This is a genomic window from Corynebacterium sp. (genome assembly GCF_022712275.1).
Lineage (GTDB): Bacteria > Actinomycetota > Actinomycetes > Mycobacteriales > Mycobacteriaceae > Corynebacterium.
Genome location: NZ_JALAGU010000035.1, coordinates 1 through 57,671, shown reverse-complemented (window position 1 = coordinate 57,671; position 57,671 = coordinate 1). Strand labels below are relative to the sequence as shown.

54 protein-coding genes, 5 tRNA genes and 1 pseudogene (1 of these 60 running past the window's edge) are annotated in these 57,671 nt (G+C 67.3%); 44 read left to right on the top strand and 16 right to left on the bottom strand.

Annotated elements, in window-relative coordinates:
• The 4 genes from Q0A27_RS08500 to Q0A27_RS08485 form a co-directional block, all read right to left on the bottom strand.
• Positions 1 to 964, bottom strand: the 5' portion of a protein-coding gene (locus Q0A27_RS08500) for a sigma-70 family RNA polymerase sigma factor (RefSeq protein ID WP_291474621.1). It extends 227 nt beyond the left edge of the window; only the first 964 of its 1,191 coding nucleotides appear in the window; it begins with the start codon at positions 962 to 964; the stop codon falls past the left edge of the window.
• A gap of 249 nt (positions 965 to 1,213) precedes the next feature.
• Entirely contained in the window at positions 1,214 to 1,687 is a 474-nt protein-coding gene (gene dtd, locus Q0A27_RS08495; RefSeq protein ID WP_291474620.1) for a D-aminoacyl-tRNA deacylase, read from the bottom strand.
• Positions 1,684 to 3,291, bottom strand: coding sequence for a methyltransferase (locus Q0A27_RS08490; protein WP_291474619.1), 1,608 nt, complete (start codon positions 3,289 to 3,291; stop codon positions 1,684 to 1,686). The genes dtd and Q0A27_RS08490 overlap by 4 nt, the downstream gene beginning before the upstream one ends.
• The gene (locus tag Q0A27_RS08485) at positions 3,288 to 3,782 is read right to left on the bottom strand and encodes a DUF3099 domain-containing protein (protein ID WP_291474618.1); all 495 of its coding nucleotides are present in this window, start codon (positions 3,780 to 3,782) and stop codon (positions 3,288 to 3,290) included. Before Q0A27_RS08485 ends, Q0A27_RS08490 begins: the two co-directional genes overlap by 4 nt.
• Positions 3,783 to 3,939: 157 nt before the next feature.
• Here Q0A27_RS08485 and Q0A27_RS08480 point away from each other — a divergent pair, with 157 nt between their 5' ends.
• From Q0A27_RS08480 to Q0A27_RS08470, 3 genes are read left to right on the top strand one after another with little or no spacing between them, the layout of a single operon-like run.
• Entirely contained in the window at positions 3,940 to 4,182 is a 243-nt protein-coding gene (locus Q0A27_RS08480) for a DUF3039 domain-containing protein (protein ID WP_291474617.1), read from the top strand.
• Positions 4,183 to 4,211: 29 nt separating this feature from the next.
• A complete protein-coding gene (locus tag Q0A27_RS08475; protein ID WP_291474630.1) occupies positions 4,212 to 5,939 on the top strand; it encodes a DEAD/DEAH box helicase in 1,728 nt (575 codons plus the stop codon).
• 28 nt (positions 5,940 to 5,967) lie between these two features.
• Positions 5,968 to 6,309, top strand: a complete 342-nt coding sequence (locus tag Q0A27_RS08470) for a hypothetical protein (protein ID WP_291474616.1) — start codon at positions 5,968 to 5,970, stop codon at positions 6,307 to 6,309.
• Between the two features lie 96 nt (positions 6,310 to 6,405).
• On the opposite strand, the gene Q0A27_RS08465 is transcribed toward Q0A27_RS08470, so the two are convergent.
• A complete protein-coding gene (locus Q0A27_RS08465; protein ID WP_291474615.1) occupies positions 6,406 to 8,019 on the bottom strand; it encodes an RNA polymerase sigma factor in 1,614 nt (537 codons plus the stop codon).
• Between the two features lie 176 nt (positions 8,020 to 8,195).
• Positions 8,196 to 8,975: a polyphosphate--glucose phosphotransferase gene (ppgK, locus tag Q0A27_RS08460; RefSeq protein WP_291474614.1), complete on the bottom strand. Its 780-nt coding sequence runs from the start codon at positions 8,973 to 8,975 to the stop codon at positions 8,196 to 8,198.
• A 64-nt stretch (positions 8,976 to 9,039) separates the two neighbouring features.
• Between ppgK and Q0A27_RS08455 the strand changes: the two genes are divergently transcribed.
• Together Q0A27_RS08455 and Q0A27_RS08450 are read left to right on the top strand one after the other, a co-directional pair.
• Positions 9,040 to 10,008 carry an inositol monophosphatase family protein gene (locus Q0A27_RS08455; RefSeq protein ID WP_291474613.1) on the top strand — a complete coding sequence of 323 codons (969 nt, stop codon included), beginning with the start codon at positions 9,040 to 9,042 and terminating at the stop codon, positions 10,006 to 10,008.
• Between the two features lie 172 nt (positions 10,009 to 10,180).
• Complete coding sequence (locus Q0A27_RS08450) at positions 10,181 to 10,480, top strand: DUF4193 domain-containing protein (RefSeq protein ID WP_291474612.1); 300 nt, start codon at positions 10,181 to 10,183, stop codon at positions 10,478 to 10,480.
• Between the two features lie 89 nt (positions 10,481 to 10,569).
• Here the strand turns inward: Q0A27_RS08450 and Q0A27_RS08445 are convergent, their stop codons facing one another.
• Positions 10,570 to 11,178: a DUF3093 domain-containing protein gene (locus Q0A27_RS08445; protein WP_291474611.1), complete on the bottom strand. Its 609-nt coding sequence runs from the start codon at positions 11,176 to 11,178 to the stop codon at positions 10,570 to 10,572.
• A gap of 23 nt (positions 11,179 to 11,201) precedes the next feature.
• Between Q0A27_RS08445 and dut the strand changes: the two genes are divergently transcribed.
• The 5 genes from dut (at position 11,202) to dxs (ending at position 16,505) form a co-directional block, all read left to right on the top strand.
• Positions 11,202 to 11,660: a dUTP diphosphatase gene (gene dut / locus Q0A27_RS08440; protein WP_291474610.1), complete on the top strand. Its 459-nt coding sequence runs from the start codon at positions 11,202 to 11,204 to the stop codon at positions 11,658 to 11,660.
• A 61-nt stretch (positions 11,661 to 11,721) separates the two neighbouring features.
• On the top strand, positions 11,722 to 12,567 hold the full coding sequence (locus Q0A27_RS08435; RefSeq protein WP_291474609.1) for a DUF3710 domain-containing protein: 846 nt from the start codon (positions 11,722 to 11,724) through the stop codon (positions 12,565 to 12,567).
• A 62-nt stretch (positions 12,568 to 12,629) separates the two neighbouring features.
• Positions 12,630 to 13,265: a DUF3159 domain-containing protein gene (locus tag Q0A27_RS08430; protein ID WP_291474629.1), complete on the top strand. Its 636-nt coding sequence runs from the start codon at positions 12,630 to 12,632 to the stop codon at positions 13,263 to 13,265.
• Entirely contained in the window at positions 13,262 to 14,611 is a 1,350-nt protein-coding gene (locus tag Q0A27_RS08425) for a class I SAM-dependent RNA methyltransferase (protein ID WP_291474608.1), read from the top strand. The genes Q0A27_RS08430 and Q0A27_RS08425 overlap by 4 nt, the downstream gene beginning before the upstream one ends.
• Before the next feature lie 28 nt (positions 14,612 to 14,639).
• The gene (dxs, locus tag Q0A27_RS08420) at positions 14,640 to 16,505 is read left to right on the top strand and encodes a 1-deoxy-D-xylulose-5-phosphate synthase (protein ID WP_291474628.1); all 1,866 of its coding nucleotides are present in this window, start codon (positions 14,640 to 14,642) and stop codon (positions 16,503 to 16,505) included.
• On the opposite strand, the gene Q0A27_RS08415 is transcribed toward dxs, so the two are convergent.
• Both Q0A27_RS08415 and Q0A27_RS08410 read right to left on the bottom strand, forming a co-directional pair.
• A complete protein-coding gene (locus tag Q0A27_RS08415; RefSeq protein ID WP_291474607.1) occupies positions 16,446 to 17,792 on the bottom strand; it encodes a ribonuclease D in 1,347 nt (448 codons plus the stop codon). The two genes, dxs and Q0A27_RS08415, sit on opposite strands and share 60 nt — an antisense overlap.
• Before the next feature lie 5 nt (positions 17,793 to 17,797).
• Complete coding sequence (locus tag Q0A27_RS08410; protein WP_291474606.1) at positions 17,798 to 18,442, bottom strand: DUF3000 domain-containing protein; 645 nt, start codon at positions 18,440 to 18,442, stop codon at positions 17,798 to 17,800.
• Positions 18,443 to 18,551: 109 nt separating this feature from the next.
• On the opposite strand from Q0A27_RS08410, the gene hemE reads away from it, so the two are divergent.
• The 3 genes from hemE to hemQ are packed head-to-tail and all read left to right on the top strand — an operon-like array spanning position 18,552 to position 21,855.
• Entirely contained in the window at positions 18,552 to 19,697 is a 1,146-nt protein-coding gene (gene hemE, locus Q0A27_RS08405) for a uroporphyrinogen decarboxylase (protein ID WP_291474605.1), read from the top strand.
• Positions 19,698 to 19,726: 29 nt separating this feature from the next.
• Positions 19,727 to 21,124, top strand: coding sequence for a protoporphyrinogen oxidase (gene hemG, locus Q0A27_RS08400; protein WP_291474627.1), 1,398 nt, complete (start codon positions 19,727 to 19,729; stop codon positions 21,122 to 21,124).
• An 11-nt stretch (positions 21,125 to 21,135) separates the two neighbouring features.
• Entirely contained in the window at positions 21,136 to 21,855 is a 720-nt protein-coding gene (hemQ, locus tag Q0A27_RS08395; RefSeq protein WP_291474604.1) for a hydrogen peroxide-dependent heme synthase, read from the top strand.
• Positions 21,856 to 21,880: 25 nt separating this feature from the next.
• On the opposite strand, the gene msrB is transcribed toward hemQ, so the two are convergent.
• The 3 genes from msrB to Q0A27_RS08380 form a co-directional block, all read right to left on the bottom strand.
• The gene (gene msrB, locus Q0A27_RS08390) at positions 21,881 to 22,312 is read right to left on the bottom strand and encodes a peptide-methionine (R)-S-oxide reductase MsrB (RefSeq protein ID WP_291474603.1); all 432 of its coding nucleotides are present in this window, start codon (positions 22,310 to 22,312) and stop codon (positions 21,881 to 21,883) included.
• Complete coding sequence (locus Q0A27_RS08385; RefSeq protein ID WP_291474602.1) at positions 22,309 to 23,733, bottom strand: glycosyltransferase family 87 protein; 1,425 nt, start codon at positions 23,731 to 23,733, stop codon at positions 22,309 to 22,311. Before Q0A27_RS08385 ends, msrB begins: the two co-directional genes overlap by 4 nt.
• 163 nt (positions 23,734 to 23,896) lie before the next feature.
• Positions 23,897 to 23,968 (bottom strand) — tRNA-Val (locus Q0A27_RS08380).
• A 308-nt stretch (positions 23,969 to 24,276) separates the two neighbouring features.
• Here Q0A27_RS08380 and Q0A27_RS08375 point away from each other — a divergent pair.
• From Q0A27_RS08375 to Q0A27_RS08295, 17 genes are all read left to right on the top strand, one after another.
• Positions 24,277 to 24,349, top strand: a tRNA-Gly gene (locus Q0A27_RS08375).
• Between the two features lie 71 nt (positions 24,350 to 24,420).
• Positions 24,421 to 24,492 (top strand) — tRNA-Cys (locus Q0A27_RS08370).
• 7 nt (positions 24,493 to 24,499) lie between these two features.
• Positions 24,500 to 24,571: transfer RNA gene (locus Q0A27_RS08365), tRNA-Val, on the top strand.
• A 38-nt stretch (positions 24,572 to 24,609) separates the two neighbouring features.
• Positions 24,610 to 24,685 (top strand) — tRNA-Gly (locus Q0A27_RS08360).
• Between the two features lie 435 nt (positions 24,686 to 25,120).
• Complete coding sequence (locus Q0A27_RS08355) at positions 25,121 to 25,687, top strand: copper resistance protein CopC (protein WP_291474601.1); 567 nt, start codon at positions 25,121 to 25,123, stop codon at positions 25,685 to 25,687.
• Between the two features lie 18 nt (positions 25,688 to 25,705).
• Positions 25,706 to 26,272 (top strand): copper chaperone PCu(A)C, encoded by a 567-nt coding sequence (locus Q0A27_RS08350; RefSeq protein WP_291474600.1) that lies wholly within the window; start codon positions 25,706 to 25,708, stop codon positions 26,270 to 26,272.
• 16 nt (positions 26,273 to 26,288) lie between these two features.
• Positions 26,289 to 27,536 (top strand): Dyp-type peroxidase, encoded by a 1,248-nt coding sequence (locus Q0A27_RS08345; protein ID WP_291474599.1) that lies wholly within the window; start codon positions 26,289 to 26,291, stop codon positions 27,534 to 27,536.
• Positions 27,537 to 27,725: 189 nt separating this feature from the next.
• Entirely contained in the window at positions 27,726 to 29,714 is a 1,989-nt protein-coding gene (thrS, locus tag Q0A27_RS08340) for a threonine--tRNA ligase (protein ID WP_291474626.1), read from the top strand.
• 16 nt (positions 29,715 to 29,730) lie between these two features.
• The gene (locus Q0A27_RS08335) at positions 29,731 to 30,282 is read left to right on the top strand and encodes an HIT domain-containing protein (protein WP_291474598.1); all 552 of its coding nucleotides are present in this window, start codon (positions 29,731 to 29,733) and stop codon (positions 30,280 to 30,282) included.
• Positions 30,282 to 30,956 carry a phosphatidylinositol phosphate synthase gene (gene pgsA / locus Q0A27_RS08330; RefSeq protein WP_291474597.1) on the top strand — a complete coding sequence of 225 codons (675 nt, stop codon included), beginning with the start codon at positions 30,282 to 30,284 and terminating at the stop codon, positions 30,954 to 30,956. The genes Q0A27_RS08335 and pgsA overlap by 1 nt, the downstream gene beginning before the upstream one ends.
• A gap of 26 nt (positions 30,957 to 30,982) precedes the next feature.
• Entirely contained in the window at positions 30,983 to 31,912 is a 930-nt protein-coding gene (locus Q0A27_RS08325; RefSeq protein ID WP_291474596.1) for a phosphatidylinositol mannoside acyltransferase, read from the top strand.
• A gap of 5 nt (positions 31,913 to 31,917) precedes the next feature.
• Positions 31,918 to 33,084, top strand: a complete 1,167-nt coding sequence (locus Q0A27_RS08320) for a glycosyltransferase family 4 protein (protein WP_291474595.1) — start codon at positions 31,918 to 31,920, stop codon at positions 33,082 to 33,084.
• Positions 33,081 to 33,557, top strand: a complete 477-nt coding sequence (locus tag Q0A27_RS08315) for a hypothetical protein (protein ID WP_291474594.1) — start codon at positions 33,081 to 33,083, stop codon at positions 33,555 to 33,557. Before Q0A27_RS08320 ends, Q0A27_RS08315 begins: the two co-directional genes overlap by 4 nt.
• An 80-nt stretch (positions 33,558 to 33,637) precedes the next feature.
• On the top strand, positions 33,638 to 34,534 hold the full coding sequence (pdxS, locus tag Q0A27_RS08310) for a pyridoxal 5'-phosphate synthase lyase subunit PdxS (protein WP_291474593.1): 897 nt from the start codon (positions 33,638 to 33,640) through the stop codon (positions 34,532 to 34,534).
• A gap of 3 nt (positions 34,535 to 34,537) precedes the next feature.
• A complete protein-coding gene (locus Q0A27_RS08305; RefSeq protein ID WP_291474592.1) occupies positions 34,538 to 35,440 on the top strand; it encodes an acyl-CoA thioesterase II in 903 nt (300 codons plus the stop codon).
• The gene (gene pdxT, locus Q0A27_RS08300) at positions 35,437 to 36,069 is read left to right on the top strand and encodes a pyridoxal 5'-phosphate synthase glutaminase subunit PdxT (RefSeq protein WP_291474591.1); all 633 of its coding nucleotides are present in this window, start codon (positions 35,437 to 35,439) and stop codon (positions 36,067 to 36,069) included. The genes Q0A27_RS08305 and pdxT overlap by 4 nt, the downstream gene beginning before the upstream one ends.
• Positions 36,070 to 36,170: 101 nt before the next feature.
• On the top strand, positions 36,171 to 36,926 hold the full coding sequence (locus Q0A27_RS08295) for a YebC/PmpR family DNA-binding transcriptional regulator (RefSeq protein ID WP_291474590.1): 756 nt from the start codon (positions 36,171 to 36,173) through the stop codon (positions 36,924 to 36,926).
• Positions 36,927 to 36,949: 23 nt separating this feature from the next.
• Here the strand turns inward: Q0A27_RS08295 and Q0A27_RS08290 are convergent, their stop codons facing one another.
• The gene (locus Q0A27_RS08290; protein WP_291474589.1) at positions 36,950 to 37,372 is read right to left on the bottom strand and encodes a DUF3817 domain-containing protein; all 423 of its coding nucleotides are present in this window, start codon (positions 37,370 to 37,372) and stop codon (positions 36,950 to 36,952) included.
• Between the two features lie 159 nt (positions 37,373 to 37,531).
• Here Q0A27_RS08290 and ruvC point away from each other — a divergent pair, with 159 nt between their 5' ends.
• The 9 genes from ruvC (at position 37,532) to Q0A27_RS08245 (ending at position 48,116) form a co-directional block, all read left to right on the top strand.
• Complete coding sequence (ruvC, locus tag Q0A27_RS08285) at positions 37,532 to 38,080, top strand: crossover junction endodeoxyribonuclease RuvC (RefSeq protein WP_291474625.1); 549 nt, start codon at positions 37,532 to 37,534, stop codon at positions 38,078 to 38,080.
• A complete protein-coding gene (gene ruvA / locus Q0A27_RS08280; RefSeq protein ID WP_291474588.1) occupies positions 38,077 to 38,721 on the top strand; it encodes a Holliday junction branch migration protein RuvA in 645 nt (214 codons plus the stop codon). Before ruvC ends, ruvA begins: the two co-directional genes overlap by 4 nt.
• Positions 38,722 to 38,739: 18 nt before the next feature.
• A complete protein-coding gene (gene ruvB, locus Q0A27_RS08275; RefSeq protein ID WP_291474587.1) occupies positions 38,740 to 39,819 on the top strand; it encodes a Holliday junction branch migration DNA helicase RuvB in 1,080 nt (359 codons plus the stop codon).
• A gap of 72 nt (positions 39,820 to 39,891) precedes the next feature.
• Entirely contained in the window at positions 39,892 to 40,275 is a 384-nt protein-coding gene (gene yajC, locus Q0A27_RS08270) for a preprotein translocase subunit YajC (RefSeq protein ID WP_291474586.1), read from the top strand.
• A 149-nt stretch (positions 40,276 to 40,424) separates the two neighbouring features.
• Positions 40,425 to 42,293 (top strand): protein translocase subunit SecD, encoded by a 1,869-nt coding sequence (gene secD / locus Q0A27_RS08265; protein ID WP_291474585.1) that lies wholly within the window; start codon positions 40,425 to 40,427, stop codon positions 42,291 to 42,293.
• 2 nt (positions 42,294 to 42,295) lie between these two features.
• Positions 42,296 to 43,534 carry a protein translocase subunit SecF gene (gene secF / locus Q0A27_RS08260; protein WP_291474584.1) on the top strand — a complete coding sequence of 413 codons (1,239 nt, stop codon included), beginning with the start codon at positions 42,296 to 42,298 and terminating at the stop codon, positions 43,532 to 43,534.
• A 15-nt stretch (positions 43,535 to 43,549) separates the two neighbouring features.
• Complete coding sequence (locus Q0A27_RS08255; protein WP_291474583.1) at positions 43,550 to 45,214, top strand: ABC transporter substrate-binding protein; 1,665 nt, start codon at positions 43,550 to 43,552, stop codon at positions 45,212 to 45,214.
• Positions 45,211 to 45,777, top strand: a complete 567-nt coding sequence (locus Q0A27_RS08250) for an adenine phosphoribosyltransferase (RefSeq protein ID WP_291474582.1) — start codon at positions 45,211 to 45,213, stop codon at positions 45,775 to 45,777. Before Q0A27_RS08255 ends, Q0A27_RS08250 begins: the two co-directional genes overlap by 4 nt.
• 62 nt (positions 45,778 to 45,839) lie before the next feature.
• The gene (locus Q0A27_RS08245; RefSeq protein ID WP_291474581.1) at positions 45,840 to 48,116 is read left to right on the top strand and encodes a bifunctional (p)ppGpp synthetase/guanosine-3',5'-bis(diphosphate) 3'-pyrophosphohydrolase; all 2,277 of its coding nucleotides are present in this window, start codon (positions 45,840 to 45,842) and stop codon (positions 48,114 to 48,116) included.
• A gap of 68 nt (positions 48,117 to 48,184) precedes the next feature.
• Here Q0A27_RS08245 and Q0A27_RS08240 read toward each other — a convergent pair whose 3' ends face one another.
• Entirely contained in the window at positions 48,185 to 48,994 is an 810-nt protein-coding gene (locus Q0A27_RS08240) for a peptidylprolyl isomerase (RefSeq protein ID WP_291474580.1), read from the bottom strand.
• 111 nt (positions 48,995 to 49,105) lie between these two features.
• Here Q0A27_RS08240 and Q0A27_RS08235 point away from each other — a divergent pair, with 111 nt between their 5' ends.
• The 5 genes from Q0A27_RS08235 to Q0A27_RS08215 all read left to right on the top strand — a co-directional run bounded on the left by Q0A27_RS08235 (position 49,106) and on the right by Q0A27_RS08215 (position 56,425).
• Entirely contained in the window at positions 49,106 to 49,759 is a 654-nt protein-coding gene (locus Q0A27_RS08235; RefSeq protein WP_291474579.1) for an MBL fold metallo-hydrolase, read from the top strand.
• A gap of 4 nt (positions 49,760 to 49,763) precedes the next feature.
• The gene (gene hisS / locus Q0A27_RS08230; protein WP_291474578.1) at positions 49,764 to 51,062 is read left to right on the top strand and encodes a histidine--tRNA ligase; all 1,299 of its coding nucleotides are present in this window, start codon (positions 49,764 to 49,766) and stop codon (positions 51,060 to 51,062) included.
• A gap of 144 nt (positions 51,063 to 51,206) precedes the next feature.
• The gene (betT, locus tag Q0A27_RS08225; protein WP_291474577.1) at positions 51,207 to 53,348 is read left to right on the top strand and encodes a choline BCCT transporter BetT; all 2,142 of its coding nucleotides are present in this window, start codon (positions 51,207 to 51,209) and stop codon (positions 53,346 to 53,348) included.
• Positions 53,345 to 54,832, top strand: a complete 1,488-nt coding sequence (locus Q0A27_RS08220; RefSeq protein ID WP_291474576.1) for an aldehyde dehydrogenase family protein — start codon at positions 53,345 to 53,347, stop codon at positions 54,830 to 54,832. The genes betT and Q0A27_RS08220 overlap by 4 nt, the downstream gene beginning before the upstream one ends.
• Positions 54,833 to 54,853: 21 nt before the next feature.
• Positions 54,854 to 56,425 (top strand): GMC family oxidoreductase, encoded by a 1,572-nt coding sequence (locus tag Q0A27_RS08215; protein ID WP_291474575.1) that lies wholly within the window; start codon positions 54,854 to 54,856, stop codon positions 56,423 to 56,425.
• Here Q0A27_RS08215 and Q0A27_RS08210 read toward each other — a convergent pair whose 3' ends face one another.
• A complete protein-coding gene (locus tag Q0A27_RS08210) occupies positions 56,426 to 57,397 on the bottom strand; it encodes a neutral zinc metallopeptidase (protein ID WP_291474574.1) in 972 nt (323 codons plus the stop codon).
• A 21-nt stretch (positions 57,398 to 57,418) separates the two neighbouring features.
• A pseudogene (locus Q0A27_RS08205) lies at positions 57,419 to 57,671 on the bottom strand (hypothetical protein); the annotation flags it as partial.

Here is a 57,671-nt window from a genome sequence, read left to right as displayed (position 1 = left end):
AGGCGACGACGGCTGCCTCGGCATCGGTGGAGTCCGAGTCCTCGATGAAGTCACCCAGCGGTGCCTCCTCGTCGGAACCGACCGGCATGTCGAGGCTCACCGGGTCACGGGACTGCTTGAGCAGCGTCTCGATCTTCGACTCGTCGATGCCGGACTCCTCGGCGAGCTCCTCGTTCGTGGCCTCGCGGCCGAGATGCTGGTACATCTCACGCTTGATGCGGGAGAGCTTGTTGACCTGCTCGACGAGGTGGACTGGCAGTCGGATGGTGCGTGACTGGTCCGCCATACCGCGGGTGATGGCCTGGCGGATCCACCAGGTGGCGTAGGTGGAGAACTTGAAGCCCTTGGCGTAGTCGAACTTCTCCATCGCGCGGATCAGACCGAGGTTGCCCTCCTGGATGAGGTCCAGCAGCGGCATACCGCGGCCGGTGTAACGCTTGGCCAGCGAAACCACCAGACGCAGGTTCGCCTCGAGCAGGTGGGTACGGGCTGCGCGACCCTCGCGGGCCAGGATCTTCAGGTCACGCTTACGGGCGCGCGTCAGCTTCTCGCCGGTCTCCAGGAGGTGTTCGGCGTAGAGACCTGCCTCGATGCGCTGGGACAGCTCCACCTCGTCGGCCGCGGTGAGTAGTGCGGTCTTGCCGATCCCGTTGAGGTACACGCGCACCAGGTCCGCCGACGGGTTCTCGTTGTTGCCGCGCCGACGGCCCTTGTCCTTGGGCTGGTCCTCGGCGACGTCCTCGTCGGAGCCGACTGTGTCATCTGTGTCATCCGTGTCATCCGTGTCGTGCGGGTCTTCTGCGGCGGCGGCAGCTGCGATGCTGTCGCCGCCGGGGGCATCGTCGCGGTCACCGGCACCGGTGGTGCCCTGCGCGTCGACGACGTCGGTGCTGTCCAACGACGTGGCGTCCAGGGTGTCAGAGTCGGCCGTGGTAGCGGTCCTGCTGGTGTTGCTGTTGCTCATGCGGGTGACCTCCCGGGTTGGTTGTCCGAAGCACTCACTGATCCAACGGGTGCATCCCGGGAAATGTTCCCGGGGGTGGTTTCGGCGACACTTCTGCGGTTGTTCGGGTGCTGTCGGTGAGGGCCACGGGATGCTGTGGTCCGTCCATATCCAGCGATGACTAATTCGGAAAAGCCTATCGCGAACTGATCTATTTCGACAGGGGAACCTTACCCCCGGTCGGGGGTCAGAAATGTGCGGTCACCGAACTCAGGCCTCGACGATGACGGTGAACGGACCCTGGTTGACGGAGGAAACCTCCATCATCGCCCCGAAACGCCCCGTGGCGACCGTCAGACCGCGCTCGCGGAGATCGTCCACCAGCAGGTCGATGACCTTTTCGGCGTCCTCCCCGGGAGCTGCGGCGGACCAGGACGGACGCCGTCCCTTCGCTGTCGCACCCATGAGCGTGAACTGGCTGACGACGAGGATCTCGGCGCCGTTGTCTGCAGCTCCGGAATCCCGGACCCCGTCCCACGGCTCACCCGGGGCCGGCAGGATCCGGAGGTCGGCGATCTTGCGGGCCACCGTGCGCCAGGCGTCCGGCCCGTCCTCGCGTCCGACTCCCACCAGTACGAGCAACGCACCTCGACCGGCACCGTCCCGGTTGCCGTCGACGGCACCGACGATATCACCGGCCACGGTGACCTGTGCCGAGGAGACGGTACTGACGACAGCCTTCACCGCAGGCCCTCCCCGTCGTCCGTCACGGGTCTGCTGTCGAGGAGGTCGGCCGGCAGCAGCAGGCCGTGGCGCACCAGATCGACCACCAGCGGTACGAGGGCCGTGGTGAACGTCTCGTCATCGAGGTCGTTGACCGCGCAGTAGAGTCCCGCGGTGTCCCGCAGGCTCAACCCGTTCGGGTTGAGCCCGGCGACCACGGCCGACAGCGGGGTGTCGATCTCGTGGCTGAAACGGGGGCCGTCGGTACGGGTCAACCGCAGTACGGTGCCACGGAACCCGATCCCGGTCGGGTCCGGCAGCTCCACAGATTCCCTCGCGACCGTCGGCCGCACCGCGAAGGAGGCGTCCAGCACGTCCCCGGCATCCCGGTCGGCCAGCCAGTCGTTGCGCAGGAACCATTCGGCGACCTCGTCACCGAAGAAACCGAGATCAGGAGTGGTGATCTCCTCGAACGTCACCTCCGACGGTCCGTCGATCCGCTGCATGTGCAGGTAGCCCATGCCGATCCGGGTGACGCCGTGGTCGCCGAACATGTCCAGCCAACGACGGGTGCGGTCACGACCTTCGGCAGTGCGGATATCCACGGATTCGTCGGCCAACCAGGTCCGGACGTAGGTTTCGGGGTCGACCTCGTCGCGCTGGACCACCCAGGCACGGACCCCGGTCTCCGGGAGCCAGGACGCGACACGGGACGCCGGGGACTCGGTGAAACCTGTCGCCCAGGCACCGAGCAGGTGGGCGGTTCCGCCGGGGGAGAGATGCCCTGCGGCGCCGGCGGCGACCAACCGGCTTGCGCCGTCGAGTTCCAGGTCGGAATCCCGGTAGATGTGCCCGACCTCCCCGACGCCGACGACGAACGGCGGATTGGAGACGATCCGGTCGAAGAGCTCGCCGTCCACCGGGTCGAACCAGCTGCCCTCACGCCAGTCGACCGGACGGCGGGCCCCGTCGGTCCGCAGGACACTGCGTTCCGAGGCCCGGGCGAAGTCCAGGGCCCGGCCGTGGATGTCGGTGGCGATGACCTCGTCCGCGTCCAGCGACAGGGCCAGGACACCGGAACCGGTACCCATATCGAGCAGTCGGCCGGTGTGCCCGGCCGGTACCTGGTTGAGCAGGGTCAGTGGGGCCTGGCCGACGCCGGGCACGTGGTCGGGGCCCGGCACCCGGACATCGAGGGAGGCGTCCGGGTCGGAGACGATGAGTAACCCGTCGGTGCCGTGCCGTGGATCATCCACCGGACGGATGTCGACGGTACTGACCACCGAATCGCGGGGACCGGGGACGAGGACATCGGCATCGCAGAGTCGGTCGACGAGGTCCTCGCCGAGCAGGGTGCACAGGTCGTCACGGGAGGTGGCGTCCCGCAGGAAGAAGCAGCCGGTCATCACTGTGTCGCGGATGTCCGGACGCCCGGTGGCGTGGAGGCGGCGTAGAGCGGCACCCGGGTTGCCCTGTAGTGCTTCGCGCCAGCCCACGGCGCCGAGGACGCCGGTCACGGTGTCACGGCCGTAGTTCAGGGCGGTCAGTGCGGTGACGAGGTCACCGAGGGCGTCAGGGCGGGGATCCGCGGTGCGCGGTGCATCGGTGGCGTCCTGCGTGGTCATCGGTGGGGGTTCTCCTCGTCGGCGTCGATGATCTCAGGGGTGTCCCGGCGTACACCGGTCTGCGGGGTATCCGGTGCGCTGCCCAGCGCGGCACGGGAGGTCGGGTCCGCCAGCGCCTGCATCTCCCGTGCACGCTGCTCGCGGACCAGCGCGGGCTTGTACACCTTGGGCACACCTTTTTCCTGCGCCTCGCCCGCATCATTGGCCAGCAGGACCGCCACCCACGGCAGCGGCAGGGAGATGACCGCCACGAGTGCGGCGAGCGCGGGATTGTGCAGCCAGCCGTAGATCATCACCGCGATGATGAACAGGGGGATCCGCGAGAGCTGCAGGGCAGCGTAGACGTGTCGTCGGTGGCGCCAGTTCGACAGCCGGGACTTCTTCGCTGAGGTGATCAGGACAGTGTAGTCGGATCCGCGTCGTCGTCGGGACCGTCCGCGTCCTGCACGCCGGTTGCGCCGGTGCGTCGCGTCCTGTTCCTCCTCAGCCATGGGGACCACCGTAGTCCCCGTCCCCCGGTGAGTTCACACGGGACAGCGGGATGACCGTCACTCACCGCTCACCGACCGGTGCCGTCCGCCGCGGTTGGTAGGTCAGGTGGGTCGAACGGGTGGAAATGAGCGGGCGGCAGGGGCATGATTGACTACCGTGACTACTCCCGGAACATCAACGATTGAGCGCCCCGACGTCCGGACGGACGACCAGACCTCCGACGACACCCCGAAGTTCTTCCACTACGTCAAGAAGAACCAGATCGTGGACTCCGCCGTGAACGGCCGGATGGTCGTCGCACTGTGCGGTGAGACCTTTCCGGTGACCAAGCAGGCCAAGCCGGGCTCCCCGGTCTGCCCCGACTGCGAGCAGATCTACCAGGGGCTCCGGAAGAAGTGACCGCCGCCCCTTCCGGCACGTCGGCTGTCCTGCCCACCGGGCTCCGTCTCTGGCAGCAGGAGGCGCTGAAGAAGTACCTCGAGACATCACCTCGTGACTATCTCGCGGTGGCGACCCCGGGTGCGGGTAAGACGACTTTCGCCCTGACCGTGGCCCGCGTCCTGCTGGACCAGCGTGTCGTCGAGCGTGTCGTCATCGTCGTGCCCACCGAGCACCTCAAGAGCCAGTGGGCGGCGTCGGCGGCACGTCTCGGCATGTCGTTGGACGCCGAGTTCACGAACTCCTCGGCCGTCAACGCCTCCCACAGCGGCGTGGTGGTGACCTATGCCCAGGTCGGTATGAAGCCGACCAAGCACTACCAGGTCGCCACGGCCCGCAAGACGCTGGTGATCCTCGACGAGATTCACCATGCCGGTGACGCCAAGAGCTGGGGTGAGGGCGTGCGTTTCGCCTACGACCAGGCGGAACGACGCCTGGCGCTGACCGGTACCCCGTTCCGGTCCGATGATTCACCTATCCCGTTCATCCTCTACAAGGAGATCGACGGAGCGCTGGTCTCCCAGGCCGACTACACCTACGGCTACTCCGAGGCCCTGTCCGACGGCGTGGTGCGACCCGTCGTCTTCATGTCCTACTCCGGCAACACCCGGTGGCGGGATTCGGCGGGCGAGGAGTACGAGGCACGCCTCGGCGAGCCGCTCAACGCCGAGCAGACCGCCCGTGCGTGGAAGACGGCCCTTGACCCGAAGGGGGAGTGGATCCCCGCGGTCCTCGCCGGCGCCCACACCCGCCTGCTGCAGCTCCGGCAGTCCATTCCGGACGCCGGTGGGCTGGTCATCGCCACCGACACGACGACCGCGCGCGCCTACGCGAAGATACTGGAACGCATCAGCGGCACCAAGGTCACCGTGGTGCTCTCCGATGAGGCCGGGTCGAGTGACCGGATCAGGCAGTTCTCCGACAGCACCGACCTCTGGATGGTCGCGGTGCGCATGGTCTCCGAAGGCGTGGACGTGCCCCGCCTGGCCGTCGGTGTCTACGCGACCTCGGCCTCGACACCGCTGTTCTTCGCCCAGGCCGTGGGTCGTTTCGTCCGGTCCCGTCGCAAGGGGGAGTCCGCCAGCGTCTTCCTGCCCAGCGTACCGGTGCTGCTGGACCTGGCGTCCAACATGGAGCGCCAGCGCAACCATGTCCTCGGCAAGCCCGACCGCCCGAACGAGGGCTGGGACGATGAGCTGCTGGTCCAGGCGAACCGGGAGGAGACCGAACCGGACGAGCAGAAGAGCTACGAGTCCATTGGTGCCGAAGCCGAGCTCGACAGTCTCATCTTCGACGGTTCGACCTACGGTACGGCCACGATGGCGGGCTCCGACGAGGAGCAGGACTACCTGGGGCTTCCCGGGCTGCTCGACGCCGACCAGATGAAGACCCTGCTGCGTGCCCGTCAGTCCGAGCAGCTCGACGCCCGGGCACGCGAGGAAGTCACCCGCAAGGAGCAGGAGCGTGAGGCGCGACGCCGGGGCGAGGATGTCTCCGGCATCGACGGTGCGGGCAACCACCGTGACCGTGTGGCCAGTGAGGAACTGCCTGCCCTGCGAAAGAAACTCAATACCCTTGTCGCCGCGAAGTCCGCGCGGACCGGACGGCCTCACGGGGCGATCCACAATGACGTGCGGCGCAACTGCGGTGGCCCGCCGACCGCCCTGTGCTCGGCGCAGCAGCTGCAGGACCGGATCGCCTACCTCCGGGACTGGTGATCAGGGGTCGTCGACTACGCTGGGCTCCATGGCACAGCAGCGTCCGAAGAACCCCTCCCAGCCCCCGCAGCGTCAGAGCAGACTGGGACTGGCCGCACTGCTCCTCGGCGTGATGTCACTTCCGGCGGCGCTCATGCCGGTGCTCGGCATCATCATCGCCGTGGTGGTGCTCATCGTCGGTCTCGTCGCCCTGGTCCGCGCCGTGCGTGTGCCGGAGATCAGCTGGACCTATCCGGGGATCGCCGTGGTCGTCGCAGTTCTCGCGCTCGCCGCCGCGAGCCTGGTCACCAGCGCCGCCGACGACAAGATCCAGGACTGCGGTGCCACCACCGTCGACGAGGCGGACGACTGCCTGCGCAACAGCGACTGATCACCATCGCCTGGTCCACTACGCACCACGAGACGACCCCCGGCCACAGGTGGCCGGGGGTCGTCGGTCTGGCCGTGGTAGTCCCGGTCGGTGGTCCTAGTCCAGGTAGTCGCGCAGCACCTGGGAGCGGGACGGGTGGCGCAGCTTCGACATGGTCTTCGACTCGATCTGGCGGATACGCTCACGCGTCACCCCGTAGACCTGCCCGATCTCGTCGAGGGTGCGGGGCATGCCGTCGGTCAGGCCGAACCTCAGCTTGACCACACCGGCCTCACGCTCGGAGAGGGTGTGCAGGACATCCTGCAGCTGGTCCTGGAGGAGGGTGAAGCTCACCGCGTCGACCGCGACGACGGCCTCGGAGTCCTCGATGAAGTCACCGAGTTGACTGTCGCCCTCGTCACCGATGGTCTGGTCCAGTGAGATGGGCTCACGGGCGTACTGCTGGATCTCGAGGACCTTGTCCTCGGTGATGTCCATCTCCTTGGCGAGTTCCTCCGGGGTGGGCTCGCGGCCCAGGTCCTGGAGCAGCTCACGCTGGATACGTCCGAGCTTGTTGATGACTTCGACCATGTGCACCGGGATACGGATGGTGCGGGCCTGGTCCGCCATCGCGCGGGTGATGGCCTGACGGATCCACCAGGTGGCGTAGGTCGAGAACTTGTAGCCCTTTGTGTAGTCGAACTTCTCGACCGCGCGGATCAGGCCCAGGTTGCCCTCCTGGATGAGGTCCAGGAACGCCATGCCACGGCCGGTGTAGCGCTTGGCCAGGGAGACCACCAGTCGGAGGTTTGCCTCCAGCAGATGGTTCTTCGCCTTGCGGCCGTCACGGTCGATCTCGCGCAGGTCGCGCTTCTGCATCGGCGAGACCTTCTCGCCGGACTCCTTGATCAGCTCCATCTTGTAGGTGGCGTACAGGCCGGCCTCGATGCGCTTGGCCAGGGACACCTCCTGCTCGGCGTTGAGCAGGGCCACCTTGCCGATCTGCTTGAGGTAGGCGCGGACCGAGTCCGCCGACGCGGTGAGCTCGGCGTCCTTACGGGCCTGACGCAGGGCGGCGGACTCGTCCTCGTCCCAGACGAAGCTGCCGTCGGTGGCAGCCTTTACCGCGGCCGCACCGGTGGTCGTCGCATCTTCATCGGCGTCGTCGGTCTCTTCGTCGTCGTCCGCGTCTGCGGCGACCGCGACAGCCGGGGTATCCGTGTCGTCGTCCTCGTCGTCGTCGGGAGCCAGGTCGTTGTCGTCGATGTCATCGAAGTCGTCCTCGAGATCATCGAAATCACCGGGATGGTCCGGATCGTCGATGTCCTCGTCCTCGGCGTCACCGGAAGCTTCGGCATCCATCTTCTTGGCGCCCCGCCGGGTCTGCTCGGCCTCCACAGCCCCCGAGGTGGTGTCCTTTGCGGCGGTCTTGCGCGCGGTGGTCTTCTTGGCCGCCGTCTTCTTGGCGGTGGCCTTCTTTGCGGTCTTGCGCGCGGTGGTCTTCTTCGCCGCCGTCTTCTTCGCGGCGGTCCTGCGCGCCGGTGCGGTTGCGGGCGCAGCGTCAGCAGTGGTGTCTGTCGGGGTCGCTGCCGGTGCTTCGGTGGCGGCCGGGGTTGCGGCCTTCCGCGCGCTGGTCCGGGCAGTCTTCCGGGCTGCCGTCTTCTTGGCTACCTTGCGTACCGGTGAGGAATCGCTGTCGGAGCCGGGGGTGGGGGAGGTGTTGACCGCCACGGAAGACCTTTCTTACGGGGACGGGGACAGAAAAATGACGTGGTCGCACTTCAGTGGCGAGGGAGAGCCCCTCGTGCATTCCGGAGTGCTGATGTAACCGCAATCGACCCCCTATTATAACCCAGAGCGGGAAAACGCAACGGGGGACCGTTACGGGGGCGGTGACACAGGGTGGATCAGGGGCGGATACCGTCGCGTACCGCTCCAGCGGCGCCGACAATTCCGGCTCGGTTACGCAGCACCGCAGGGAAGACCTCGGCGTCGACATCCAGGTGCGGTCCCCACTTCTCGAACTTCCGGGAGACGCCGCCACCGACGATGATGCGCTGCGGGTTGAGGATCCGGCGGTACTCCTCCAGGACACGGTCGACCCTGCGTGCCCATTCGCGGTAACTGAGATCCTCACGCTCCTTGACGGCGGAGGACGCCCACTTCTCGGCGTCCATCGCAGGGAAGAACAGGTGGCCGAGTTCCGTGTTGGGGTACAGCGTGCCGTTGACCAGCAGCGCCGAACCGATGCCGGTGCCGAAGGTCAACAGCAGTACGGCACCGTCGCGGGCACGCGGATCGCCGTAGCGGGCCTCGGCGAGCCCGGCGGCATCCGCGTCGTTGAGTACGGCGACGTCACGGGCCTTACCGTCGACGGCGAGGTGACGCGAGAACAGCCCGGCGCAGTCGGTACCGATCCAGGAGCGGTCGATGTTCGCTGCGGTCAGGGCCGTCTGGTTCTGGACCACGGCAGGAACGGTGATGCCCACCGGACCGTTCCACTCCGCCCGGTCGAGGAGCTCGGAGACGACGTCGGCGACGGCCTCGGGGGTGGCGGGTTTCGGGGTGAGGATCTTGATCCGGTCACCGATGAACTCACCGGTGTCCATGTCGACGCGCGCCCCCTTGATGCCACTGCCGCCGATGTCGATACCGAACCCGGTTGTGCCTGCCGTGTCTGTCGTCATGGTCCGAGATGCTACCGGAGTTCCGACGGGTGCATCCGGCGACACTGACGACAGGGCTGGCACCATGGGGTGCGTGTCCATTGCAGAGAATTCCCCGTCCCATGTCCTGCTCACCGCCGACGGTACGGAGGCGCCCGGTCCGGACGCCGTCTCCGTTCTCGGAAGTCGAACCCCGGAGGACCTGCGTCGACTCGCGGTCACTGTCGCCGCCGCGGCCGCCGGCCATGTCCGTGAGGCCCGACGTGGGATCGTCGGTCCGGACGGTCGGGTGCCCGTCGCCGCGACGAAGAGCTCGGACGTCGATCCGGTGACCGCTGTCGACCGGTCCAGTGAGGAACTGATCCGCGGGTTCCTCGCCGACCGGGCGCCGGGTGACGCGATCCTGGGGGAGGAGGACGGCGGGACGCTCCGGGAGGACGCGGTGACCTGGGTCGTCGACCCGATCGACGGCACCGTGAACTTCATCTACGGCGTCCCGGCGAGTTCGGTGAGTGTCGCGGCGACGGTCAACGGCGTACCGGTGGCCGGGGCAGTGGCCGACATTGCCCGTCACCGGGTGTTCTCGGCATGCGCCGGTGGTCCCGCTCAGGTCGGTCCCGACAGTGTCGGGGACGCTGCAGGCGGGGACGCGGATTACCGGTCCCGCGTCCTCGGTCCGGTCACCGGTCCCGCCGGCTTGTCGGAGGCACTGGTGGGGACCGGGTTCTCCTACTCGGCCGGGCGTCGTGCGCAGCAGGCGGCTCTGCTGGTCGACCTGCTCCCGAAGATCCGGGATATCCGGCGGCTCGGCTCCGCCGCACTCGACCTGTGCGCGGTCGCCGCCGGGGCGCTCGACGGCTTCTACGAGCACGGTCTCGGCCCGTGGGACCACGCAGCCGGGGCACTGATCGCCGCACGGGCCGGCGCGCAGGTGCACATGCCTGTTCTCACCGCCGGATATGACGATGGTGTGGGGGTACTCGCGGCAGCCCCCTCGGTGTCCGGTGAACTGGCAGGTCACACGGTTTCCGTGCAGATGGTCGACCATGCGTGAGGGGGAGTGGACCGGGGGTGGTCAGACGGTGAAGTGACAACAGGCCGCGCCTGATTTAGTATGCGCGGGACAACCCCCGGTGAACGCGTTCTGACCGGCGCTGCTCCGGGAGTCACTCCACGACAACAGCACATGTACGATGCCCTTATTCGGGGATTCAGGAGGCAGCACCATGGCGACCGACTACGACGCTCCACGCACCCGTCCGGAAGATGAGATCGAGACCGACTCCCTGGAAGGACTCAAGGCCGCGGAGAAGGCGGAACCGGAGATCGACGACACCGACGACGGAGAAGTTGTCGAGCCGCTTGACATCCCGATGGCGGATCTGTCCGGTGAGGAGCTCAGCGGCGAGGTGATCCCCCGTCAGACCGACGAGTTCACCTGTTCGGTGTGCTTCCTGGTCCAGCACCGCAACCGCATCGCGGAGGACGAGGGGAACGGCGAGTACATCTGCGTCGACTGTGCCTGACGCTGCGTAGGGGCCCGGGAACCGGGAAGGGCCCCTCCACCGACACCGGTGGAGGGGCCCTTCTGCGCGGGGCGTCGGAGTGGGGCCGGTCAGGAGACCGGGGCGCCGAACACGCGGAGGAGCTCCTCGGGTTCCCCGGTCGACACCAACCAGTAGGGAGTGGGGTCGTCCGGGTCGTCCAGGACGAACATCGCCATCGCCGGGATCCACGTCCGGTGGACGACATAGGCCGCCGGATCAAGTTGGCGTCCCATCGCAGCACGACGCGCGGTCGGGGGTACCGGTACGGTCCGGGACACCGCTGAGCGGGGCAGGGCGGCATCCCCGACCCGGAGCCAGGTCTCGCCGGTCTCGTCACGTTCGACGACGACGCGGTTGCGTGAGGCGTACACCAGGCTCCAGATCACGGCGGCCAGTGCGATGACGCCGACGACGGCACCCCAGTACCATTCCCGCTTCATCTGGCCCTGCCAGGCGAGGAGTGCGGCGACGCCGATACCGATGAGCCACCAGGACAGTGGGACCGGTTGGCGCTCGGAATAGAGGACCGCGGGCCCGGATCCGTGGGAACTGGTGCCGGAAGGCTCCTGTGCTGGTTCCGGGGCCACGTCATCTCCTGTCTGATCGGGGACGTTCACAACCACACAGTGTAGCCCGCCGAGGGTCGCGGACCACAGACGGCCTGTATGGGGTGACATACCCGGGCGGTAGACTACGGGTCATGACCGAGACCCCCGATGATCCTTTGCGCGTCCACCGGCTCGACCCGGACCTGCCGCTGCCCCGGCGGGCGCATCCGACCGACGCCGGAATCGATCTCTGCAGTGCAGAGACCCTGACGCTGTCCCCCGGAGAGCGAGCCCTGGTCGGAACCGGCCTGGCTGTCGCGCTCCCCGTGGGCACGGTGGGGCTGGTGCACCCCCGCAGCGGCCTGGCGTGGAAGAAGGGACTGTCGATCGTGAACGCCCCCGGCACCGTCGATGCGGACTACCGTGGGGAGATCAAGGTGTGTCTGATCAACCTGGACCCCCGTGAGTCCGTGGAGATCGCCAGGGGAGACCGGATCGCCCAGCTGCTCGTCCAGCAGGTCAGTCTCTGCGACGTCGTGGAGGTCACCGACCCCGCTGATCTCGGTGACACGGCCCGTGGTGCCGGCGGACACGGTTCCACCGGCCGCTGACCGGCCGCTGACCGGCACACACCAAGCACATACAGCAGTATCCAGGAAAGGACCGACCACCATGTGGCCATTCGGTAAGAGCAGGAACTCCTCCACCCGCCCCGGGAGCGGGACGCAGGAGCCGCAGCGCTCCGACGAGGTCGCCGAGACAGCTCCGGAGGCCGGTGTGCCTGCCGTGGAGACCTGGACACAGGACCGGGCACAGGACGCGGCGTCCTCCTACGACCCGGTCAACGGGAGCTTCGGCCCCTTCGACGGGGATTCCGTCGACTACAAGGACTTCGACTTCTCCGACTTCGCCAAGGGGGGCCTGGATCTGGGGTCGATGCTCATCCCGGTGCCGCACAAGGGTGAGGTGCAGGTGGAGATGGGCAAGGAGGGGCCCCGTCAGATCCACATCCTCACCCCGTTCGGCCGGATCACCCCGGCCGCTTTCGCCGCCCCCCGCAGTGGTGGTCAGTGGGCCGCCGACATCGACGGTTTCGCCGAAAGCATGGAAGGTGACGGCCTGGAGGTCACCCGTCGCGACAATGACTGGGGTGTCGAACTCGTCGGTGTCGTCGGGGACGGTGTGGTCCGGGTCATCGGTGTCGACGGTCCGCGATGGATGCTGCGGATGACGTTGGCGGGCCCGGCGACGTCTGCCGAGGACCTGGCTGAGCTGGCCTACGAGGTGATCTCCAGGACCTTCGTCAACCGTGGTTCCGAGCCGGCTCCGGCCGGCCGCTCCCTGCCGGTGGCGATCCCGCAGGCGATGGCCGACGAGCTCAAGCGCACCCTCGCTCAGCAGCAGGCGCAGAAGCAGCCGGCGGCGCCGACGTCCGCCCCGGCCACCCCGGTCCAGCCGGAGCAGGCCCGTCGCCGCACCGGTGGCACCGCGGCCCGGCAGATGGGCGGCTCCGAGTGACCGGAGAACCCGAGGAACGGGACGGACGCGACGAGCCGAGCATTCTCGAGCAGCTCGGCGGCATGTCCGGGATGATCTCCACGGTCATCCCGGTGCTCGTCCTCGTTCCGGTCAACGCGAGGTGGGGTCTGGGTCCCGCCCTCATCGCCGCTGTGGCGGTCTCGGTCGTCATCTTCCTGTGGCGACTCGCCCAACGCGAGACCCTGATGCCAGCGGTCTCCGGTCTGCTGGGGGTCGGCCTGTGTGCGGTCATCGCGTGGCTGACCGGCGACGCCAAGGGATACTTCGCCTACGGTATCTGGTACTCCCTGGTCGCCGGCATCGTCTTCACGGTCTCGACCCTGGTGCGCTGGCCGCTGGTGGGACTGATCTGGCACGGCATCAACGGCGAGCCGCAGCGGTGGCGGTCCGACCGCACCGCCGTGCGTGCCTACACCGTGGCCACGCTGGCGTGGGCGGTCGTCTTCTTCGCCCGCTTCATCGTCCAGCAGTGGATCTACAACCAGGATGACGCGGTCGGCGCCCTCGGCGTCACCCGCATCCTCATGGGACTGCCCCTGACCGCGGTGGTCGTCCTGGTCACCGTATGGGCGGTCCGTGCCGCCGGTCGTGCCGAACGCGGTGAGGACGCCACCCCGGTATCCACCGGACGCCATACGGTGCCGGTATCAGACACAACGGACGAGGATTCACTGTGACCGATCACCTGACTCTGGACATCGCCGGCCCCGCCCACGGTGGAGCGGCCGTCGCGCGCTGTGGTGAAGACGCCGGGGAGCGTGCCGGGCAGGTCGTCTTCGTCCGCGGGGCACTGCCCGGTGAGACCGGCGTCCCCGTCACCCTTGACGAGCAGACCTCCGGTAAGCGGAGGTTCCTCACCGGTCGGGTCGCCGACGATGCACCGGTCGGCGGTCCTTCCGCCCACCGGGTCACGCCCGTCTGTGCCGCGGCCGCGGCCGGTGCCGGCTGCTGTGACCTCGATTTCGTGGATGCCGAGGGGGCGCTGGAGTGGAAGCGTCAGGTCGTCGTCGACCAGTTCACCAGGATCGGTCACCTGGACCTGACCGCTGTGGCGGTGACCGCCACGTCCCTGGCACCGTTCACCGGGTACCGTACCCGCGTCCGGCTGGGGGTGGACGCCGAGGGGCGCGCCGGTCTGCGCAGCTCCGGCAGTCACGGGATCGTCCCCGTCGAGCGCGCGGTGTGCGCCCAGTGGGCACCGGCGCTGGTCGACGGGCTCGCTGGGGAGCTGGCATCGTTCACGCTCACCCCGGGCGCGGAGGTCTGCGTGGCCGTCGGTTCGGACGGGGCGCGGTCGATCGTGGAGCTGGTCAAGGAATCGACCGGGAAGAAGACCACCCGGGGACGCCGCGACCGCCGACGCCGCAACGGGGCGGTGCGGCGGCGCACCCGCCGGACCGTGCTCAGTGGTGACGGTTCCGTGACCCACACGGTCAACGGTGTGACCTGGACTGTTCCGGTCGAGGCGTTCTGGCAGGCCCATGCGGCCGCCCCGGAGGTCTACAGCGACTGGATCTCCACGACGCTGGCAGACACCGCAGACACCGCAGACACCGCAGACACCGCGTCCGACGACGGCCGGCTGACCGCCTGGGACCTCTACGGTGGTTCGGGTGTCTTCTCTGCCGCGTTGACGGCGGCACTACCCGGCGCCCGGGTCGACTGCGTTGACGTGGCCTCCGACGCCGCCGCTGCCGGAGAGCAGGCGCTCGCCGACCTGGATGTGCGCTTCGTCGCCGGGGATGTCGCCAGCCACATCGGCGAGCTCCGCGGGGGCCGGGACCTGTCCGCGGTGGTGCTCGATCCGCCGCGCACCGGTGCCGGCGACCGGGTCCTCGAGGAGGTCGCGGCCCACCGGCCGGCACATGTCCTCCACATCGGCTGTGACCCGGCGACCGCTGCCCGCGATGCCGCGACCCTGGCCGGCCTCGGGTACCGCCCGGTGTCGCTGACCGCCGTCGACGCCTTCGGGCTGACCCACCACGTCGAGGTTCTCAGCCACTACGTCCGCGTCACCGGCTGATGGTCCGGGTGATCCTGCCATGACTGACCTGACGATTCTCGGGACCGTGTCCTCGCCGGCGGACCTGCGGGCCCTCGACGAGCCGGCACTGGTACGTCTGGCCGCGGAGATCCGCAGTTTCCTGGTGGAGAAGGTCTCCGCCACCGGTGGACACCTGGGCCCCAACCTCGGCGTCGTCGAACTGACCCTGGCGGTCCACCGCGTCTTCACCTCGCCCCGGGATCCGGTGATCTTCGACACCGGCCACCAGTCCTACGTCCACAAGATCGTCACCGGGCGCCGGGACCTCTTCGATTCCCTGCGGCAGCGCGACGGACTGTCGGGCTACCCGGCGCGTGACGAGAGTCCGCACGACTGGACGGAGTCCTCCCACGGATCGGCGTCCCTGTCCTACGCCGACGGCCTGGCCAAGGCCTTCGCCTGCACCGGGCAGACCGACCGGCGCGTCGTCGCGGTCATCGGTGACGGGGCACTGACCGGTGGCATGGCCTGGGAGGCGCTGGACAGCATCGCCGAGGGCGTCGACCGGCCGGTGGTCATCGTCGTCAACGACAACGGGCGCTCCTACGGGTCCACCGTCGGTGGACTCGCCCACACCCTCGCCGCGCTGCGGGACCGGACCGTCGGACGCGGCACCCCCACTGTCCGGTCACGGCGTCTGCTCCACGGCCTGCGTCACCGTCCCACCGGTGAAGTTTCCCCGCAGTCCCTGTTCAGCGACCTCGGGATCCCCTACCTCGGCCCGGTCGACGGTCATGACCTCCATGCGTTGGAGGACGCATTGCGCCGGGCACGGGACTTCGGTGGTCCGGTAATCGTCCACACGGTGACCGAGAAGGGGCACGGCTACGCTCCGGCGCTGGCCGACGACACCGACCGGATGCACTGTATCGGCGTCACCGACCCGGCCACCGGAGAACCACGTCAGCCGACGACACGGTACTGGACCGACCTCTTCGCCGACGAGCTCGTGCGCCTCGGAGATGAGCGCGACGACCTGGTCGCGGTCACCGCGGCGATGACCGACCCGACCGGGCTCACCGGCTTCGGTAAGCGGTTCCCCGACCGGATCTTCGATGTCGGGATCGCCGAACAGCATGCCGTCACCTCTGCTGCCGGGCTGGCCCTCGGTGGACTTCATCCGGTCGTCGCGCTGTACTCCACCTTCCTCAACCGTGCCTTCGACCAGTTGCTGACGGATGTCGGACTGCTGCATCTGCCGGTCACCTTCGTCCTGGACCGTGCCGGTGTCACCGGGCCCGACGGACCCAGCCACAACGGTATGTGGGATCTGTCGCTCACTGCCGTCGTGCCCGGCATCCGGATCGCCGCCCCCCGCGACGGTGTCCGTCTCACCGCGGCCCTCGACCGCTGCGTCGCCGTAGCCGACGGGCCGACCGTACTGCGTTTCCCCAAGGGGACGCTGCCCCCGGCGGTACCGGCGCTACGGGAGACCACGGACTACGACGTCCTCGCCGAACCTGATCCCGAAGCAGCTGCCGACCCGCGCATCCTCGTGGTCAACTACGGTGCCCTGACCGGCCCGTCCTTCGCAGCGGCCGAGGCACTCACCGACACGGGCTACGCCGTCACCCTCATCGATCCGGTGTGGGTGACGCCGGTGGCCGGCACGGTCGTGGACCTCGCCGCCGACGCGGACCTGGTCATCACCGTCGAAGACAACGGCGTCCACGGTGGGGCCGGTCAGCAGCTGCACCGCGCCCTGGTCTCCGCCGAGGTCGACACCCCGGTGCGCTACCTCGCCCAGGACCAGACCTTCCCGACCCACGGCACCCGCGACGAGGTTCTCGCCGGCTACGGACTCGACGAGGCCTCAGTCGTCCGTCGCGTCCTCGACTGGGCCGGGCATCTCTTCGGCCAGCACGGGCAGTAGTGCCGGGATCAGCAGGTCCGACTGCCACGGTCGGGAGTCCTGCGCGCTGAGCAGATCGCCCAGCGCGTCCTCGGCCCACCCGACGGGGTCCGCGTCGTAGCCGGACGGGTTCCCGGGATGCGGCGCCTCGAGCAACTGGGCGGCGTCCCAGGCCACTGAACGCACCGACGCCGAGATGATCAGTTCCGACGGGTGCAGGTCCAGGTGACCGGCCAGGTCATCGACCGCGGCCCGGAACCCGGTGGCCAGCCGACCCGCCACCGGGTAGTCTCTCGCCCAGGTGCGGTGGTCGGGCCGGCCCTGGGGAGCCCGCGGCCGGGGTGGCAGCACCGCCGCGTCCACCGACAGGGCGTCACGGACACCGGCCAGCAGACTGGACTGCAGCTCACGGGAGATCCGCGGGGCAGGGCGCCGGCCTGAGCGTCCCCGTCCGCCGGACCGCAGCATGTCCTCGGCCTGGTACGGCGCGCGTGCCATGTCCACGATCACCGAGGACTGCAGGACCTTCTCCGGGGGAGTGTCACGGTGCCGTGCCACCTCGGTACGGATGTCGGTGAGTCGACGGGCCACCTCCAGTCCACGGGGGTCACGCACCGCACCGATACCGCGCAGTCGCGTCCAGTCCGGGACCTGTACCGGCCGGGACCAGTCCGCACTGACATGGTCACATTCCTGCCGGTACCAGCCGACCCGGTCCAGCCCCTCGGCCTCGCTGCGATGCTGCAGGCGGGACATCGCCGTGGACAGCAGTTCGATGAGCAGCTCCACGTCCAGGGCCGCGTAGGTCAGCATGTCCCGCGGCAACGGTCGCGTGGACCAGTCCTCACGGCCCTTGTCCTTGGCCACCGTCACCCCCAGCAGCTCCTCCAGCATCCCGGCCAGGCCGATCTGTCCGAACCCGAGCAGGCGGCCGGCGATCTGCGTGTCGTGGAGCAGGGGAGTACGCCACCCCAGCGTCGTCAACGCCGGCAGGTCGGTGTGCGCGGCGTGCAGCACCCACGGCAGGTCATTCATCACCGGAGCCAGCAGCTTCCCGGCGTCCGGCACCACGGCGGGGTCCACCAGGTGCGTCCCCGCCCCGGTGCGCCGCAACTGCACCAGCCAGGCCCGGTCGTCGAACCGGAAACCGGAGGCACGCTCGGTGTCCACCGCGACCGGTCCCGACCCGGCGGCCAGCGCCTCGGCGACCTCGGCGACCGCGTCCGGGGTGTCGGCGAGCGGGGGAAGACCCTCCCCGGGTGAGGAGAGGTAACGGGTGTCAGTCAGGTTCTCTGCGGTGTTCTCCACGGGGCTCAGTGTCCACCCCGGGAAGGCAGCGCCGCCACTCCGGCAGGCGGAAGCCCCGCGACCGATGCCAGGACCTCGGAGAACGCCGCCACATGTCCGGACAGGTCAGTCCCCGTCGCACTCCAGGACGCCCGCATCTCCAGCTGATGCGCCCGTGGCGGACCTCCGATGTCCCCGTGACGCACCGAGGTCGTCGACGTCACCGTTCCCCCCAGATCCTTGTAGCCCACCCCCGGGCCGGACAGCTGGCCGTCCAGACCGTCGGTCAGCCACTCCCACGCGACCTCCGGCAGCAGCGGGTCCCCGACCGTCGCCGCATCCATGTCCGCCTGGATGTAGGCCACCAGACGCATCAGGCCGGGGCCCTCGTCACCGGCCGGGTCATGCAGCAGGATCAGGCGGCCGAAGGCGTCCCCGTCCCCGTCGCCGACCCAGCCGTCGACCTCCTGGGTCGCGGTGATCCGGTCGACCTCCAGGCCGACGGCGTGGCTGTACGGTGCCAGCCGTTGAGGCGCCCGGATGTCCGTCAGCGATATCCCCGCCCGGAGATCGGCGGCGGCCATCGACTCCACGGCCTCCCGGAAGCTCACGGGGGCGTCGGTGGAGGGGGTGTCAGTGGTGACGGTGTCTGCTGAACTGTCTGGACTCACAACCGGCACACTATCGTTGCAGGTCGTCAAACAGGGGTAGGCGCGCCGAACCCCCCGGAGTCGGTGACGGGTACACCCGCGCCGCCGTCCGGGGGCATAATCGGACACTGTGACTCTGCCGACTTCAGCCAGCCCTGACGCGAACCCGACCGACGCCGGCCTCGCCGCCGCTGCTGCCGCACGCCGTGCCGCACCGGACGCTCCCTTCCTCGTCACCGCCGCCGGAGGCACCCCCTCCCGGCGGCCGGTGTGGATGATGCGGCAGGCAGGACGCTCACTGCCCGAGTACCGCGCACTGCGGGACGGGGTGGAGATGCTCGACTCCTGCTTCCGTCCCGACCTGCTCTCCGAGATCACCCTGCAGCCGGTCCGCCGCCATGACGCCGATGCCGCGATCCTCTTCTCCGACATCGTCGTCCCGCTCAAGGCCGCCGGCGTCGCCGTCGACATCGTCCCCGGCCGTGGCCCGGTGCTCGAGCATCCGGTCCGCACCCCGGCGGACATCGCCGCGCTGCCCACCGTGGAACCCGGTCAGCTGGAGTCGGTGGTCGAGGGCATCGGGGGAGTGCTCGACGAACTACGGGACGACCAGGTGCTCATCGGTTTCGCCGGCGCCCCGTTCACACTGGCGTCCTACCTCATCGAGGGCGGCCCCTCGAAGAACCACGGCATCACCAAGTCCCTGATGTACTCGGAACCGCGGATGTGGCATGCGTTGATGGAGAAGCTGACCCCCACGGTCATCACCTTCCTGCGCACCCAGCTCGAGGCCGGCATCGACGCCCTCCAGCTCTTCGACTCCTGGGCCGGGTTCCTCTCCCTGAAGGACTACCGGGAGTTCGTCGCCCCGTACTCGCGGCGCATCTTCGACGCCGTGCGACCCTACGGTGTGCCGATGATCCACTTCGGGGTCAACACCGCCGAACTGCTCGGCGAGATGGCGGCCGTCGGCCCGGACATCATCGGTGTCGACTGGAAGACCCCGCTGGACGTCGCCGCCGCCCGGGTCACCGCAGATCTGCGTGACCGTGGCCTGGACGCCCCGCGGGCGATCCAGGGCAACCTGGACCCGGCCGTGCTGCTCGCCGGCCCCGAGGTCATCGCCGACCACGTCCGCCGGATCTGTGGCGAGGCAGACGCCGCCGTCGCGGCAGGCGATACGACCGGGCACATCTTCAACCTGGGCCATGGCGTCCTGCCGGAGACCGACCCGGACGCCATCACCCGGGCCTTCGCGGAGGTGCATGCACTGTGACGTCCCCGTCGACTGCACCGACCGTCGCCGTGATCGGGGGCGGTGTCTCCGGTCTGAGCGCCGCCCGTACCCTGCGTCGGCAGCTCGGGGCGGATGCCCACATTCTGGTCCTCGAGGCCTATGACCGGCTCGGTGGCAAACTCAAGACCGTGGACTTCGCCGATGGTCCGGTCGACATGGGTGCCGAGGCCTTCCTCACCCGCCGGACCGGACTCGCCGCCCTCGTCGACGAACTCGGCCTCGCCGACGAACTGCGCGTCCCCTCGGGGCTGCGCAGCTGTTTCTACGTCGACGGTCAGATGGTCGATGCCCCGGCCCGCACCATCATGGGGATCCCCGCCCGGGGCACCGATGTCGCCGACATCGTCTCCGCGGCGACCGCCGCCCGGATAGACGCCGAGGCAACCGCTGAGCCGGTCAGGTGGAGCGTCGGTGACGATGTCAACGTCGGCGCACTCGTGCGTTCCCGCTACGGGGAGGACGCCGTGGCCCGGCTCGTCTCACCGATGCTCGGTGGCGTCTACTCCGCCTCCGCCGACGCCCTCGGACTGCGCGCCACCGTCCCCGCCCTCGCTGCCGTCTTCGACGACCAGGCGTCCGCCGGGGAACCGGTGCGGCTGTCCACCGCGGTAGCCCGACTGCTGGCTGAGCGGGAGGACGCCGCGCGCGCCCTCGCCGGCACGGGTGAGAAGCCCGCACCGGTGTTCAACAGTTTCGTCCACGGCTACCGAGCACTGATCCGCGCCCTGGCCGAGGACGCCGACGCAGATATCCGGCTCAACACCCAGGTCGAGTCGGTGAGCCGGTGGCGCGGCCGGTTCTGGCTGGAGCCCGTCGGGGAAGTCGACGCCGTTGTCGTCGCCACCCCGGCCCCCACGGCCGCCGTCCTGCTGGGTGACGTCGCCCCGGAAGCCGGCACCCTGCTCGGCGGTATCGACCTGGCGAGCTCGGTGGTCGTGGGCATGCGTTTCGACACCGACGACGGACTGCCGCAGAACAGCGGTGTCCTGCTGGGGACGGACGCCCCGGGCGTCCACGCCAAGGCGTTCACCTTCTCCTCCCGGAAGTGGCCGCATCTGGCCGACCGGGGCGGGGCATTCGTACGGGCGAGTTTCGGCACCCTGGCGGACGCCAGCCTCGTCGACGCCGACGACCGGACCCTGATCGGCTACGCCGTGGAGGACCTCGCCACCGTCACCGGGTTCACCGCCCGGCCGGTGGAGACCTTCGTCCAGCGCTGGTGGGGCGGGCTACCCAGCTACGGCGAAGGCCACCTCGACCGGATCAGCGCGGTGCGCGAGGTCCTGGCCGGCAGTCCCAGGGTGGCGCTGGCCGGATCGGTACTGCAGGGCGTGGGTGTGCCCGCCTGCGCCGATTCCGGACGCGACGCCGCGCTCAAGATCATCGACGACCTTTCACATTCCTGACCAGGAGAGACATGTCCAAGCTGAATTTCAAGGCCCTCAACGAGAAGCTGCAGTACACCATGTGGTCCGTGTTCACGGTCCGCAAGGGTGAACTGCCCGTCGACGACGCCGCCCGTGCCGGGCTCGCCACGGAGTTCGCCGAGTTCCTGGCGTCCTACGACGACGAGGAACTCACCGTCCGTGGTGTCTACGACCTCACCGGCCAGCGTGCCGAGGCCGACCTGATGATCTGGTGGCACGCCGAGAAGTTCGATGACCTGCAGCGCGCCTACCGTCGGTTCCTCAAGGAGACCCGTCTCGGCCAGGTCTGTGACGGGTACTGGTCGAACTCCGCCCTGCACCGCCCGGCGGAGTTCAACAAATCCCATCTGCCGTCGTTCATCATGGGGGAGGAGCCGGGCGACTGGATCGCCGTGTACCCCTTCGTGCGGTCCTACGAGTGGTATCTGCTGCCCGACAAGGAACGGCGCACCATCCTCGCCGAGCACGGTATGGCGGCCCGTGGGTACGACGAGGTCCGGGCGAACACCGTCCCCGCCTTCGCGCTCGGTGACTACGAGTGGATCCTCGCCTTCGAGTCGCCCACCCTCGACCGCATCGTGGACCTGATGTACCAGATGCGCTACACCGAGGCCCGCCGCCACGTCCGCGAGGAGATCCCCTTCTTCACCGGACGCCGTGTCAACGGTGACGGGGAGGACCTCGCCACCTTCATCGCCGAGCTCCCCTGAGCCCGGCAACCGGGAATCCCCGGGGCTACTTCTCCCGGAGCTCCAGCGCGAGCCCGTTGATGCAGTAGCGCAGGTCGGTGGGGGTCTCGTACCCCTCACCGGCGAACACATGGCCGAGGTGCCCGCCACAGGTGGCGCAGAGCACCTCGGTCCTTCTCATGCCCAGGGTGTCGTCCACCTTCTCGATGACGGCGTCGGAGTCCGCCGGGTCGAAGAAGGACGGCCAGCCGCAGTGGGAGTGGAACTTCTCCGTGGAGCGGAACAGCTCCGTGCCGCAGCCGCGGCAGACGTAGACACCCTCGGTCTCGGCGTCCGTGTACTCGTGGCTGTAGGGCCTCTCCGTGGCCGCATGACGCAGCACCTGGTAGGAGTCCGGCTCCAGCCGTTGACGCCACTGCTCGTCGGTCAGGGCGGAGAAGTCCGTGAACTCCTGGTCGGACAGGTTGAAATCACTCATCGGCGGTGCCTCGCAGTCTGATCGGTGGTCTGTTCGGTACCAGGTGTAGCACTGTCGACCGCTGTCTTGTTCCCGGCGTCCTCCCCGCGGGAGAACAGATCGTGCACCAGGGTGCCGGCGCTGACCGGTTCACCGGCCTTCCGGCGGGCGACCAGCCAGCCGGTGACGGTGATCGCGGAGGCAGCGACAATGATGCTCCAGCCCACGGTCCCGTAGGTGTAGTCCAGGATCTCGCCGAGTTTCGGCCACCGGTCGGACTTCCAGGAGTCCCAGGTCAGGCAGCAGTAGACGCCGAACCAGATCAGTGCGCTGTGCATCACCGACCGGCGGCAGAGCACCGTGAAAATCATCGGTACCAGCAGCATGGAGTAGTACATCTGGCCCAGTGAGCTGACGAGGAAGACACCGGCCAGGAGAACCGCGGTCGAGGTCGCAGCCCACATGAACGGGTCGGAGTTGCGCCACCACAGCAGTCCGAGGACCGCCACAGCGACGCACAGGGTGGCCAGGATCTGACAGACCAGGACCAGCGCTCCGGGCCACCCGTAGTGGGCACCGACGCCGGCGATCGCCGAGTTCGCGTAGTCACGTACCTCGCCGAGGTAGGGGAGCAGGGTGTCGACGTAGGTGTCGGTGTCCGGCACCAGGAGCCATCCGATACCGGTGAAGACCACCGGGACGATGATGCCGGAAACCAGGATGCTCCACTGACGACGCACCAGCGGCAGGAACAGCAGGACGATGAACTGCGGCTTCACGGTGACCGCCAGTCCGAGCACGACGCCCGCGATGATGCCGGCCCAGGGGATCCCTGGGGCACGGGGGGCGGTGCCTGAGCTGTCGCCGCGTCCCCGCAGGATGTTCCAGGACGCCTGACCGCGGTCGACGAGCAGCAGCCAGAGGTACACGACCTCGAGAAGGAAGAGGACACCGTTGATGTTGGAGAACAGCAGGGTGTTCGTCACGGACTCCGTGGCGAAGACAAGGAAGACCGCGACGGGAAGGACAGGGCCGGTGAGGCGGCGTCCGACGAGAAGGGTGAGCAGTGCCAGGGCAAGGAAGATGCACGCCGCGTCCGCCAGGATGAGCAGATTGCGTCCCATGCTCTGGGAGAGCATGCCCAACGGGCTGAGCAGGAATGTGCCACCGGGGGAGTACAGGTAGTGGGGGTCGTCGCTGGCGTGGTAGTCCTCGACGTAGACCGCCGTACCGTTGACGAACCGGTTCAGTGCCGACCAGACGGTGGTGAAGTCGTCGGTCGGATGGTCGTTGCGTGGCGAAATGACGATCCGGTGGATGAGCGTCATGATCGCCAGCGGCCAGGCGGCGCAGGTGAGGATCCGGGATGCTCTACCGGCGCTGAAGGGGGCAGGGTGAGCGGCAGTGGGCCCTGCGGAAGGTGTCGTCGTCGAGGCAGTCACGTTGTGAATGTTATCGGGGTATCACCCGGGGGACGTCATCCCGGTCGACTTCGTCGGTTTCACCTGGAAACGGGGGTGGACGTTGGGTGTGTCGTCGGCACGTCGAGGTGCGGTTACAGAGGAAAACGCCGCTGCCGGTGAGCCGGCGACGGCGTCTGAACTGTAGTCCCAACTGGGTTCGAACCAGCGACCTTTCCGGTGTGAACGGAACGCTCTTCCACTGAGCTATGGGACTCTCGGGAACGGCAGTAAATCTAGCACCTCACCTACCGGTCTGCGCAAACCGCCATGTCACGGCGGGAGTTGACGCACCGGATCCGGAGGAAGGACAGGAAGGACAGGAAGTGCGCAGTGTTCCTTATATCCGTCGTGCGCGGGTGATGTCCGGGACCGGTGGAGCGGTACCGGCCCAAATGACATCCCTGTGATCCTCCATCGCCCCGTGACCGGTGGATTCGTGACGTAAGGATTCTCCTACCTGCATGTTTGTGACGGATGCAAGGAACCGCTATAGTTCATTCCCGCACCGCACAGACGGTGCATGCGGATGTAGCGCAGTTGGTAGCGCATAACCTTGCCAAGGTTAGGGTCGCGAGTTCGAGTCTCGTCATCCGCTCAGGAACACTGATTTTCCCTTCCGGTCTCCGGCAAGGTAGGGTCGGTGTCCGAACGAGGCGGCGACGCCACGGTGGAATGGCTGAGTGGCTTAGGCAACGGTCTGCAAAACCGTGTACACGGGTTCGATTCCCGTTTCCACCTCACGCCCGCGCGTTTAGCTCAGCGGGAGAGCGCTTCCCTGACACGGAAGAGGTCACTGGTTCGATCCCAGTATCGCGCACGAACAGGTCTTCACGGATCTGGTCATGAAGTTAGTTTGCGGATGTAGCGCAGTTGGTAGCGCATAACCTTGCCAAGGTTAGGGTCGCGAGTTCGAGTCTCGTCATCCGCTCCATCAGGACAGGGAGCCCCGTACCCAGGTACGGGGCTCTCGTCATGCTGTGGTTCCGTTGTCTGAGGCTCCACTCCGGGGGTACTGCGGCACGGGGCAGTACATCTGCGTCAGGCACGGATCGTCGGTTCTGTGGCACAGGATTGCCGATCCGTGCCTGACGCAGATCTGAAGCCCCGGGATCCGGGTCCAGGCGACGTGGCGGCAGGGGTGTGTGCCGTCGCTCGCATCCGGGGGTGGGGTAGTCGAGGTGCTGTCGGTTCCGTGTCCGGTGTCCCCGCAGGTAGGCTGATCGGCGAATGCTGGATATCAGTTCTGTTTTTACCCCTGTACTCCGGTTGGAAAGGGCTGCGTGGAACTTCCCGCCCGTATGCTCCGACTAATGGAGCGGGCCGGTACCGACACCTGGAGTTCGGCCAGTTCCGACGAAAGGACATCATGACCCGTTTTCCCCGCCTGGCGGCCGCCCCCGCGCTCGTCGGCGCGCTGATCCTGGCCCCCGCTGTCGCCGGTGCAGGCTTCCTGCCTGCCGCCGTCGCCCATGATGCCGTGGTCGGTTCCACGCCGGAGGACGGAGCGGTCCTGGATACCGCACCGGATCGGATTGAACTGGAGTTCTCCGCGAATCCCCAGGACACCTTCAACACCATCGCCCTGTCCCGCGATGGTGAGGTCCTGGTGACCGAGACGCCCGAGATCGACGGCAACGTCCTCTCCGTGGACATTCCGGATGACGTCGACCTGACCGACGGTGAGTACACCGTAGGCTTCCGGATCACCTCCTCCGACGGGCACCCCACCGAAGGCAGCTACACCTTCACCGTGGACCCGGGTTCCGGGGCCACGCAGGACGCCACCGCGGGCGATGACGGGTCGGGCACGGACGACAGTGACGACGACGGAATCCCCGGCTGGGCTAGGCCTGTCCTCGCTATCGCCGGTGTCCTCGTGCTCGCCGGCGTCCTCGTGATGCTCATCGCCCGACTGCGCTCCACAGACAAGTAGAACAGAAGGAACTGAACAGTGAAGACCCGCAATGTCGCCACCACCGTGCTGCGTCGGATAGGAGCTCTGGGCGCCGCAACCGCCCTCGCCGTCACCCTTGTTGCCTGTGGCGACGATGACGACACCTCGATGGAGACCACCGCAACCTCAGCTCTCGAGTCCTCCGCCGAAGGCCTGACCTTCACCGACGGCTACGTCGGCGCCAAGTCCGCCGACACCGCGATGACCGCGGTGTTCGGGGTACTGACCAACACGACCGACGAGGACATCCACCTCACTGAAGCCACCGGCGATCTGACGGGGGAGTACCAGTACCACGAGGTCGTCGACGGCGTCATGCGGGAGACCGCGGACGGGATCACCGTGCCGGCCGGCGACTCGTTGACCCTGGAACCCGGCGGGCACCACATCATGATCATGGACAGTCCCGACGAGATCGCCGCCGGTGATGAGCTCAGCCTCACGCTCACCGACGACAACGGCACCATCTATGAGCTGAACGGCATCCCGGTCCGGGTCCAGCAGTCCTCCCACGAGGACTACGGCACCGACGGGGACGCCGACAGCGACCACGACATGCACTGACCGGCCCTGAACCACCATGGAAACGAACTTCCGCGTGACCCGACGGGGTTTCCTCGCCGGCCTCGGACTTGTCTCGGCCACCGCCGCGGTCGGCGCCACCACAGCCTGTGCCGGGGACAGTGACCCGGATCCGGTGTCGAACACCGACACCACCGTCCCCTTTGACGGCCCGCACCAGGCCGGCATCGCCACCCCGCTGCAGCGGCACAACACCACCGTCGCCTTCACCCTGCGCGACGGGGTGGACGCCACCGGTATCCGCCGTCTGTTGCGTATCTGGACCGGGGATGCCCGTCGCCTCACCCAGGGCGAGCCGGTGCTCGCCGACCTTGAACCGGAGCTGGCGTCCGACCCCGGACGCCTCACCGTCACCTGTGGTTTCGGCCGGGGACTGTTCGAGAAGGCCCGGTTGACGGACAAGTCACCGGACTGGTTGGAGCCGCTGCCCGGATTCGCCGGAGACCGGCTCGAGGCCCGGTGGGGCGACCGTGACCTCGTGCTCCAGATCTGCGGTGAAGACCGCACCACCGTCTCCCACGCCCTCCGCGTCCTCGTGCGTGGCGGGGCGGACTACGCGCGTCCCTCCTGGACGCAGACCGGGTTTCTCGATATCCCACAGGACGCCGACGGAACGCCGGGAACACCGCGCAACCTCTTCGGGTTCAAGGACGGCACCGTCAATCCGCGTACCGACGCCGAGTTCGACGACCAGGTGTGGATCAGCGGGGAGGCGGCCACCCACCCGTCCCAGATCGGCGGCACCTGCATGATCATCCGTCGGATCGCCTTCGACATGCCGCTGTGGGAGTCCGCCGACCGGCCGACCCGTGAGGTCTCGATGGGCCGCACCATCGTCGAGGGCAACCCGCTGTCCGGTGAGAAGGAGCATGATGACCCGGACACCGCCGCCGTCGGCGCCGACGGACTGCCGGTGATCGACCGGAACGCACATATCGCCCTGGCCGGCGTCCACGACGGGGACACCCGGCAGCGGATGCTGCGTCGGGCGTACAACTACGATCTGCCGGTCACCCCGTCGTCCGCCGACGCACTGGTGGACGCAGACCCTGTCGCGTTGTCGGACACCGGCCTGATCTTCATATGCTTCCAGCCGGACCCGCGGACCTCCTTTATCCCGGTGCAGCGGCGGCTCGCGGCCGGTGACCGGCTCAACGAGTGGATCACCCATGTCGGGTCCGCGGTCTTCCTCGTTCCGGCGGGCACCACGGAGGAGGAGTACTGGGGCGAGGCGCTGCTGGGTTGACCCGCCGGGTAAAGTGGTCCGGGAATTATGACTGTCACCAGGTATGTGACCGTCTTCGCCTGTTGTGTAAGGAGCACACCACCCGTGAGTGAATCAGCGTTGGACGCCGGTAACGGAATCGGAAACCCGGAGGTGACCGTCGAGACGGTGACCTTCACCGTGCCTGCCGGTGAGTCGGCCGGTGCCGCGATGCGTCCGCTGGAACTGCCGAACAAGGGCCCGGAGGCCGTCGTCTGCGTGAAGGACGCCGAGGGTAACCTCCGCGACCTGTCTTTCACTCCGGAGACCGACACCGAGGTCACCGCGGTTGCGGCGAACACCGACGAGGGTCGCGGTGTCATCCGGCACTCCTGTGCCCACGTTCTCGCCCAGGCCGTGCAGAAGGAGTTCCCGGGCACGAAGCTGGGCATCGGCCCCGCCATCGAGAACGGCTTCTACTACGACTTCGAGCCCGCCGAGCCCTTCACCCCGGAGGACCTCAGGAAGCTCGAGAAGTCGATGAAGAAGATCATCAAGTCCGGCCAGAAGTTCGAGCGCAAGGCCTATGACTCGGTGGAGGACGCCCGCCTGGAGTACCTCCAGGAGCCGTTCAAGCTGGAACTCGTCGACGACAAGTCCCGCGGAGACATCCCCGAGGGCGACGCCTCCGTCGAGGTCGGTGAAGGCGAGCTCACCGCCTACTCCAACGTGAACCCGCGTACCGGCGAGGTCGAATGGTACGACCTGTGCCGTGGCCCGCACGTGCCCACCACCCGTTACATCCCGGCCTTCGCCCTGACCCGTACTTCCGCCGCCTACTGGCGCGGTGACCAGTCCAAGGCCGGCCTGCAGCGCATCTACGGCACCGCCTGGGAGTCCAAGGAGTCGCTCGACGAGTACCAGACCATGCTCGCCGAGGCGGAGAAGCGCGACCACCGGCGTCTCGGCCAGGAACTCGACCTGTTCAGCTTCCCCGACGAGATCGGGTCCGGCTTCCCGGTCTTCCACCCGGACGGTGCGACCGTCCGCCTGGAGATGGAGGAGCACTCCCGCCGCCGCCACATCGCCTCGGGTTACTCCTTCGTCAACACGCCGCACATCACCAAGGGCGACCTGTTCAAGAAGTCCGGTCACCTCGACTGGTACGCCGACGGCATGTTCCCGGCCATGAAGCTCGATGAAGAGCGCGATGCCGACGGGAACATCACCAAGCAGGCCGTCGACTACTACGCCAAGCCGATGAACTGCCCGATGCACAACCTGATCTTCGCCTCCCGAGGCCGGTCCTACCGTGAACTGCCGCTGCGGCTGTTCGAGTTCGGCACCGTCTACCGCTACGAGAAGTCCGGTGTGGTCCACGGTCTGACCCGCGCCCGTGGCTTCACGCAGGACGACGCTCACATCTACTGCACCGAAGACCAGCTCGAGACCGAGCTGACCACCGTGCTGGAGTTCATCATCTCCCTGCTCAAGGACTACGGCCTCGACGACTTCTACCTGGAACTGTCGACCAAGGACCCGAACAAGTACGTCGGCTCCGACGAGGTCTGGGAGAGGGCCACCGAGACTCTGCGGGCCGTCGCGACGAAGTCCGGTCTCGAGCTCGTCCCGGACCCGGAGGGTGCGGCCTTCTACGGCCCGAAGATCTCCGTGCAGGCCCGCGATGCCATCGGCCGTACCTGGCAGATGTCCACCGTGCAGCTCGACTTCAATCTGCCGGAGCGTTTCGATCTGGAGTACACCGCCAACGACGGCACCAAGCAGCGTCCGGTGATGATCCACCGCGCCCTGTTCGGTTCCATCGAGCGCTTCTTCGGCGTCCTGCTGGAGCACTACGCCGGTGCTTTCCCGGCGTGGCTCGCCCCGCACCAGGTCACCGGCATCCCGGTCGCCGACGAGTTCATCCCCTACCTGGAGCAGGTGACCGCCGAGCTGCGCGGTCACGGTATCCGGGCCGCGGTGGACACCTCCGACGACCGCATGCAGAAGAAGATCCGCAACCACACCACCGGCAAGGTCCCTTTCATGCTGCTGGTCGGTGGCCGCGACGTCGAAGCCGGGGCGGTCAGCTTCCGTTTCCTCGACGGTACCCAGGTCAACGGTGTCCCGAAGGAGGACGCCGTGCGGATCATCACCGAGTGGGTGTCCTCCCGCCGGAACGACCAGCCGTCCGGGGAGAGCGTTGACGCACTCCGATGAGGACGGCCGGGGCACAGTGACCGACACGGGGGCCGGGGTCGATGACCGCCTGGCCAGGCTCTGGGCCCCGTACCGGTCGCTCTACGTCACGAAGACGACGAAGCCGGAGGATCCCTTCAACGATCTTCCGGCCGGCTCCGATGAGGACGGTCTTATCGTGGCGCGCGGGCGCGAGGTCTTCTGCATTCTGAACCTCTACCCGTACAATCCGGGGCACATGATGGTCATCCCGTACCGTCCGGTCGCGTCCTACGAGGACCTGACGGAGACGGAGACCACGGAGTTCTCTGCCTTCACCAAGAAGGCGGTCCGGGTGCTGCGTCGGGTGTCGCACCCGGACGCCGTGAACATCGGCATGAACCTGGGGCGAGCCTCAGGTGGGTCGGTGCCGAACCACCTGCACCAGCACATCGTGCCGCGGTGGACCGGCGACGCGAACTTCATGACGGTGATCGACGGGACGAAAGTCCTGGTCCAGGCACTGTCGCAGACCCGGGAACTGCTGGCGTCTGCATGGCAGGAACTTGACGTGAACGACAGTACCGACGGTACAGAGGAGTCAGAGTAATGCTCAGTGTGCGAGGACGGCGTCCCGCTGCGGTGGTGGTCGAACCCATCGCCCGGCGACTGGTCTCGTGGGGGATCTCGCCGAACACGGTGACGATCACCTCTACAGCGGTGGCCGTCATCCTGTCGGTCGCGCTCATCCCCACCGGCTGGCACTTCCTCGCCGCGGTGCTGCTCGGTGTCGCTGTCGCCAGCGACATGATCGACGGCACGATGGCCCGGATGAAGGGCGGCGGCACGCGCTTCGGCGCCACACTGGACGCCACCTGTGACCGCATCACCGACGGCGTCCTGTTCGGCGCGATGGCCTGGTGGATGGCCTTCCAGGACGATCACGAGCCCTACAAGGGCCTGTTCGCCTGTGCGCTGGTCATCATGGTCGCCAGCCAGGTCACCTCCTACGTCAAGGCGCGCGCCGAGGCATCCGGCATCAAGGTCGACGGCGGACTCATCGAGCGACCGGAGCGTCTCATCATCGGCCTGGTCACCCTGGGGCTCTCCGGTCTCGGCGTGCCCTATATCCTCGGTGCCGGCCTCATCATCCTGGCCATCGGCTCGGTGTACACGGTCATCGAGCGGCTGGTCATCGTCGGTAAGTCGGATCTCGCCCGCGAGACCATCGCCCCGCCCACCGGGGCGAAGGACTTCCCGGACGCCGATCCCGCCGAGAACTAGAAGTAACCGGAAGTAGGAGTACCGAGGTGACCGAGACGTCCTCCCGCCCGTCCCTGTCCGAGCAGCTCAGCTCCCTGGCCTACCGGGCCGGGTGGGCGGTGGTGCGTCGGATCCCCGAGCCGCTCGCGGCCAGGCTCTTCGACACGATCGCCGATCTCGCGTCAGGGCACGGGAAGGGCCCCGAACAGCTGCGCGCCAATCTGGGCAGAGTCGTCGGGGACGCCAATGTCACCCGTGATCTCGTGCGGGACGCCATGCGTTCCTACATGCGCTACTGGAACGAGGCCTTCCGGTTACCGAGTATCGCGGGACCGGACCTCGCCCGCACCCTGGACGCCGGATTCGTCCCGGCGGAGGTTGAGCGACTGTCCGCCGCGATCGACCGCGGTAAGGGTGTCATTCTCACCCTGCCGCACTCCGGAAACTGGGACATGGCGGGGGTGTGGCTGGTCAACACCTTCGGCCAGTTCACCACGGTCGCCGAGCGACTGAAGCCGGAGAGCCTCTTCGAGGCTTTCGTGGAGTTCCGTGAGTCCCTCGGCTTCGAGGTGCTGCCGCTGTCCGGCGGGGAACAGCCGCCCTTCGACCGGCTCCGGGAGGTGCTCGCCTCGGGTGGAATCGTCTGTCTGATGGGGGAGCGCGACCTGTCCGGCAAGGGCGTCGAGGTCGACTTCTTCGGCGAACGTACCAGTATGCCCGCCGGGTCCTGCCGGCTGGCCAAGGACACCGGGGCGGCGGTGATGACCGTCCACTCCTACTTCACCGGCGACGGATGGGGCTTCGTCATCGACGAGGAGATCGACAGCTCGCTGCCGCTCGATGACATGGTTCAGGTCCAGGCAGACCACTTCGAGCGGAACATCGCCGACCATCCGGCGGACTGGCACCTGCTCCAGCCGCTGTGGTTCAGTGATCTCTCCGAGAAGAGGCGACGTCGCCTGGGACTGGAGGACTGAGCGCCGTGAAGATCGGAATGGTCTGCCCCTACTCCTTCGATGAACCCGGTGGCGTGCAGGTGCACGCCATCGAGCTGTGCGAGGAGCTGCAGCGTCGCGGTCACGAGGTCAGTCTCATCGGCCCCGGCAGTGACGCCGCCGATGTCCCCGACTTCGTCGAGCTGGGCAACGGTGTGGTCTCGATCCCCTACAACGGTTCCGTCGCCCGACTGGCCTTCGGCCCGAAGACCTGGCGACATCTGGGCCGTTGGATCCGGGATCATGACTTCGACGTGGTGCACATCCACGAGCCGAACTCGCCGAGCTACTCCATGATCACCCTGGCGAAGGCCACCGGCCCGCTGGTCGCGACCTACCACGCCTCGGCCAGTGAATCGAAGATCCTCCGTGTCTTCCTGCCGGTCCTGCGTCCCTTCCTGGAGAAGATCCACGCCGGTATCGCGGTGTCCGAGGAGGCCCGACGCTGGCAGGTTGAGATGCTCTCCGGTGATCCGGTGCTCATCCCCAACGGCGTCGACACCGGCAGCTACCGCAACGCGGACCCGATGCCGGGCCTGACCGCAGACCGGCCGAGGCTGATGTTCCTCGGTCGTTTCGAGGAGTCCCGTAAGGGTTTCCCGCTGCTGCTCAAGGCACTCCCGGAGATCCTGTCACAGGTCCCTGACCTCGAGGTCGTGGTCGCCGGTGGCGGTGATGTCGCCGAACTGCACCAGATGCTGCGGAGGGCGGGGATCAGCTGGGTCGACGGTCTCGGTTCCCCGGCCGGGGGAGAGCAGGCGTCGGTCCGGATCCTCGGCCGCGTCAGCGAGGAGGACAAGGCGGCCGCGCTGGCGGCATCCGATGTCTACGTGGCACCGAACACCGGCGGTGAGAGCTTCGGCATCGTGCTGGTGGAGGCGATGGCGGCGGGAGCCGCCGTGGTCGCCAGCGACATCCCCGCGTTCGCCGCGGTCACCGACCACGGTCGGGCCGGGCACCTGTTCGCCAACGGGTCCGTGCGGGACCTGGCCCGCGTCGTGGTGGGTCTTCTCACCGACGAAGAGGGACGCCGTGAACTGATCGGACGGGGAACCGCCCGGTCCCGTGAGTTCGACTGGGACACGGTCACGACCCGTGTCGAACAGGTCTACGAGACCGTGGTCACCCCCGGTCGAAAGGTGGTTCCGTCATGATCCCCGGCTGGCTGCTGGTCATCGTCCTGCTCGTCGCCGTGGTGGCTGTGGTGGGTATGTGGCTCTCCGGTATGGCTTCGCGTCTCAACCGGCTGCACATCCGCACCGACTCCGCCCGGTTGAACCTGGAGGGCACCCTGCAGGGACGCGCCGCGGTGATCGGGGTGCTGCGTCCGGACCTGCAGCAGGACGCCGCCCGGGCCGGTGGTGTGGCCCTCCGTGCCGAGGAGATGGGGTCACGGTCGGACGCCGAGAATGCTCTGCTGCGGACACTGACTCCGGAGGAACGCGCGAATCCGGCGTTCATAGAGGCGTCCACCAAGGTCGATCTGGCCGCCCGGTTCTACAACGACGCCGTGGGGGACACCCTCGGCCTGCGGTCGCGTCCGGTGGTGCGGGTGTTCCGTCTGGCTGGGTCGGCACCGTTGCCGGCCTACTACGAGGCGATGTCGGGCGGCGACGGGACGCAGTAGCGGACCCCGGGGGTTCCGGTAACTGTCCTAGGTCATTACACTGTCCTAGGACAGTCACCAACCACCAGTGAGGATCACCGATGAGTGAGAACACCCCGACCACCGGCACCGGGCGCGTCAAGCGCGGCCTGGCAGACATGCTCAAGGGCGGCGTCATCATGGACGTCGTCACCCCGGAGCAGGCCAAGATCGCCGAAGACGCCGGCGCCACCGCCGTCATGGCCCTGGAGCGCGTCCCCGCCGACATCCGCGCGGAGGGCGGCGTCTCCCGCATGTCCGATCCGGACATGATCGAGGGCATCATCGACGCCGTCTCCATTCCGGTAATGGCGAAGGCCCGCATCGGCCACTTCGTCGAGGCCCAGGTCCTGCAGAGCCTCGGCGTCGACTTCATCGACGAGTCCGAGGTCCTCACCCCGGCCGACTACTCCAACCACATCGACAAGTTCAGCTTCACCGTCCCCTTCGTCTGCGGTGCCACCGACCTCGGTGAGGCCCTGCGCCGCATCAACGAGGGCGCGGCGATGATCCGCTCCAAGGGCGAGGCCGGCACCGGTGACGTCTCCAACGCGGTCACTCACATGCGCACCATCCGCGCCGAGATCAACCGGCTGCGTTCCATGGCCCCCGACGAGCTCTACGTCGCGGCCAAGGAACTGCAGGCTCCGTACGAGCTGGTGTGCGAGGTCGCCGGGAACGGTAAGCTCCCTGTGGTGCTGTTCACCGCAGGCGGGATCGCCACTCCGGCGGATGCCGCGATGATGATGCAGCTCGGAGCCGAGGGTGTGTTCGTCGGCTCCGGAATCTTCAAGTCGGGTGACCCGGCCAAGCGTGCCAAGGCCATTGTCCAGGCCACCCTCAACTACGACGACCCGGCAGAGGTCGCCAAGGTCTCCCGCGGCCTCGGCGAGGCCATGGTCGGGATCAACGTCGATGATATCCCGCAGCCGCACCGGCTTGCGGAGAGAGGCTGGTAGACCATGACGTCCACCGAACCGGGACGACGCGACGCACCGACGGCGCGCCGTCCCAGGATCACCGACGTGCTCGATCTCGAGCGCATTGACACGGGGATCTACCGCGGCCAGGTCATTCCCTCCGCCCTGAGCCGTACCTTCGGTGGACAGGTGGCTTCCCAGGCACTGGTCGCCGCGACCCGTACCGTCGGACCCGAGTACCGTGTGCACTCCCTGCACGGCTACTTCGTCGGCCCCGGCGACTCCGACCGGCCGATCATCTTCGTGGTCGACAACGTCAGGGACGGACGGTCTTTCCGCGTCCGCTCGGTCAAGGCCGTCCAGGACGGGCGCACGCTGTTCGTCATGCAGGCCAGCTTCCACATCCGGGACGACTCGGGCCCGGAGCACTCGAACACGATCCGGCAGGTCCCCGCTCCTGAGGAGATCGTCGCTGACCTGTCCCGTACGCGTCCCTCGACCAGGGCTTTCGCCAGTGACTGGGAGGACTGGGACATCCGCATCGTGCCCCCGGACCAGTTCGACCACGACCCGCACGCGGCGTCCCAGCAGGTCGTCTGGTTCCGCTCCAAGCTTGCACTGCCGGACGACGAGACCTTCCACATCTGCACCCTGGCGTACATGTCCGATATGACGCTGCTCGGCTCTGCGTTGGTGCCGCACCCGGGCGAGCCGGTCCAGGAGGCTTCCCTGGACCACGCCATGTGGTTCATGCGGCCGTTCCGCGCCGACGAGTGGCTGCTCTACGACCAGACCTCTCCCTCGGCGCACGGTGGTCGCGCCCTGACCACCGGACGGATCTTCAACCAGCAGGGTGACCTCGTCGCCTCGGTGGTCCAGGAGGGACTCACCCGGACGCTGGCCTCCGGCAAGCAGCCGATCCCGATCAAGGAGGACCGACAGTGACGGCAACCATCGGCGTACTCGCGCTGCAGGGTGGTGTGGCGGAGCACCAGCGCACCCTGGGAAGCCTCGGGGTGGAGACCCGTCTGGTCCGACGTCGGTCCCAGCTCGACGGTCTGGACGGACTGGTGCTGCCCGGCGGTGAGTCCACCACGATGTCCAAGCTCCTGGATCTCGGCGGGATGCTCGACCCGCTGCGCGGTCTGCTCGGCGAGGGGATGCCGGCCTTCGGCACCTGTGCCGGACTGATCATGCTCGGCTCCGAGATCCTCGACACCCGGGCGGACGCCCACTGTCTCGGCGGACTCGACGTCGCCGTGCGACGTAACGCCTTCGGCCGGCAGGTGGATTCTTTCGAGACCGATCTTCAGGTCACCGGCGTCACCGATGCCGCGGACGCCGATCCGGTCCGCGCCGTGTTCATCCGGGCGCCCCGTGTCGAACGCGTCGGGGAGGGTGTGGAGGTCCTCGCCACCGTCGACGACAAGGCCGCGGGCAGCTCCGACGGGGCCGTGGTCGCCGTGCGCCAGGGCAGGGTCCTGGGGATCTCCTTCCACCCGGAGCTCACCGGCGACGACCGGATGCACCGTCTGTTCCTCGAGACAGCGGGGGTCGGCACCGTCAGCGTGTGACCGGTCCCTCCCGGCGTACTCCGGCCCTGTCGGGGCGGGTGGTGGCGGGAGTGGACTACTATGGTGCCGACAGAAACCGACCGAGGAAGAACAGGTATCCCATGAGCGGCCACTCCAAATGGGCGACGACCAAGCACAAGAAGGCTGCGAACGACGCCAAGCGCGGTAAAGAGTTCGCCAAGCTGATCAAGAACATCGAAGTCGCGGCCCGTACCGGTGGTGGAGATCCGTCGGCGAACCCGACGCTCGACGACATGATCAAGAAGGCCAAGAAGGCCTCCGTCCCGAACACCAACATCGAGAGCGCCCGTAAGCGCGGCTCCGGTGAGGAGACCGGCGGCGCCGACTGGGAGACCATCGTCTACGAGGGCTACGGCCCGAACGGTGTGGCCATGCTCGTCGAGTGCCTCACCGACAACCGCAACCGTGCCACCACCGACGTGCGCACCGCGATGAACAAGAACGGCGGCAGTCTGGCGGACGCCGGCTCCGTGTCCTACCTGTTCAACCGGAAGGGAGTCGTCATCCTCGACAAGGGTGACAACACCGAGGACGACCTTCTGATGGCCGTGCTCGACGCAGGTGCTGAAGAGGTCAACGACCTGGGTGAGAAGTTCGAGGTCGTCTCCGATCTCGCGGACCTCAGCAACGTCCGCGCCGCTCTGGTGGAGGCGGAGATCGAGTACGATTCCGCCGACCCGGACTACCGGGCCGACGTCGAGGTCCCGCTGGACGCCGACGGCGCGAAGAAGATCCTGCGCCTCATCGACGCCCTCGAGGAGTCCGATGACGTCCAGGACGTCTTCACCAACATGGACGTCTCCGACGAGGTCCTCGCGGAGCTCGACGCGGAGTAGGCCCCGGTGGAGACCAGGGGACGTCAGCTGAACGGTCCGCCGATCAGCATCATGACCACGAAGATCACGATGATGATCCCGGCGAGGACGCCGAAGGTCACCTTCGGGCGACCGGTGAGGGTGGCGAGCACGGCGTTGTCCTGACGCCAGCCGCCGTCCAGGGTACCTGCACGGGCGGCGGACCGCTCGAAGGGGATGGTGCAGAAGGGGATCACGGCGCTGAGTAGTCCGAGCAGACCACGACCGGCGGACCACCGGTTGTTCGTCCAGACGAGGGCGGTCACCACGACGAAGGTGATGAAGGCCAGACCGTGGACCGGACCGGCGATCTTCACCCCCACCTCGGTGACGTCGAAGGCGTACTTGAACAGCATGCCGAGGATCAGTAGTGCCCAGGTCACAGCTTCGATATCGGCGACAATACGGTACAGTTTCTGAGGTTTCATCGAGGTCTGATCCTACCCCAGGCGGGAGCGACCACGGTCCCTGTCAGTGAGTGATGTTCACCTCAGTCGGATATCGCACACCTGTGCTATGGTCTGTGGGGTCAGTGAAGTCAACGGTGTCAGGGTCGATGCGAGTGGTGGAGGTGTCCGGTGGCGGATATGCAGGGGCTCCGGGTGATGGGAATCGACCCCGGACTCACCCGGTGCGGCCTGTCCGTGGTCCAGGCGGGGCACGGTCGTGCCGTGCTTCCGGTGGCCGTCGGTGTGGTCCGTACCCCGCACGAGACCCCGCTGCCGGAGCGACTGCTGCGCCTGTCGGTGGCCGTCGAGGAGTGGATGGACGACTACTGCCCGGAGGTCGTCGCCATCGAGCGCGTCTTCGAGCGTGGCAATGTCTCCACGGTCATGAACACCGCCCATGCCGTCGGTGTGCTCATGCTCAGTGCGGCGCGTCGGGGCATCCCGGTGCACCAGTACACTCCCAGTGAAGCCAAGAAGGCCCTCACCGGTAACGGCCGGGCGGACAAGAAACAGATGACCAGTATGGTCACCCGGATTCTCGGCCTGTCCGAACCGCCGAAACCGGCGGACGCCGCGGACGCCCTGGCGCTGGCGGTGTGCCACTGCTGGCGCGCCCCGTACATCGCGCAGACCGAGGCATTGGCCAGGCACCATCAGCAACGGAACTTGAGGAGTGGACAACAGTGATCGCATCCCTGCGTGGCACGGTGGTGGACAAGGGGCTCGACCATGCCGTCATCGAGTGCGCCGGTGTGGGCTACCTCTGTCAGGCCACCGCACGGACCCTCGCCGAACTGCCCCGCGGTGAAGAGGTCTTCGTCCTCACCACCATGGTGGTCCGTGAAGACTCCCAGACGCTCTACGCCTTCCCCGACGCCGCGAGTCGTGAACTGTTCGCTCTGGTCCAGAGTGTCTCTGGGGTCGGCGCACGGATGGCGATGGCACTGCTGTCGGTGTTGTCACCGGCCGAGATCGCCGCAGCCGTCGCCGAGGGCGACGTGAAGACCCTGCAGCGTGCGCCGGGCGTCGGCAAGCGACTCGCTGACCGGATGGCGGTGGACCTCAAGGGCAAGCTGGACGCCTATGCCGTCTCACCGGTCTCCGGACACTCCGAGGAGACCGCGGACCTGACCGTCGGTGACGGTGCCGTGGACGGCGCGGTGACCGCCCGGGTCGTCGAAGCCCTCGTCGGGCTGGGATTCCCGGAGGCCTCCGCCGCGGACACGGTCAAGACCCTGGTCGCTGAGTCCGCCGGAGGGGACAGCGCGTCCCCGGACGCCTCCGTGCTGCTGCGCAACGCGCTGTCCCGCCTCGGCGGACAACGGTAGCGGGGGAGGGGACCACCCATGGGAGATATCGAACGCACCGAATTCGATCTCGGCGGCGCCGGGAATTCAGGTCCGACGCGGCCTGACCGTGCCGACCGGGGCAATGACGCGCTCTCGGACCGGATGCTGCCCGGCGACGACGATGCCGAGCTGTCGCTACGTCCGAAATCTCTGACCGAGTTCATCGGCCAGCCGAAGGTCCGCGGGCAGCTCGACCTCGTCCTCGGCGGGGCCCGGGCCCGGGGCGTGGTCCCGGACCACGTCCTGCTCGCCGGCCCGCCCGGTCTCGGCAAGACGACGATGGCCATGATCATCGCCCAGGAGCTCGGTACCTCGCTGCGTATGACCTCCGGTCCTGCCCTGGAACGTGCCGGTGATCTCGCAGCCATGCTGTCCAACCTCATGGAAGGCGATGTGCTCTTCATCGACGAGATCCACCGGATGGCCCGGCCGGCCGAAGAGATGCTCTACATGGCCATGGAGGACTTCCGGATCGACGTCATCGTCGGCAAGGGACCAGGGGCCACATCCATCCCCATCGATCTGCCGCCGTTCACCCTCGTCGGTGCCACGACCCGCGCCGGCATGCTCACCGGCCCGCTGCGCGACCGCTTCGGATTCACCGCCCAGATGGAGTTCTACGACACCGCCGACCTCACCGCCGTGGTCACCCGCGCCGCGTCCATCCTCGGGGTCGACATCACCGGCGACGCCGCCGCGGAGATCGCGTCACGCTCGCGGGGGACGCCGCGTATCGCCAACCGGCTGCTGCGACGGGTCCGTGACTACGCCGATGTCCGCGCGGACGGTGCGATCACCCTCGAGGTGGCCCGCGCCGCCCTCCTCGTCTTCGACGTCGACGAACTCGGGCTCGACCGGCTGGACCGGGCGGTGCTCGGCTCGCTGGTTAAGACCCATGGCGGCGGACCGGTGGGTGTCAACACCCTGGCCGTGGCGGTGGGGGAGGAACCCACCACCGTCGAGGAGGTGTGCGAGCCCTACCTCGTACGTGCCGGCATGGTGGCCCGTACCTCGCGTGGCCGCGTCGCCACCTCGGCGGCCTGGCGGCATCTGGGGCTCGAACCGCCGGAGGCGTGACCGGGTTAAGCGGGTTAACCCCACATACCCCTCCGGTCAGTGGTGGCAGACAGGTGTGGCAGACTGTCGCACATGGATATCCTTCTTCTCGCACTGCTCGTCGTCGTCTTCCTCGGTCTTCCTGTCCTCCAGATGAGGAAGCAGTCCAAGCAGGTCGGAGTGATCAAGGACTTCCAGTCGAAGCTTGCCCCGGGCATGGTCGTCCAGCTCACCTCCGGTCTCCACGGTCGGCTGACCAGCATCGGTGAGACCACCGTCGACGTCGAGATCGCCGAGGGTGTCGTCACCACCTGGGAGCGGGCCGCCGTGCTCAAGCTCGTCGACAGTGTCGAGGCCGGCTCCACCGAGGCCGACCACCTCACCGGCGGCGGGATCCCGGATGACCTCTCCTCTCTCGAGGACAGCGACTTCGACCGCGACAATGACGACGACACTGACGGCACCGACCGGAAGTAGTCCCGGGCCCGACACGGGTCCCATGGCCCACCGGTTGTGGTCCGCACACAGTCGGGGGGTCTAGACTCTGCGGGGTTGCCTGTGTCCACCGCCATGGTCGTGACACGTGGCCTCGCGTCCGCAGTCCCCAACTTCCAGGAGTAACAAGCGTGAGCTCAACGGGTGCAGCAGCTGCCCGGGCGAGAAAGTGGCCCGTACGGGCCCTGCTGATCTTCCTCGCCCTCGTGGTCGTCATGTACAGCTTCGTCTTCCTCACCGGAGACAAGAAGGCCGAACCGAAACTCGGTATCGATCTGCAGGGCGGAACCCGGGTCACTCTTGTCCCCCAGGGCGACAAGCCCTCGGGATCCCAGCTTGACCAGGCACGTAAGATCCTCGAGAACCGCGTCAACGGCATGGGGGTCTCCGGTGCCCAGGTCGTCACCGACGGTGACACCCTGGTGATCACCGTGCCCGGCGACGACTCCTCCCAGGCGCGCTCCCTCGGTCAGACCTCCCAGCTGCTGTTCCGTCCGGTGACCGGCGGTCAGGCACCGGACGAGAACCTCTTCGACAGTCTCACCGAGATGGCCGACCGCTGGGTCGGGAACGGCGTCCTCACCGTCGACGAGGCGAACGCCAAGCTCAGCGAGGCGACCGAGAATTTCAAGGACAGCGAGTTCAACGCGCCTGACAAGGCACCGACGGTCACGGCGGAGGCTCCTGCAGCTCCGGCCAACTCCATCGAGGAGACCGAGCAGCGGAACACGACCGTGGATGTCCTCAAGGCCGACCGGCAGTCCGAGGACCCCAACACCCAGAACGCCGCAGCCCTGCTGCTGACCTGCGATGACCCGGACGACCCTCTGGCAGGTGCCGATGACCCGGCCAAGCCGCTGGTCACCTGCAGCGACACCGGCGCGCCGATCCTGCTCGACGCGGCCCCGCTGCTCAAGGGGGAGACTGACGGTCCTGACGCCCGCCGTATGACCGGCGACATGATCGACCCGAACTCCAACATCTTCGGCGGTCTGGACAACCAGACCGGTCAGATGGTCGTCACCTTCGGCTTCAAGCAGGGTGAGGAGAATCCGGGCAGCGAGACCTGGGCAGACCTGACCAACGAGTACCTCAACCAGCAGATCGCCATCACCCTCGACAGCCAGGTGCTGTCGGCACCGACGATCCAGAGCGCCACCCCGGTCGGACAGGGCACCCAGATCACGGGTGACTTCACTGAGAAGGAGGCCAAGGATCTCGCCAACAACCTGAAGTACGGTGCTCTGCCGCTGAGCTTCACCGGTGAGAACGGCGAAAAGGGCGGCACCGCCGAGACGATCTCCGCCTCCATGGGCGAGGCCTCACTGAAGGCCGGTCTCATCGCCGGCATCATCGGTCTCATCATCGTCGCCCTGTACGCGTTGGCCTACTACCGCGGCCTCGGCCTCATCGCCCTGGCGTCGCTGGTGACCTCGGGTATCCTCATCTACGGCGGCCTGGTCCTGCTGGGCAGGTGGATCGACTACAGTCTCGACCTCGCCGGTATCGCCGGTCTTATCATCGGTATCGGCACCACCGCGGACTCCTTCGTCGTCTACTTCGAACGCATCAAGGACGAGATCCACAAGGGCTCCACCTTCAGATCCGCGGTACCGCGGGCATGGAAGCGCGCGCGGGCGACGATCATCACCGGTAACGTGGTCTCCCTGGTGGCGTCTCTCGTGCTGTACTTCGTGGCCGTCGGCAACGTCAAGGGCTTCGCCTTCACCCTGGGTCTGACCACCGTCTTCGATGTCGTCATCGCCTTCCTGGTCACCGCACCGCTGGTGATCCTCGTGTCCCGTCGGGAGGCCTTCTCCAACCCGAAACTCAACGGTCTGCACTCCGCGTTCCGCGCCGCTGACCGGCGTCAGGCCCGGGATGAGGCCTCCCGGGCGGCCGTCTCCGGGGAAAGTGGGCCCGCCGAGAGTGCGGCTGAGACAGACACGCCGCCAGGTGATGCCGATGCCGACGTCCCGACCACCGGAGAGGAGAAGTGACCATGGGAGACACCTCGACACTCAAGCCCGCCGGGTTCATGGAACGCATGTACAACGGCGAGGGTGGTTTCCGCATCGTCGACACCCGACGCCGTTGGTACTGGATCTACGCCCTGGTCACCCTGGCCTGCGTCCTCATCATCGCGATCAAGGGGTTCACCCTCGGCATCGACTTCGAGGGCGGCACCAAGATGACCATGCCGCCGGCCAACGGTGCGACCGAGTCCTCGGTCTCCGAGACCTTCGAGGACGCCACGGGCATCGCGCCCCAGTCCACCCAGACCGTCGGCTCCGGTGACTCCCGCGTCATCGAGATCACCGCCGAGCGACTGTCCGACGACCAGATCCGGGACGCCCGGGTCGCCCTGTTCGACGAGTTCGCCCCGGAGGACAACTCCGGCACCGCCAGCCCGGACGCGATCAGCGACTCGACCGTCTCCGAGTCCTGGGGTGCGTCGATCACCCAGCGGATGCTCCTCGGCATGGTGATCTTCCTCGCCGTGGTCTTCGTCTACATCTCCATCCGTCTGGAGCGGGACATGGCCATCTCGGCCATCGTCAGCCTGCTGCTCGACGGCATCGTCGTCGCCGGTGTCTACTCGCTGGTCGGCTTCGAGGTGTCGCCGGCGACCGTCATCGGTCTGCTGACGATTCTCGCCTACTCGCTGTATGACACGGTGATCGTCTTCGACAAGGTCCACGAGAACACACAGGACGTGTTGAGTTCGACACGGTCGACCTACGGCGAACAGGTGAACCTGGCGACGAACCAGACCATCATGCGTTCGCTGAACACCTCGTTGTTCTCGGTGATCCCGATCGCCGCCCTGCTCGTGGTCGCTGTCTGGCTGATGGGTGTCGGCACGCTCAAGGACCTCGCGCTGGTCCAGCTCGCCGGTGTCATCGCCGGTACGATCAGTTCGATCTACTTCTCCGCTCCTCTGCTGGTGACGCTGAAGTCCTTCCAGAAGCGCTACCGGGAGCACGACGAGAAGGTCGCCCGGGCCCGTGAACTCGGTGTCGCCGGTGGCCCCGCGGCTCCGACCGATGAGACGGTGCCGGTCACCGTCACCACCGCTGCAGTGCCCCCGCTGACCACCGGCGCTGAGTCTGCGGAGACCACGGAGTCCCCGGAATCCACCGCTACCGACACCTCCGATGACGACGCCCCGCAGCGCACCATCTCGCGGCCCACGAACAACGACCGTGAGAGCGGCCGGTCCTGGCGCCCGGGAATGTAGGGGACGGGAGACACCGTGCGAACTTCCCGCAGATCCACCGCCCGTGGCGTCCTCGTCGCGACTGTGGCGACCGTGGCGACCGTGGCCACCGTCACCACTGTCAGCCTCACAGCCTGCTCCGGCCCCGGTGACGACGGTGAACCGGATCACGGCCTCACCTACGTCCTCGACGAGCAGCTGCTCACGACCAATGCGGGGAGCACACTGGGCGTCGCCGCAGATGCGGCGAAGCTCTCCGCCCGTATCTACCCGGGGGCGTACCTCCCGGGCCCGGGTGGACGCCTGCTGCCGAACTCCGATCTGGTGACCGTGACCCCCGATCCGGAGAACCCGGACGTGGTCGACTACGTCCTCGCCGAGGACGCGGACTACTCCGACGGCGCGCCGGTGGTGTGTGACGACTTCCTGCTGACCGCGACTGCTGCGGACCGTACCGACCTCTTCGCCTCCGATCTCGGTCTGACGTCGAGGATCAGCAGTCTCGACTGCTCTCCGGGAGCGAAGGAGTTCCGTGTCACCTTCGACCGCGGCTTCGGTCAGCGCTACCGTGAGATCTTCGGCGCCGGCGAGGTCCTGCCCTCGCACACCATCGCCGAGCATGCGCATGTCGACAGCGTCGTCGACGCGGTGGACAACGGTGACGAGGACGCACTCGCCGCTCTGGGGGAGGCATGGACCAGCACCTTCGATCTCTCGGCCACGGATCCGGCGACGGTCCCGACCTCCGGTCCGTTCGCCATCGAGTCACTCGGGGACGACGCCGACGGGAACGAGGGTGACGTGGGCCCGTCCCTGGTGCTGACCCGCAACCCCGAGTGGCACGGTGACCGTCCCGGCCTCGACCGCATCACGGTGCGCGGCGGGGGAGACCTCACCAGGGCCCTCGACGGAACTGCGGAGGTCACTGACGCGGCAGTCCTCGCCGGTGGCCCGGCGGACCCCGAACTCAATGACGCCGGGTTGGCCGTGGTCCGGTCCTCCGGTGTGCGCACTGACGGGCTGACGCTGTCGGACGAGGGCATCTTCGCCACCGCCGACAACCGCCGGGCCTTCGCGTCCTGCATCGACCGCAACGCTGTCGTCGACGCCGTCAGGACCACCACCGGTGCGAGCGTCGCGCCCCATGCGCTGCGGATCGCGACCGCGGGCAGTCCCGCCGCCGGCGCCCTGGAGGATCTCGCCGGACGTCTCGGCGCCCGCGACGTGCAGGCCGCGAAGGACACCCTCGACGGCACCACGGTCCGGATCGGCTACCTCAGAGGGCAGACCCGTCACGAGGCCGTCGCCGAAGCACTCACCGCGTCCTGCGCCGACGCCGGAGTGACCGTCGAAACCGTCCCGCTGGATGCTGCAGCACTCCAGACCCCGGGGGTGCTGGGTACCGATGTCGACGCCCTGCTCGACACCCGGACGCCCTACAACCGGAACCCCCAGGTCACAGCGTCGCCGGTGTCACGGGTCGGAACGATCTCCCAGGCGGAGAGCCAGCTGGCCGACGACGCCTCCACGGTTCCGCTGGTGGTGGAACCGCGGCTGACGGTCACCGCGTCGAGCGTGAGCGGGGTCTCCGATTCCGGACTGGAGCCGGGGATGAGCTGGAACATGGACCGCTGGACCTCGACCGACCACCCACGCAGTGAAGAACCGGACGAACCTGACGATACCGAGGAGAACCAGTGACCGACCCCGACACCCCTGAGATTCCTGCCGGGGCCGATGCCCGCTGGGCGTTGAAGAGACTCACACGGTTCGTGGCCGACTACCCGGCGCCCGGGATCGTCTTCCAGGATCTCACTCCGGTGCTGGCGGACGCCCACGGCTTCCGGCTCATCGTCAACGACCTCGCCGACGCCTGTGGACCGTTCCGTGCAGACCTGGTCGGAGGACTCGACGCCCGTGGCTTCCTCCTCGGTTCCGCGGTGGCCGTGGAACTCGGTGTCGGCATCCTCGCGGTGCGCAAGGCAGGCAAACTGCCCCCGCCGGTGCTCCACGAGGAATATGCCCTGGAGTACGGCTCCGCCGCCCTCGAGATCCCGGCTGAGGGCCTCGATCTCACCGGCAAGCGCGTCCTGCTCGTCGATGATGTCCTCGCCACCGGGGGAACTCTCGCCGCGTCCCGCCGCCTCATCGAACGGGCAGGTGGGGAAGTCTGTGGTGTGGCCGTAGCACTGGAGGTCGAGGAGCTCAACGGTCGGGAGCGCTTCAGTGACCTACCGCTCTACGTCGTCGCCGCCGGACGGTAGGCTTACAGCACACACGGGCGCACGACCGTCGGGGTGACACCCCGGGAGAGATACGGTGAGGCATGAGTAACGAGAAGAACTCGCTGTGGATGGCCGCGCGGATCGCGCGAAGCCTCACAGGAAAGAGCCGCATCAATCCGGTGCTGGGACCGCTGATCGCGGTGCACCGCCGGTACCATCCGAAGGCGGACATCGAGCTTCTCGACCGTGCCTACACCATCGCCGAGAAGCTGCACGAGGGGGTGCTGCGGAAATCGGGGGAGCCGTACATCACCCACCCGCTGGCGGTCGCGAACATCGCCGCCGAGATCGGCATGGACACCACCACCCTGGTCGCCGCGCTGCTCCATGACACGGTCGAGGACACCGACTACTCCCTCGACGACCTCACCCGCGACTTCGGCCCGGAGGTCGCCCTGCTCGTCGACGGTGTGACGAAACTGGACAAGGTCGCTCTCGGATCGGCGGCCGAGGCCGAGACGATCCGCAAGATGATCGTGGCGATGGCGCACGATCCCCGCGTACTCGTGATCAAGGTCGCCGACCGGCTGCACAACATGCGCACCATGCGCTTCCTGCCGCCGGAGAAGCAGGCGAAGAAGGCCCGGCAGACCCTGGAGGTCATCGCCCCGCTCGCACACCGCCTGGGTATGGCCACGATCAAGTGGGAACTCGAGGACCTCTCCTTCGCGATCCTCTACCCGAAGAAGTACGACGAGATCGTCCGCCTCGTCGCCGACCGGGCACCGAAGCGTGACCAGTATCTCGCCAAGGTCATCGACGAGATCGGGTCGACGATGCGGGACGCCCACATCGTCGCCGACGTCGTCGGCCGCCCGAAGCACTACTGGTCGATCTACCAGAAGATGATCGTGCGGGGACGCGACTTCGACGAGATCTTCGACCTGGTCGGTATCCGCATCCTCGTCGACGACGTCAAGGACTGCTACGCCGCCGTGGGTGCCGTGCACTCGCTCTACCAGCCGATGCCTGGCCGTTTCAAGGACTACATCTCCCAGCCGCGCTTCGGCGTCTACCGCTCCCTGCACACCACGGTGCTCGGGCCGGACGCCAAGGCCCTGGAGGTGCAGATCCGTACCCACGAGATGCACTACCAGGCGGAGTACGGCATCGCCGCACACTGGCGTTACAAGGAGACCAAGGGCTCCCACAAGGGGGACAACGCCGAGGTCGACCAGATGGCGTGGATGCGTCAGCTGCTCGACTGGCAGAAGGAGGCGGCGGACCCCAACGAGTTCCTCGACTCGCTGCGCTACGACCTGTCCACCAACCAGATCTTCGCCTTCACCCCGAAGGGGGACGCGATCACCCTGCCGGCCGGTTCCACGGCCATCGACTTCGCCTATGCGGTACACACCGAGGTCGGTCACCGCTGTATCGGCGCGAAGGTCAACGGCAAGCTGGTCGCTCTGGAGACCCCGCTGAACACCGGCGACAAGGTCGAGGTCTTCACCTCGAAGGACGCCCACGCGGGCCCGTCGAAGGACTGGGAGAAGATCGTCGTCTCCCCGCGCGCCAAGAACAAGATCCGCGCGTGGTTCAACAAGGAGCGTCGTGAGGAGTCCCTGGAGAAGGGTCGCGACGCGCTGGCCCATGAGGCGCAGCGCACCGGCATCCCGTTGCAGCGCCTGGTGACCGCCGAGGCACTGAAGACCGTGGCGACATCCCTGCACCGCGAGAACGTCGACGACCTCTACAACGCCATCGGCTCGGGTGGGGAGACCGCCGGCCATGTGATGAACCTGCTCAAGGAGATCTACCAGGGCGACGAGACCGAGGACGTCGACGACATCCCGCAGCCGCCGGTGACCCGTCAGCGGCACACGACCCCGCAGCAGGCGGTGAAGTCGGGCCGTGGTGACGGATCCGGCATCCTGGTCCAGGGCAATGCCGACTTCTCGGCGAAGCTGGCGAAGTGCTGTACCCCGGTGCCCGGCGACGAGATCTTCGGCTTCATCACCAAGGGTGGGGGAGTCTCGGTGCACCGGACCGACTGCACGAACTCGGAGAAGCTGCACGCCGAACCGGAGCGGCTCATCGAGGTGGAGTGGGCGTCCAATGTCGCCAACGCCGTGTTCATGGTGACGCTGCAGATCGAGGGCCTGGACCGTACCGGTCTGCTGTCCGAGGTGACCCGCGTGGTCAGCGAGCAGAAGGTCCCGATCACGGCGACAAGCACGCATGTCTCGGAGGACCGGGTGGCGGTGTGCCGCTTCACCTTCGAGGTCTCCGACATCAAGCAGCTGGGATACCTGATGAACCAGCTGCGCAACGTCGAGGGGGTCTTCGACGTCTACCGCGTGACGACCGGGGGATAGGTCGGACCGCACTCCCGGCACAGAAGAATCCTCACCTCATGGAGGTGAGGATTTCGTTGTGGGGAGGGTCAGTCCTCGACTGTGGCGGAGGTGATCCGGACCTCCGGGTCAGGCTGTCCGCCGTTACCGTCGGCACCCTCGGTGTCCGCGTTCTCCTCGATGATCTTGTCGAGCGTGGCCAGTCCGTCCTCGGAGATGGAACCGAAGATGGTGTAGTCGTTGGTCAGCTGCGAATCGTCGTCGACGAGGAAGAACTGCGAGCCGTTGGTGTCCGGGCCGCTGTTGGCCATGGCGAGGACGCCACGGGTGTAGAGGCCGTCACCGGCGTCCTCGTCACCGACGGGGTACTCGTCGGGGAAGGAGAAGCCGGGGCCGCCGGAACCCTGACCGGAGGGGTCGCCGCACTGGAGGATCTTCATTCCGTCGGAGACGACCACGCGGTGGCAGATGGTGTCATCGTAGAAGCCGGACTCGACCAGGTGCTGGATGGCGAATGCCGCCGTCGGGGCCTGTTCGTGGTTCAGGGTGATGCCGATGTCACCTGCCGTGGTGTGCAGGGTCACGTCGGTCGTACCTTCCTGCGGAATGTTCTCGCCGTCGGGGAGCGAGACCTCCTTGGCGGCGTCACCGGTGCCGGTGTACGGACCGGAGGTCTCCATCGGAGTCTCCTCGGCGGCCGTCGTATCCTCGGCGACGTTCTCGTCCTCACTGTTGTCGCGGGTGACGGCGAACCAGATGCCGCCGACGATGACGACGAGCACCACCACGGTGGCCAGGACGACCCCCAGGGGACGCATCTTGTCCCGGCGGGACCGGGACTTCAGTTCCTTGTCGAGGTTCTTCAGTGCCGCATCGCGGCGGGCGGAGTTGTCGGACAACGCTCCGGGCCTCTCTTTCGCTGGGATGATCGCTGAGGATCGGGACAACGGCCCATTGTTCCACACCTGACTGTGACAGGGACGGTGCAGGTGACGGTACAGTCGGGCTGCATGAATGAACTGTCGATCGTTGTGCTCCCTACCGGACCGTTGGACACGAACTGCCTGGTCATCCATGACGGTTCCCGGGCGACCGTCATAGACCCCGGAATGGGGGCCGCGCTCCTCGTCCGGGCGAAGGTGCAGGAACTCGGTCTGACGGTCGAGCAGATCGTGTTGACCCACGGCCACATCGACCATGTCCGGGACCTCCCGGAGCTGCAGCATGAGTACGGCGTCCCCACCTACATGCATCACGCGGATCTGCCGTGGTTGACCCGGGAGATGCTGGACGCCATGGGACCGCTCGGCGAGATGCACGACACCGTCCACATGGACGTCCCGGCCACGCCGGAGCACGTGGCGGAGGGGGACGAGCTGACCCTGGCAGGTGTGACGTTCACGGCCTTCCACATGCCCGGTCATTCGCCCGGCTGTGTGATGTTCCGTGGCGCCGACGGCACTGTTCTCGGCGGCGACGTGCTGTTCAACGGTGGAATCGGACGCACCGACCTGCCGCTGTCCGATCCGCATGCCATGCTGGCCAGCCTGCAGCGGATCCCGGAGAACTTCACCGGCACCGACACCGTCTACCCGGGTCACGGCCCCTCGACCACCATCGCCAGGGAGCTGCAGAGCAATGGTTTTCTGCAGGGTATACTGTGACCCCGTGAGTGACACCGAGAAGAGTGCGAAGATCCAGCCGTTTGCCGCCCCGAAGGGTGTGCCCGACTACGTGCCGCCGGCATCCGTCGACTTCCATGCGGTGCGAAGCACCTTCGAGACGGTGATCCACAACTCGGGTTACGGTCACATCGAACTGCCGGTCTTCGAGGAGACCGCCCTGTTCGCCCGCGGTGTCGGCGAGTCCACCGACGTCGTCTCCAAGGAGATGTACACCTTCGAGGACCGTGGCGGCCGCTCGGTCACCCTGCGTCCCGAGGGCACCGCCGGTGTGATGCGTGCGGTGATCGAGCACAACCTCGACCGCGGCCAGCTGCCGGTGAAGCTGACCTACTCGGGCCCGTTCTTCCGTTACGAGCGTCCGCAGGCCGGCCGGTACCGTCAGCTCCAGCAGGTCGGTGTGGAGGCCATCGGAGTCGACGATCCCGCGCTGGACGCCGAGGTCGTCGGCCTGGCGGACCGTTGCTTCCGCGCCCTGGGGCTCACCGGCTACCGCCTGGAACTGACCAGCCTCGGCGACGACAACTGCCGTCCGGCCTACCGGAAGACGCTGCAGGACTTCCTCTTCGCCCTCCCGCTCGACGAGGAGACCCGTCAGCGGGCGGAGATCAACCCGCTGCGGGTCCTCGACGACAAGCGTCCGGAGGTCCGGGAGCTCCTGGTGGACGCACCGCTGATGCCGGACCACCTCTGCAACAACTGCCGTGAGCACTTCGACACCGTCACCGGTCTTCTCGACGACATGGGTGTGGAGTACGTCCTCAACCCGCGTCTGGTCCGTGGCCTCGACTACTACACCAAGACCTGTTTCGAGTTCGTCCATGACGGTCTCGGCGCCCAGTCCGGCATCGGTGGCGGCGGACGGTACGACGGTCTCATGGCCCAGCTCGGCGGCCAGGACCTCTCCGGTATCGGCTTCGGCCTCGGCGTGGACCGCACCGTGCTCGCCCTGGCCGCCGAGGGTGTCACCCCGACCTCCGGACGCCGCGTGGACGTCTACGGCGTCCCCATGGGCGTGGCCGCCAAGAAGAAGCTCGCGGTGATCATCGACAAGCTGCGCCGGGCCGGTGTCTCCGCCGACATGTCCTACGGCGACCGCGGGCTCAAGGGCGCGATGAAGGGGGCAGACCGTGCCGGTGCCCGGTTCGCGCTGGTCCTCGGTGAGCAGGAGCTCGCCGAGGGCACCGTGGTGCTGCGCGACCTGTCCTCCCGCGACCAGCACGAGGTCGCGTTGCAGGACGTCATTGAGGCGGTGGGCAGGGCGGTCGGTACCGGGTCCCACTGACGGCACCGACGACACGCTCCGACGGCCGTGAACCGGCGCGGCGGACAGGGGAAGAAAACCCCGTCCCCGTCGCCGGTTTTTCTGTTGGGCTACGGTGGATTTCTGTATCGATCAACTGACGTCCGTCTGAGAGAGGGAATGCCTGTGAGCGAACAACAGAACACCGGGAGACCGGACACACCTGAGAAGAAACACGTCGACTCGGAAGTCAACTGGCCGGTCTTCGGTACCGCCGCCGGCATCATCGTCGCGTTCGTCCTCTGGGCCTGGCTTGCCCCGGACTCCGCCGACACGGTCATCAACAACGTCAAGGACTGGATCTCCACCAATCTCGGCTGGTTCTACGTCCTCACCGCCGGCGTGGTCGTCGTCTTCGTCCTGGTGGTCGCCTTCCGGCGCACCGGTAACACGAAGATCGGCCCGGACCATTCACAGCCGAGGTTCGGTCTGTTCACCTGGGGAGCGATGCTCTTCGCCGCCGGTATCGGGGTGGACCTCATGTTCTTCGGCATCTCCGGCCCGGCCACCAACTACCTCACCCCGCCGGAGGGGGCGGCGGTCTCCGACGAAGCGGCCCGGATGGCCCCGCTGTGGACCATGTTCCACTACGGCATTCCGGGTTGGGCGATGTACGCGCTGATGGGAATGGCCTTCGGCCTGTTCGCCTACCGTTACCACATGCCGCTGAGCATCCGTTCCGCGCTCGCCCCGGTCTTCGGACGCCGCATCAAGGGCGCCCCGGGTCACGCCGTGGAGATCGCGGCGTCCATCGGCACCGCCTTCGGTATCGCGGTGTCGTTGGGTATCGGCGTGGTCTTCATCAACTACGGCCTGTCCGAACTCTTCGGGGTCCCGACCAACACCGGCATCCAGGTCGCCCTGATCTGCCTGTCCGTGTTCATCACCATCCTGTCCACCGTCTCCGGTGTGGACAAGGGCATCCGCCGGCTCTCCGAGCTCAATGTGTGGCTCGCGGTCGTCCTCATGGTGTGGATCGTGGTCATGGGCCGGACCGGGGAGCTGCTCAACGCCCTCGTCCAGAACATCGGCGACTTCGTCGCCCGGTTCCCGTCGATGATGATGAACACCTTCGCCTACACCGACGGCGAGACGGACTACGCGTCCCAGGACTGGATGTCCGACTGGACGCTGTTCTTCTGGGCATGGTGGATTGCCTGGGCACCGTTCGTCGGACTGTTCCTCGCCCGCATCTCCCGGGGACGCACCATCCGCCAGTTCGTGCTCGGCGTCCTGGTCATCCCCTTCGCCTTCATCGCGATGTGGATCTCCATCTTCGGCAACGCCGCGCTCGGGTTCTTCCGTGACGGTGACGAGGAGTTCCTCAATACCGCCGTGGACACCCCCGAGTCCGGCTTCTTCCTGTTGCTCCAGCAGTACCCCGGCGCCACCTTCGCCGTCGCGTTGGCGGTCGTCACCGGTCTGCTGTTCTACGTCACCTCTGCGGACTCCGGTTCCCTGGTGATGGCGAACATGACCTCCAAACCCTCGGTGGAGGACTCGGACGGTCCGCCGTGGCTGCGCATCGTGTGGGCGGTGATCACCGGTGCACTGACGCTGGTGATGCTGCTGATCGGAGGTGTGTACACGCTGCAGTCGGCGACGGTGCTCATCGGACTGCCGTTCGCTTTCGTGATGTACCTGCTCATGCTGAGTGTGTGGCGCGTCCTCGAGGCGGAGAAGCACTCGCTGGACTCCCGCGAGCTCTCCCGGGTCGGGGCGCTGATGGACCGGACCGGTGGGGCCGCCCCGGCACGTCAGGCGTGGCGCCGGCGACTGCGCCGGAGGATGAGCTTCCCCTCCGCCACTGACACCGAGAGGTACCTCGAGACCGTCGCGGCCCCGGCGATCGAGGAGGTGGCCGAGGAACTCACCGGACTGGGCCTGGACGTGTCCTGCCACCGGGGGACCCACCCCGACTACCCGATCAGTTTCGTGGATCTGGTGGTCACCTTCCCCGGACAGGACGAGTTCAAGTACGAGGCCTACCCGGTGGCGTGCCAGGTGCCGAACTTCGCGGTGAACCTCAACGTGGACGAGGACACGTACTTCACCCTGGAGATATTCTCGGCCACCGGCTCCCGGGGCCACGACATCCTCGGCTACACCAAGGAGCAGGTCATCGCCGACGTGCTGGACGCCTATGACGCCCATCTCGAGTACATGTCCCTCACCGGGGACAGGGGGACACCCACCGGGGACACCCAGGTGCCCGCCCCTGACCTGTGGATCGACGACGACGAAGATACGGAAAGGAACGAAGAATGAGTGACACCGCTGCACCGCAGAGTCTCTACATCGACGGGAAGTGGGTGGCGTCCTCCGACGGAGGGACACGTACCGTGACCTGTCCCGCCGACGGGGAGGTCGTGGACGTGGTCTCCGAGGCGACGGCCGCGGACACGGAGAAGGCGATCGCCGCCGCCCGCCTCGCCTTCGATGAGGGATCCTGGTCTGCGACCCCCGCCGCCGAACGTGGCGATCTGCTGCTGAAGGTGGCCGACGCCATGGCAGAGCGCAAGGACGAGTTCGCCCGCGCCGAGGCACTCGACACCGGCAAGCGCCTGGTCGAGGCCGAGGGCGACATGGACGACATCATGAACTGCTTCCGGTTCTTCGGCAAGATCGCCGACCAGCACCCGGGTCGTCTCGTGGACGCCGGCAACCCTGCGGTGATCTCACAGGTCGTCTACGAACCGGTGGGTGTCTGCGGGATGATCACACCGTGGAACTTCCCGTTGCTGCAGGCCAGCTGGAAGATCGCCCCGGCCATCGCGGCAGGCTGCACCTTCGTCCTCAAGCCGTCGGAGCTCACCCCGCACACCGCCATCCTCATCATGGACGTCCTCGACAAGCTCGGCCTGCCGGCCGGGGTCGGCAACCTCGTCCTCGGCGCCGGTGCCGAGGCCGGTGCGCCGCTGTCCTCGCACCCGGACGTCGACATGGTGTCCTTCACCGGTGGCCTGGTGACCGGGAAGAAGATCGCCGAAGTGGCGTCCCACACGGTCAAGAAGGTCGCGCTCGAACTCGGTGGCAAGAACCCGAACATCGTGTTCGCGGACGCCGACTTCGACGCAGCCCTGGACAACGCCCTCAACGCGGGTTTCCTGGATTCCGGTCTGGTCTGCTCGGCAGGTACCCGACTGATCGTGCAGGACACGATCAGGGACCGCTTCGTCGACGAGCTCGTGCGCCGTGCCGAGGGCATCGTCCTGGGTGGTCCCTTCGATGAGAAGGCCGAGTCCGGTCCGCTGATCTCCGAGGAGCACCGCGCGAAGGTGACCGACTACGTGAAGCGTGGTGTGGAAGCAGGGGCGACACTGCGCTGCGGCGGCGACTGGGGTGGCCCGGAACTGGAGAAGGGATGCTTCTACCGACCGACAGTGCTGGACAACTGCACTCTCGATAACCCCGCGGTGATCGAGGAGGGCTTCGGCCCGGTCATCACCGTGGAGAGCTTCTCCACCGAGGCCGAGGCGGTCGCCACGGCGAACCACACCGAGTACGGCCTGGCAGGCGCGGTGTGGACCTCCGACCGGGGCGTCGCTCACCGGGTCTCACGGGCGCTGCGTCACGGCACGATCTGGATCAACGACTACCACCCGTATGTGCCACAGGCCGAGTGGGGCGGATTCAAGGCGTCCGGCAACGGCCGGGAACTTGGGCACACCGGTCTCGAAGAGTACCGGGAGGCCAAGCACATCTACGAGAACACCGAGCCCGCCGTGACCGGCTGGTTCCCGGAAAAGTAAGCGAAGAAGACAGGAGAAGACATGCGTGACAACCGCGAAAGCTACGACTACATCGTCGTCGGGGCAGGATCCTCCGGTGCCGTGGTGGCCGCCCGGCTCAGCGAGGACCCGTCCGTGACCGTGGCCCTCATCGAGGCCGGTCCCACCGACGTGGACAAGCCGGAGATCCTCAACCTCCACGAATGGCCGGGGCTGCTGGAGTCCGGGTACGACTGGGATTACCCGATCGAGGAGCAGGAGAACGGCAACTCCTTCATGCGGCACGCCCGGGCCAAGGTTCTCGGCGGCTGCTCGTCACACAACTCCTGCATCGCCTTCCACACCCCGGCTCAGGACCTCGACCACTGGGTGACCCTGGGGGCGACCGGATGGGATTCGGCGTCTGTCCTGCCGTTGATCAGGGACCGGATCGAGGACAATGACCGGGCAGGGGACAACCACGGTCACGGTGGCCCGGTGCACCTGCGGTCGGTCCCCCCGAAGGATCCGGTGGGTGCCGCGGTGCTGGAGGCGTGCGAGCAGGAGGGGCTGCCCACCACCCCCTTCAACGAGGGTGAGACTGTCAGCCACGGTGCCGACTGGTTCCAGATCAACGCCAGTGACGACAACATCCGGGCGTCCTCGTCAGTGTCCTACCTGCATCCGGTGATGGACCGGGAGAACCTGGACATCATCACCGACCGTCAGGTATCCCGCGTCATCGTCGAGGACGGCCGGGCTGTCGGCATCGAGTATCTGGCGGATATCTTCGGTCGTCTCTCCAGGATGCGGGCGGACCGTGAGGTGATCGTCTCCGCCGGAGCGATCGACAGCCCTAAGCTGCTCATGCTTTCCGGCATCGGCCCGGCCGACCACCTCACGGAGATGGGCATCGACGTGCTGGTGGACGCCCCCGGTGTTGGTTCGAACCTGCAGGACCACCCGGAGGCGGTCATCTCCTGGGAGTCGAAGGTCCCCATGCTGCGGGACGCCTCGCAGTGGTGGGAGATCGGCATCTTCGAGAAGATCGACGAAGACGGGGCGGACGGCCTCGGGCTCCCTGACCTGATGATGCATTACGGCTCCATGCCCTTCGACATGCACACGGTGCGCCAGGGGTACCCGACCGCGGACGAGGCGTTCTGTCTCACTCCCAACATCACCCACGCGAAGGCCCGTGGCACGGTGCGGCTGCGCTCCTGCGATTTCCGGGACAAGCCGAAGGTCGATCCGCGGTACTTCACCGATGAAGAGGGCTACGACATGCGCATCGCGGTCGAGGGCATCAAGTTGGCCCGCCGCATCGTCGCGCAGTCGGCGATGGCGGACTACGCCGGTCGTGAGCTCTTCCCGGGGGAGGACGTGCAATCCGACGAGGATATCGCGGACTACGTGGCCAAGACCCACAACACCGTCTACCATCCGGCCGGCTCGGTACGTATGGGTGCTGAGGATGACGTCATGTCACCGCTCGACCCCCAGCTGCGGGTCAAGGGGGTGGAGGGCCTCCGCGTGGTCGATGCGTCGGTCATGCCGCAGCTCACCGCAGTGAACCCGAACATCACCTGTATGCTGATCGGGGAGAAGGCCGCAGACCTTATCCGCGGTGAGTGACTACTGAGCGAACTCCTGGTGACAGGAGTTGACGGTGCCCTCGGAGTAGCCGGTGGTGAACCACTGCTGACGCTGCTCCGAGGAGCCGTGGGTCCAGGCGTCCGGATTGACGCTGCCACCGGACGACTGCTGGATCGCGTCATCGCCGATCGCCTGGGCAGACCGGATGGCCTGGGCGATCTGTTCGTCGCTGAGGGGGTCGATCATGGCGTTCTCGCCGTTGTCGGCATGGTGTGCCCACACTCCTGCGTAGCAGTCGGCCTGCAGCTCCATCTTCACGGCGTTGGAGTCTTCACCGGGATCGTCGTAGTTGGACAGGCCGATGGTGCCCTGCAGGTTCTGGATGTGGTGGCCGAACTCGTGGGCGACGACGTACATCTGCGCGAAGGGGCCGTCGGAGCCGCCCATGGACTTGAGCTGGGCGAAGAAGTCGTCGCCGATGTAGACGGTGCTGTCGCCGGGGCAGTAGAACGGGCCGGTCTGCGCGGTGGATGCGCGGCCGCAGCCGGTGTTCACGGTTCCGTCGCCGATCTGGACGCCGGGTTCGCTGTAGCTGATCCCGGTCTCGTCAGGGAGGATCTGCGACCACACGGCATCGAGCGAGATGGCGGTACCCTCGATGCGGCAGTCGTCGTAGTTGTTGGCGTCTTCCCAGGTGTTGCAGTGCTCCAGGGAACCACCGGCGGAGACATTGTTCCCACCGGTCATGTTGTTCGTCGACGAACCGCCGCTGAACATGCTTGTTCCACCGCTGGCGAAGAAGGCGATCACGGCGACGACGAGAATACCGGGGATACCGAAGCGACGTCCCACCTTGCTCATCAACAGCATTCCGATGATGCCGCCGAACCCGCCGCCACGACCTCCGTTGCCGCCGCCACCACCGAATCCGAAGCCACCGCCGGACCCACCGGAGCTGCCGCCCGAGGAGGCCCGGCCTCCCATACCGTTCAGGTTCGAGTTAAACGTCATGGTGGAAGTGTAACTGCTGGTTCAGAAGGGGATGGGTTCCTCAACGACCATTGCGGAGGCTCCGACGGTCTGGAAGGTGAGGCGGGTGATGTAGTTCCAGTGGTCGCGGGTCTTCTGGTGTTCTTTCCTGGTCCTGGTTTTGTGGGCGAGGCGTCGGTCGAAGGTGAGGTTGGCGTGGGCCAGTGGTCCGGTGGGGACGGTGGTGACGGTGTGGTTGTCGTCGATGCTGGAGACGATGGTGGTGCCGTCGGTCAGGCGGGTGTAGTCGGTCAGT

Coding starts and splice junctions, on each gene's coding strand:
- Q0A27_RS08490 (WP_291474619.1), bottom strand. CDS start 3,291: ATGACCACGCAGGACGCCACCGATGCACCGCGCACCGCGGATCCCCGC.
- Q0A27_RS08485 (WP_291474618.1), bottom strand. CDS start 3,782: ATGGCTGAGGAGGAACAGGACGCGACGCACCGGCGCAACCGGCGTGCA.
- Q0A27_RS08470 (WP_291474616.1), top strand. CDS start 5,968: ATGGCACAGCAGCGTCCGAAGAACCCCTCCCAGCCCCCGCAGCGTCAG.
- ppgK (WP_291474614.1), bottom strand. CDS start 8,975: ATGACGACAGACACGGCAGGCACAACCGGGTTCGGTATCGACATCGGC.
- Q0A27_RS08455 (WP_291474613.1), top strand. CDS start 9,040: ATGGGGTGCGTGTCCATTGCAGAGAATTCCCCGTCCCATGTCCTGCTC.
- Q0A27_RS08450 (WP_291474612.1), top strand. CDS start 10,181: ATGGCGACCGACTACGACGCTCCACGCACCCGTCCGGAAGATGAGATC.
- Q0A27_RS08445 (WP_291474611.1), bottom strand. CDS start 11,178: ATGTCACCCCATACAGGCCGTCTGTGGTCCGCGACCCTCGGCGGGCTA.
- dut (WP_291474610.1), top strand. CDS start 11,202: ATGACCGAGACCCCCGATGATCCTTTGCGCGTCCACCGGCTCGACCCG.
- Q0A27_RS08435 (WP_291474609.1), top strand. CDS start 11,722: ATGTGGCCATTCGGTAAGAGCAGGAACTCCTCCACCCGCCCCGGGAGC.
- Q0A27_RS08430 (WP_291474629.1), top strand. CDS start 12,630: ATGTCCGGGATGATCTCCACGGTCATCCCGGTGCTCGTCCTCGTTCCG.
- hemQ (WP_291474604.1), top strand. CDS start 21,136: ATGTCCAAGCTGAATTTCAAGGCCCTCAACGAGAAGCTGCAGTACACC.
- msrB (WP_291474603.1), bottom strand. CDS start 22,312: ATGAGTGATTTCAACCTGTCCGACCAGGAGTTCACGGACTTCTCCGCC.
- Q0A27_RS08355 (WP_291474601.1), top strand. CDS start 25,121: ATGACCCGTTTTCCCCGCCTGGCGGCCGCCCCCGCGCTCGTCGGCGCG.
- Q0A27_RS08345 (WP_291474599.1), top strand. CDS start 26,289: ATGGAAACGAACTTCCGCGTGACCCGACGGGGTTTCCTCGCCGGCCTC.
- thrS (WP_291474626.1), top strand. CDS start 27,726: ATGCGTCCGCTGGAACTGCCGAACAAGGGCCCGGAGGCCGTCGTCTGC.
- pgsA (WP_291474597.1), top strand. CDS start 30,282: ATGCTCAGTGTGCGAGGACGGCGTCCCGCTGCGGTGGTGGTCGAACCC.
- Q0A27_RS08315 (WP_291474594.1), top strand. CDS start 33,081: ATGATCCCCGGCTGGCTGCTGGTCATCGTCCTGCTCGTCGCCGTGGTG.
- pdxS (WP_291474593.1), top strand. CDS start 33,638: ATGAGTGAGAACACCCCGACCACCGGCACCGGGCGCGTCAAGCGCGGC.
- Q0A27_RS08305 (WP_291474592.1), top strand. CDS start 34,538: ATGACGTCCACCGAACCGGGACGACGCGACGCACCGACGGCGCGCCGT.
- Q0A27_RS08295 (WP_291474590.1), top strand. CDS start 36,171: ATGAGCGGCCACTCCAAATGGGCGACGACCAAGCACAAGAAGGCTGCG.
- Q0A27_RS08290 (WP_291474589.1), bottom strand. CDS start 37,372: ATGAAACCTCAGAAACTGTACCGTATTGTCGCCGATATCGAAGCTGTG.
- ruvC (WP_291474625.1), top strand. CDS start 37,532: ATGCAGGGGCTCCGGGTGATGGGAATCGACCCCGGACTCACCCGGTGC.
- ruvB (WP_291474587.1), top strand. CDS start 38,740: ATGGGAGATATCGAACGCACCGAATTCGATCTCGGCGGCGCCGGGAAT.
- yajC (WP_291474586.1), top strand. CDS start 39,892: ATGGATATCCTTCTTCTCGCACTGCTCGTCGTCGTCTTCCTCGGTCTT.
- secF (WP_291474584.1), top strand. CDS start 42,296: ATGGGAGACACCTCGACACTCAAGCCCGCCGGGTTCATGGAACGCATG.
- Q0A27_RS08245 (WP_291474581.1), top strand. CDS start 45,840: ATGAGTAACGAGAAGAACTCGCTGTGGATGGCCGCGCGGATCGCGCGA.
- Q0A27_RS08235 (WP_291474579.1), top strand. CDS start 49,106: ATGAATGAACTGTCGATCGTTGTGCTCCCTACCGGACCGTTGGACACG.
- Q0A27_RS08220 (WP_291474576.1), top strand. CDS start 53,345: ATGAGTGACACCGCTGCACCGCAGAGTCTCTACATCGACGGGAAGTGG.
- Q0A27_RS08215 (WP_291474575.1), top strand. CDS start 54,854: ATGCGTGACAACCGCGAAAGCTACGACTACATCGTCGTCGGGGCAGGA.
- Q0A27_RS08210 (WP_291474574.1), bottom strand. CDS start 57,397: ATGACGTTTAACTCGAACCTGAACGGTATGGGAGGCCGGGCCTCCTCG.